Raw genomic sequence first — 53,590 nt, 5'->3', positions numbered from 1 at the left:
GCGAAAGGTTGCGCCGTCGGTGCCGGCGGCCAGGGGCGTGTGGATCAGGTGATCGCGTTCGGCCAGCGGTGTGCCCGGGTAGAACGGGTGCTGGAAGGAAGAGCAGTAGAGCACCCGGGGGTCCTCCCGGAAGATGTCTTCGGTCCCGTTCCCGTGGTGGACGTCGAAGTCCGCGATCGCCACGCGCGCGAGGCCATAGTGCGCCAGCGCGTGGGCGGCCGCCACCGCGATGTTGTTGAACAGACAAAAGCCCATGGCCCGCTCGCGTTCGGCGTGATGGCCGGGCGGGCGGACGGCGCAGAAGACATGGTCGGCTTCCCCTTCCATGACGGCTCGCACGCCCGCCACCCCGGCTCCGGCCGCGTGCAGCGCGGCCGTCAGCGAGCCTTTGCTCATGACGGTATCCGCGTCGAGCATCGTCTGCTGCCCGGGAGCCGGGGCGCTGGCCCGTATACGGGCGACATGCGCCGGGCTGTGGACCCGCTCGAGTTGCGCGTCGGTGGCCGGGGGCGCGTCCAGCAGGATCAGGCCTTCCAGCAGGCCCTCGTCGAGCAGGGCATTGCGGATCGCGTGCAGCCGCCCGGGTCGTTCCGGGTGGGTCGGGCCCGGATCGTGCAGCAGGCAGTCGGGGTGCGAGATATAGGCCGTATGGGTCATGGTCAGCCTCCGTCGGGGCACCTCCTGCGAGTATAGGGGCAGACAGCGGCCCGATGCGGTGGCCCCGTGCGGCCCCAGCCGGTACGGTAGAACTCAATCCATGGTAAAGAGGAGATGTGCATGAAGGCCTTGCTGATCGACCCGGAGAAGCAGACGATCGAGGTGGTGGAGGTGGAAGGGCGCGAGGATATCGCGCGGCTGATCGGTTTCGATACGCTCGAGTCCGACGAGATTGGTCCCGATGGTGACCGCCTGTTCTTCGACGAGGAGTGCTTCCTGCGGGGGACGACCGGGCGTTTCCAGATCGACAACGTGATCCCGGTGTCGGGCAAGGGCCTGGTGGTGGGGAGCCGCGACGACGGCGCCAGCCTGCAGGACGTCGTATCCGACCCGGATGCCCTGCGGGCGCGGATGAAATACCTCTAGGGAGACGCTGATTGAATCGCGCGTCCGCGCTCGAGTCGCTTTTGCGTGCGAACAAGGCGCGGTGACTGCCGTGCAGTTATTCTGCACAAGGGAACCGCAACGCCGTGCGCGCGCCCGTTTTCGATTAACAACGGGCGGCCGAGCCCCCGCTTTCAATAGCTTGTGGGGTTGGTGCCCCCCGATTCTGAATGAATATGGCCCGATCCTGCGTTGCGCCCCGAATCCATCGAAAACGGGCGGGTAGAACCACTACCCGCTGCACGACGCGCCTTGTCTCGGAACGTTTTGTCTCGAACAACTGGGGGCACCAACGCGGACGCGCGATTCAATCAGCGTCTCGCTAGGGGGCTCAGCGCAGCTGGCTGTCCTTGGAGGCGCGGCGGTTGTAGGGGCTGGTCGCGTGGTGCTCGGCGTCCTGCGCCTCCTGGCAGGTGATGCACAGGCGCACACCCGGCAGGGCCTGGCGCCGTCCCTCGGGAATCCGCGCGCCGCATTCCTCACATTCGAGCAGGCTTTCACCGGCCGGGAGTTCGCTGCGCACGCGCTGCAGGGCATCCTCCACCGTGTGGTCGATCTGCTCCTGCTCCGCTCCGTCCTTTGCCCATCCGCCCGCCATTCGCGTGCCCTCCCTTTTGCGCATGCCTGCAAGGCTGAGACCGCCCGGACCGGGTGTGAAGTTCCGGCGGGCCGGGGCGGGGCGTGCCCGCCCGGGTAGTCTGTTCCCCGCGTGGCAGGGGCTATCCGTGGCCGAATTCGCGGGCGACGTAGTCGATGTCCTTGTCGCCGCGTCCGGAGAGGTTGGCCAGGATGGTCGTGCCCGGGTTCTCGCGTCCGTGTTTCATGGCCCAGGCGACGGCATGCGCGCTTTCCAGCGCCGGGATGATCCCTTCGGTCCGCGATAGCTGGTAGAAGGCGTCCAGGGTCTCGTCGTCGTTGATTGCGTGGTAGGCGACGCGTTCGGTGGTCTTCAGGTAGGAGTGTTCCGGGCCGACGCCGGGATAGTCCAGCCCGGAGGCGATCGAGTGCACCGGCGCCGGGTTGCCTTCCTCGTCGGCCAGCAGCATGCACTTGAAGCCGTGGATCATGCCCGGCTTGCCATAGGTCATGGTGGCGGAGTGCTCGCCGAGCTTGGTGCCGCGCCCCAGCGGTTCCACGCCGTTCAGCTGCACCTGTTCGTCCTCGATGAAGCCGGCGAACATGCCCATGGCGTTGGAACCGCCGCCGACGCAGGCGACCACGTGGTCCGGAAGCTCGCCACCGCTCATCTCCAGGTACTGTTCGCGCGCCTCGATGCCCACCACCGACTGGAAATTGCGCACCATCAGCGGGAACGGGTGCGGCCCGACCACGGAACCGATCGCGAACAGGGCCTCGTCCGCCTGCGACAGGTAGGACTGGAAGGCCGAATCCACGGCCTCCTTCAGCGAGCGGCCGCCGAAGGAGACGGGCACCACCTGGGCCCCCATCAGCTTCATGCGGGTGACGTTGGGGGCCTCCTTGGCGATGTCGATCTCGCCCATGTGAATCTCGCACTCCATGCCGAAGTAGGCCGCCGCGGTGGCCAGGGCCACGCCGTGCTGTCCGGCGCCGGTCTCGGCGATCAGCTTCTTCTTGCCCATGTGCTTGGCGAGCAGCGCCTCGCCCATGCAGTGGTTCAGCTTGTGCGCGCCGGAGTGATTCAGATCCTCACGCTTGAGGTAGATATGCGCACCTACCGAGCGGCTCAGGTTGTGGGCGTAGTACACCGGCGTCGGGCGACCCTGATAGTGCTTGCGGATGTAGCGCAGCTCGTTCAGGAAGTCGCCCGAGCGCGCCAGGGTGCGGTAGGCGTGATTGATCTCGGCGAAATGCGGTTCCAGTTCCGGTGGCAGGAACGCGCCGCCGAATTCGCCGAAGTAGCCTTCCGGGCTGGGGAAATCCTTGAGATACGACATGGGCGGTCTCGATGCTGGATGGGTTGCGATCAGGGGGTCCGTCCGCGCGGACGCCAGGGCGTATGATCCTTCGCGCGGCGTGGGATGCCAAGCCCGAGGTGCTGAAAGGGCACTCGGTGGCGGCGGCTTGTGCTGCGGGGCGCGCCACGGCGCAGGAACCCCACTGTCATCGCGAGGCGCGCGGCGCCGTGGCGATCTCCGTGCTGGCCCCGGTGGCCGGATGGGTCCGGGGGACTCTCCAAACGATTGCCGTGGCCCCTGCGGGGCCTCGCAATGACGAGGGGATGGGCGGAGCTGCGGCCCCGTTCGCGCGCGCACTCAGTAGTCGAGCCGGTTGTAGCGGATCACGCGATCCAGCTCGGCGGTGCTCAGCGCGAGGCCGTAGTCCTGCTGCAGGCGGGCGTGCAGGTCGGCGGGGCTGCTCGGGGCCGGGTCCATCTCGCGGGCGAACTGGCCGACATCCTCGATGACCGCCCAGGGATAGAGGATCCAGCGCCACTCCTGTACCGCCTGGCTGTGGAAATCGGCGCGACAGGACGTTCCGGCCTTTTCGTGCAGCACCGCGGTACGTACCGCGGCGGGCTGGAAGCCCTCCAGGTGCGGGCGGGCGGCCGCCAGGGTGTCCCCGGAGTCGTTGACATCGTCCACCAGCAGGACCCGTTCGCCGCGGACGTCGCCGGCGAGCGGGACGGTGACCGCGGCCGGCTGTTTCGCGCGGGCACCCGAGGTGTAGTGTTCGACCTTCAGGCTCAGCAGCTTGTGCACGCGGAGAAAGTCGCAGAGAAAACGCGCCGGCATGAAGCCGCCGCGGGCAATCGCCACGATGCAGTCCGGCTGGAAGCCGCTGTCCAGGACCTGGCGTGCCAGGTCGTCGGCCGCCCGGACCACCTCGTCCACGGTGATCAGCTGGACCGGCATCTTGTTCGGTTCAGGCATACGCCGCGATCTCCACGCCGGCGGCTTTCATCTTTTTTCGGGCCTCCGCGCCGCCCTCCGGCGTAACGGGCAGCGCGGCATGCGGGATCAGGTGGACGTCAAAGCCGTTGTTGCGCGCGTCCACGGCTGTTGCCGCCACGCAGACGTCGAGGGCCAGCCCGCCCAGCCAGATCCGCGTCACGCCCCGTTTCCGCAGTTCTTCGGCCAGGCCGGTCTGGTCGAACGCGGAGTACTGGTCATGGTCGAAGCGCGTTCCCTTCGTGACCTTGATAACGCCGGCAGGCAGCGCGAGGTCGGCATGGAACCGGGCCCCGGGCGAGTCCTGCAGACAGTGTGGAGGCCAGGGGCCGCCCTGTTCCCGGAAGCTCGGGTGTCCGGCCGGGTGCCAGTCGCGGGAGGCATAGACCGGCAGTCCCAGCGCGTCCGCGGCCTCAAGCCAGCGGTTGAGCACCGGGATGACGGTGTCGCCGTGATCAATGGCCAGGGCCCCGCCGGGGCAGAAGTCGTTCTGTACGTCGACGACCAGCAGGGCGTCCCCCGTCTGAAGCTGGTGGCGTGGATCGTCCGTCATGAGACTCCCCCTTGGTGTTGCCGCTGGCCGGATGTGGCGTGCCGGGCGCGTATGGCGCGGGTGACCGCATCCTGGTGTGCCTGTAGCGCCGGGCTGACGGACACGGGGTAGGGTGTCTCCGCGGGCTCGATGGCGCGGATCGCGGGGGGCAGTTGCGCCCGCTGTTCCCGCGCGTGGTCACGCAGCGTGTCCAGGTCGCGAGGATGCGCGGGCAGGCGCTGGCCCTCGTGCATCACCGGCCGCAGTAACGGTTCCCCGGGCTGGTTTTCGTCCTGACGGGCAATGATGTCGCCCGCGAACCGGTCGCCTTCCCGGCGCCGGAAGATCTGCTTGGCGCCCGGCAGGATGGGCTTGCCACTGGAGAGCTTGAGGCGGCCTTCTCCGGCGTACTCGGCCAGCTTGTAGGCGATATCCAGGTCCGGCACGTCGGTGGAGATGCCCATGCTGGTGCCGACGCCGAAGGCGTCGATGGGTGCGTCCCGTGCCAGCAACTCCGCGATCGCGTGTTCGTCGAGGCCGCCGCTGGCGAAGATCCCGACCTGCTGCAGTCCGGCGTCGTCCAGCATCGCCCGGGCTTGGCGGGCCAGTGTTCCGAGATCACCGGAGTCCAGGCGGATGGCGCGAACGCGGAAGGCCTCGCCCCGTTCGTGGCCGAGCTGGATGACCCGGCGCACGCCTTCGAGGGTGTCGTAGGTGTCCACCAGCAGCACCGTGTCCGGGTAGAGGCGGGCAAAGGCGGCGAAGGCCTCGGCTTCATCCTCGTGCGCCTGGATGTAGCTGTGGGCCATGGTGCCGCTCACCGGGACGCCGTAGCGCTTGCCCGCCAGCACATTGGAGGTACTGGCGACGCCGGCGATATGGAAGGCGCGCGCGCCCTTCAGGGCGGCGTCCAGCCCGTGCATGCGGCGGGCGCCGAAGTCGACGACCTGCCGCTCCCCGGCCGCGGTCACCAGGCGCGCGGCCTTGCTCGCCTGTACCGTCTGCAGGTGGATCTGGTTCATCACCAGGGTCTCGATCAGCTGGGCCTCGGGGAGCGGCGCGGTGACCTCCAGGATCGGTTCGTTGGCGAACACCGGGGTGCCCTCGGGCACGGCGCGGACCGTCCCGGTGAAACGGAAGGCCTCCAGCCAGCGCAGGAACCGGTCGGAGAAGCGGTCGAGGCCGGCCAGATAGTCGAGATCCGACAATTCGAAGCGCAGGTCTTCGAGCTGTTGCAGGACGGTGTCCAGCCCGCAGGCCAGCAGATAGTTGCGGCGCTGCGGCAGGCGGCGCACGAACAGGCTGAAGACTGCGGGTTCGTGCAGGTTCTCCTCGTAGTAGGCCTGAAGCATGGTGAGTTCGTAGAGGTCCGTGAACAGCGCCAGGCCAGGGGTGTACGGGGCGGTTGCGTGCCCGGCGCCGGTCATGCCGTCAGCTCTTCCAGGATCTGCGCGTGGATCTCGCGATCGGCCTCGGTGTGCAGGACGAAGCGGATGTGGCCGACGGCGTCCAGACGCGGGGTGGCGCCAATGACCGTCTGCAGAGCGATCCGGGCGGCCTCCTCGACGGGATAGCCGAACGCCCCGGTGGACAAGGCCGGAAAGGCGATGCCGTAGACCCCGGCCTCTTCCGCCCGGAGCAGGGCATTGCGGTAGCAGTCGGCCAGCAGTCGGCTGGCCGGCTCGTCATGCCCGTAGACCGGCCCGAGGCAGTGGATCACGAAGCGGTTGGGCAGGTTGTGGGCGTCGGTCAGAACGGCCTGACCCGGTTCGATCGGCGCCAGCGGCTGGCATTCACGCTCCAGCCCCGGGCCCGCGGCACGGTGGATGGCTCCGGCCACACCACCGCCCGGTCGCAGCCAGGCATTGGCGGCGTTGACCACCGCATCCATGTCGCGTTGCGCGGCGATGTCGCCGGTGGTGCATTCGATGGTGACGCCGTGAACCTTGACCCGCATGTGTTCCCCTTGTCCGGAATGCCCGTGGCCTGGCCGGCCCCTGATCCAAGCATAGGGCACTCGTCCCAATCGGGTGAACCGCGTCTCAGCGAGCGTCCCCGGCGAGCCGGTCGCGTACCGCCGCGGTCAGTTCCAGCGAGCGCCGTCGCGCCGCGTGATCGAAGGTGGAGGTGGTGACGATCAATTCGTCAGCGCCGGTCTGCTCGAGAAACCGGCGGATCTCGGTCTCCACCGTGTCCGGTGCGCCGATCGCGGAGCAGGCCATGGTCTGCTCGACGATCGCGCGTTCGGCGCGGTCGAGCCGCTCGCGGTAGCCCTCGACGGGGGGCTGGATCGGTTCCGGGCGCCCGCGACGCAGGCTGATGAACGCCTGTTCCATGGAGCTGGCCAGGGTGCGGGCCGCGTCGTCGGTGTCGGCGGCGTACACGTTGTAGCCGAGCATCGCGTAGGGGCGGTCCAGCCATGCGGACGGTCGGAACTGATTCCGGTACAGCGCCAGTGCGTCCATCAGTTGCCCGGGAGCGAAGTGCGAGGCGAATGCGTAGGGCAGTCCCATGCGGGCCGCCAGCTGGGCGCCGAACAGGCTGGAACCCAGGATCCAGACGGGCACCTGCTGGCCGGCGCCGGGGATGGCGCGGATCACCTGGTCCGGCTGCGGATCGTCCATGTAGCCGAGCACTTCGGCGACGTCCCGGGGGAATTCCTCGGGGTCGATGTCCGGGGCGCGGCGCAGGGCGCGGGCCGTGGTCGGATCGGTCCCGGGTGCCCGGCCCAGTCCCAGGTCGATGCGGCCGGGGTACAGGGCGTTCAGGGTCCCGAACTGTTCGGCGACCACCAGGGGTGCATGGTTCGGCAGCATGATGCCGCCGGCACCCACCCGGATCTGTTCGGTGGCGGCCGCGACCTGGCCGATCACGACGGCGGTGGCGGCGCTCGCGATGCCGGGCATGTTGTGGTGCTCCGCCAGCCAGTAGCGCCGGAAGCCCAGCGTCTCGGCGTGGCGCGCCAGATCCAGGGTGTTGTGCAGCGCCCGGCCGGCGTCGCCATCGGCGGTGATCGGGGCCAGGTCGAGGACGGAGAATGCGGTCATGGGTGCGATTGTACCGGCGCAGGTGTCGGGCGCAGCCGCCGGCGTTGCCGGTGGGGTCTATAGTCGGGTTAAGGCCTTGCCGGAGGGCGCGCCATGAGTATTTCCAGGACCCTGAACAACTTTCTCGACGAGCATGCGGTGACCTACCAGATCGTGCACCATCCGCACTCCGACTCGGCCAGCCGCACGGCCGAAGCGGCCCATGTGCCGGGTGACGCCGTGGCCAAGGCGGTGCTGCTGGTCGAGGAGGACGGGCAGTACCGCCTGGCCATCGTGCCGGCCACGCGCCGGGTGAAACTGGGACGCCTGCACCGGCTGCTGGGCGAGCATGTGGGCCTGGCCACCGAGGACGAGGTGGCCCGCGTGTTTGCCGACTGCGAACGCGGCGCCATCCCCGCCCTGGGGCCGGCCTTCGGGCTGGAGACCCTGGTGGACGAAAGCCTGCTGGAGCAGCGCGACGTGTATCTCGAGGCCGGCGACCACGAATCCCTCGTGCACCTGCGCGAGGCGGATTTCCTGTACCTCCTCGGCCAGCCCCGCCGCGGCGACTTCAGCGCCCACGTCTGAGTTGCCGGCCCTGACGACACTACCCTCCCCCGAGCGAATTCGGTATCGCGCGGCCACTTCGTCTATCGTCGGTGGCTGTCCTGCAGGAGGAGGTGGCTGGATGACGACGATGGATCCGTTTCTGGAGATGGCGCTGGACGAGGCGCGCGAGGGGCTGGGCGAGGCCGGAATCCCCATCGGGTCGGTGCTGGTGCACCGGGGCGAGGTGATCGGGCGCGGACACAACCGGCGCGTGCAGCAGGGCAGTGCCATCCTGCATGCCGAGATGGATGCGCTGGAGAACGCTGGGCGACAGCCCGCGCAGGTATACCGCGAGTGCACGCTCTACACGACGCTGTCGCCCTGCGCGATGTGCAGCGGGGCCATCGTTCTCTACGGTATTCCGCACGTGATCATTGGCGAGAATGAGTCCTTTCTCGGTGAGGAGGACTGGCTGCGCGGGCACGGCATTCAGGTGGATGTGGTGCAGGACCCGGGCTGCCGCGAACTGATGCGGTCGTTTATCGAGAACCACCCCGAACTGTGGCACGAGGACATCGGCCACTGACACCACCTTCCGGCGACTGCGCGGGCTCAGGGGCCTTCGCGGGGCGGCGGGTCGGCGTAGGGGTAGTCGCTCGCCTCCAGGTTTTCCTGGAAGCTTTCGAGGCGTTCCACGGCCAGGTCGGTGCGGTTGAACTGGGCGATGTGGAACAGGGCGTCGCCCTCGTTGATCAGCGGCAGGTTGAGTTCGCCGATGATGATGCCGGAGGCGGGGGCGAGGATCTCGGTCTCGGTCTCGCCGAAGGGGTCGGAGACGATGGCCAGCCGGGTCTGGTCGCGGACGACGCGATCGCCCTGGCGCACGAAGGTCCGCAGGATGCCGCTTTGCGGCGCCCGGACCCAGCCGCTGGTGCGGGCCATGATGGGCTCCTTGCGCGGGCGCCGGCGCACGGCCGGGAGCATCTCCAGGTGGCGCATGACCTCGATGATGCCGTGTACCCCGCCGCGGATGGAGAGCTCGTCGAAGCGCAAGGCCTCGCCGGCCTCGTAGAGCAGGATCGGGATCTGGCGTTCCGCGGCCGCCTCGCGCAGGGAACCGTCGCGCAGCGCGGAGTTGAGGATAACCGGTGCGCCGAAGGCGCGGGCGAGCTCGCGGGTTTCCGTATGGTCCAGATTGGCGCGGATCTGTGGCAGGTTGGACCGGTGGATGGCGCCGGTATGCAGGTCGATGCCGTGCGTGCAGCGCTGGACGATCTCGCGCATGAACAGCCGCGCGACCCGGGCGCCCAGCGAGCCCTTCTGCGATCCCGGAAAACAGCGGTTCAGGTCGCGCCGATCGGGCAGGTAGCGGCTCTGGTTGATGAAGCCGTGCATGTTCACCACGGGCACGGCGATCAGGGTGCCCTTCATGCGCCGCAGGGCGGGCACCTTGAGCAGGCGGCGGATGATCTCGACGCCGTTGATCTCGTCGCCGTGGATGGCGGCACTGACGAACAGCACCGGCCCCTTGCGCCGGCCGCACAGGACCTGAACCGGCATGTTGGTGGGTGTGTGGGTGTACAGCGCCCCCAGTTCCAGCTCCACCGTGCGGCGTTCGCCTGGGCGGACCGTGGTGCCGCCGATCGTGATCGGGTCGTTGCGAACGGCCCGCGGAGTCGCCATTAGCCGCGGCCCTTGGTCTTGGTCCGGTTGGGCTTGGCGTTCTTCTCGATGAAGTCGATGATCATGCCCGCCACGTCCTTGCCGGAGGCGTTCTCGATGCCTTCCAGGCCGGGCGACGAATTGACCTCCATGACCACGGCGCCGTGGTTGGAGCGCAGCAGGTCCACGCCGCAGACGTTCAGCCCCATCACCTTGGCCGCGCGCACGGCGGTGGCGCGTTCTTCCGGGGTAATGCGGCACAGCGTGGCGCTGCCGCCACGGTGCAGGTTGGAGCGGAACTCGCCTTCCTTCGCCTGGCGCTTCATGGCGGCGACGACCTTGTCGCCGATCACGAAGCAGCGGATGTCCGAGCCCTTGGCCTCCTTGATGTATTCCTGCACCAGGATGTGCTGCTTCAGGCCCATGAAGGCCTGGATGACGCTCTCGGCCGCCTGCTTGGTCTCGGCCAGTACCACCCCAAGGCCCTGGGTGCCTTCCAGCAGCTTGATCACGCAGGGCGCGCCGCCCACGGTGGCCAGCAGGTCGTCGATGTCGTCCGGCGAGTGTGCAAACCCGGTGACCGGCAGGCCGATACCGCGGCGCGACAGGAGCTGCAGGCTGCGCAGCTTGTCGCGCGAGCGCGAGATGCCGACGGACTCGTTCAGCGGATAGACGTTCATCATCTCGAACTGGCGCAGCACGGCGGTGCCGTAGAACGTGATGGACGCCCCGATGCGCGGGATGACCGCGTTGAACTGGTCGAGGATGTCACCCTTGTAGTGGATCTGCGGGTTGTGCGCGGTGATGTTCATGTAGCAGCGCAGCGGGTCCACCACACGGACCTCGTGGCCCCGCTGGTCGGCGGCCTCGACCAGGCGTCGGGTGGAGTAGAGCTTGCTGTTACGCGAGAGGATGCCGAGTTTCATTCAGGCGCCTGCTGGGCTGTCGGGGTGGACGGACGATGGCTGGCAATGAACGAGGCCTGAGGATCGACCAGGAAGCGACCCCGCATGGCCTCGCGGCCAAGCAACATGCGAAAGAGCATGGTATCGCGGCTGGTCAGGGAAAGCTCAACGGGCAACAGCAGCGGGCCCAGTTGCACGCGGGTGGCGATGAAATAGCGATCGCCGCTGTGCCCGCCGGAGTCGGTGACGCGGCGGATGTCCAGTACCGGGGCCTCGCACCAGACCTCGGTTGTGGCGTCGTGCTGGTGAGGGTGAATGCCGAAGCGTACCCATTCGTGACCGTCACGGGTGAACGGCTCGATGTGGAAGGTGTGGAGCGCAGAGCTGCGCGCGCCGGTATCGACCTTGCACTTGATGGCGGGGATCCCGAGATCGGGGAGCCCGACCCATTCGCGCCAGCCGAGGATGGGCGCCTCGCGGGTTTGCGGTGTAGTTTGGCTGGAAGGGGACGGGTGATCCACGTCGGCTCCCGGTGCGGGTGGAAGCCTCACTATAGCGAATCACCCGCCCGCTGCGAGCGGCCGGGGTCACTTGGTTGCATGTGACCCCGAGGAGGGTTCAGTCCTCGGCGATCGCCGCGTTGGTCAGGTTGTCCAGCGCGTTGCTCATGGTATCCAGGATGTCGTCCCGGTCGTCGATCCCGTGGCGTTCGGCCATCCATTCCGGATCGTTGTACGCCAGCCAGGTCTGGCCGTCGTCATCGGTCCAGGCCAGCGCCTTCATCGGCAGGTCGATGCCCGCGGTCTGCTGGCTGGTGAACATGTGGCTGCCCAGTGCCGGGTTGCCGAACAGCAGGAGTTCGGTAGGACCGAGGTCGATGTCCACACCGTCGGCCTTTGCCGCATGGTCCCAGCGCAGGGCGACGCCGACGTCGTTGGCTGCGAGCGCGTTCTCCAGCCGATCCAGGGTCTCGGAGGCCGAATGCGGGCTGGTCTTGGCGATCATGCCGGGGACGTCGACTGCCAGCGCCGGTGTCGCGGTCAGGGCCAGGGGCAGCAGGGCAGTGAGCAGAGTCTTTTTCATGACGAGGTCCTTGTCTCGGGGAGAATTGAACAGGTCGGGCCGGAGAGCGGTGGGCCGTTGCCCCGGGTTGCACCTGCGTGGAAAACCCACGGCGGGGAAGGTAGACGATCGATACAGATTTTGCAGGGCCCCTCGCGACGATGGTCGGTTCGGGGCCTGAATTCGGGGGCAGTCTGCCGGGGCGGGCGGACGCCGGCCATGCTCGACCGGCCGGGAGACATGTTCCGGCGTCCGCCAGGTTGGGGAGGTGGCGAGGTCTGCGTCACTGCATCAGCAGGTAGCCTTCATGCTGCAGTTCGATGATCTCGGCGTCGGCCATCGGCACGACGTTCACGAAGCCGTGGATGTCCTCGAGCTCGATCCCGCGCAGGCGGGCGGAGGCTTCGCACATGCGGAACTCGATATTGCCGGCCTGTGTCAGCGAGCGGGCGCGGCGCATCAGTTCTTCGTGCTCGTCGAATTCGTCGCGGGTGAAGTAAGGCACTTCCTGCCCGTGCAGCACCATCACGATGTGCGATTCGAACGGGTCGGCCTCGTAGACATTGTTCAGCATGCTCACCCGATCCAGCACCATTTCCAGCTCGCGCGGGCTGCTGGTGTAGACGTCATAGACCACCTTGCGGGGCTCGTAGGGGCGATCTATCTTCTCGGCGGAACCCCACGGCAGGTTATCGTCCGCGCCGGCAACCAACGGGGTGGCCAGCAGGCTGACGGCGGCCAGCAGGATCAGCAGCAGTCGGGTTACGGGACAGTTTTTCCGGTTCATGAGTGGCTCCTTGGTTGCTTTGCCTCGTTGAGGGTGGACGCTTTGCCGTAGCGAAACGTTCCTTGCGACGCGGGACGCTACATGCGGGTCTCGGGCCCCTGGTTCCGCAGTACGCGCTCGAGGACCGATTCCATCGCGAAGGTGATGCGCCGGCCCAGCGTCTGGGGACGGTGATAGGTCAGTTCGAATACGTCCGCCTCGCGGGTCAGTTCCAGCAGCAGATCATCGCTGGTGCGCAGTTCGTCGGCCAGGCCCATCTCGCGGGCCTGTTCGCCATACCAGTGTTCGCCGGTGGCGACCTGCTCGAGGTCCAGTTGCGGGCGGTAGCGGGCCAGGAAGGTCTTGAACAGCTCATGCGCCTCTTCGAGTTGCTCGCGGAACTTCTTGCGGCCCTCGTCGGTGTTCTCGCCCAGCATGGTCAGGGTGCGCTTGTACTCGCCGGCGGTCAGCAGTTCGACGTCGATGTCGTTGCGTGACAGCCAGCGGTGAAAATTGGGAATCTGCGCGACCACGCCGATCGAGCCCAGCACCGCGAAGGGGGCGGCCACGATGCGGTGGCCGACCGCCGCCATCATGTAGCCGCCGCTGGCGGCCACGCGGTCCACGGCCACGGTCAGGTCCAGACCCCCTTCGCGCAGGCGGGCCAGCTGGGCGGCGGCCAGCCCGTAGGAGGGGACCAGGCCCCCTGGACTTTCCAGGCAGACAATCGCCCGGTCCTGGTCCGGCCGCGCCATCGTGAGGATCGCGGTGACTTCCTCGCGCAGGCTTTCGACACTGGAGGCGCGGATGTCGCCGTCGAAACGCAGCACGTACACGCGGGGGCGTTCGGTCGTCGAACCGTCGTCCGGAGGCGCATCGCCGGATTGCGTCATGTCCGCGCTCCCCGATCCTTCCGCCTGCGACGGGGCATCGTGGGCTCGCCCCAGCTTGCGACGGCTCCAGGCGCGCAGGCGCTCGAGCCGACCACGGCGGCGTTCAACGGCTCGGCGCACGGTTTTCTCCATGCGCTCGAAGCGGTCGTTCAGGCGCTTGACCTGCAGGCGGTCCGGCCGTCGCTCGCGCGAGCGGGCGAGCAGGCCGGCGAACGCACTCAGCACGATGAGCGCGGCGATTACGGCCGTGGCGGCCTTGGCGAGGAAGAGTCCGTATTCCTGCAGAAATTCCATTTCGTGTCCCGGTTGAATGGGGTTGCGTGGTGAGCCGCGAAGGCGGTGTGTGCATAATGCCAGCATGGATACCGATACAGTTGAAGACCCCCGGAGCGCGGGACGGTTTCACGGCCAGGAAGGTTCCGCGGCCGGTCCGGTTCCCGAGCCGATCATTCACGCCGGGTATGCCACGCTGAGCCTGCGCCAGATCGACGACTGGAACGGGGTGCCCAAGGGCACGGCCTTTCGCCTGTTCAAGGCACGCAAGGACCAGCTGCGCGAGGGCGTGGATTTCTTCTACATCCCCGAAGGCAGCCACCCCGAACTGACCGAGACCCTGCGCCTGGATGGCCGAATCTATCCCTCCACCGTACACCTGGTACTGCTGACCGGCGCCGCCTATGCCCGCCTGCGCGAGGAGTGGCATGCGCGCACTCACAAGCCGGGTTGCGGATGCCCCGACGAACACTGACAGGGCGCGGCCCCATGGGCCTGTCCGAGCGGGCCGATTGATGCGTGTCACCCTTGAACAGTGGCGGATGCTGCAGGCGGTGGTGGAGGCCGGCGGCTTTGCGCGTGCCGCCGAACGGGTGCACAAGAGTCCGTCGAGCATCAACCATGCGGTGCAGAAGCTGGAAGAGCAGCTGGGGGTGGATGTCTTCGAGGTGCAGGGCCGCAAGGCCGTACTCACCCCGGCGGGCGAGGCGCTTTTGCGCCGGGCCGGGCATCTGCTCGAAGAGGCGGCGGAGATCGAGAACCTGGCCGGCGCGCTGGCGGCAGGGGTGGAATCCGAGATCCGGCTGGCAGTGGACCAGCTCCTGCCACGCGAGCCGGTGATCCGGGCGCTGGAAACCTTCTCGAAGGCCTACCCGGCCACCCGGATCCAGCTGCACGAGGTGGTGCTGAGCGGAGGGCCGGACATGCTCCGGGAAGCGGCCGTGGACATCCTGCTGGGGCCGGAACTGCCTTCCGGTTATCTCGGGAGCTGTCTGGGCGAGTTGTCGATGGTCTGCGTCGCGCATCCCTCGCATCCCCTCGCCCAGGCGGAGGCGGCCCTGACCCGGCGCGATCTGCAGGCACACCGCCAGGTGGTGGTGCGCGATTCCGGCGACCAGGGAGGTGGCCAGGGCGGCTGGGTCGAGGCGGACCAGCGCTGGACGGTCTCGCACATGGGCACGGCCTGCGAGATCCTTCGTTCGGGCATCGGGTTCGCCTGGGTGCCGGAGGATCGCATCGCGGGGGATCTTGCCGCCGGCCGCCTGGTCGAATTGCATCTGGAGGCCGGGGCGCGCCACCGGGTGCCGTTCTACATTACGCATGCTGATCGTGATCGCGCCGGCGTGGCCAGCCGGTCCCTGATGGCAGCACTGGAACAAGGCTTCCGAGGCGAGCCTTCATAGTCAGTCAGAACTTGTGGGAGCGGGCTTGCCCGCGAAGTGCCGGCCCCCGCCGGATCGTGCCCGCAAGCCTGAGCGCAATACCCAATCACAAGGAAAGAACCAATGTGCGGGATCGCAGGAGAATTCGTCTGGGGTGAGCGGCGCGCCAGCGGCGAGGCCGTGGCGCGCATGCTGCCCTGCCTGGAACGGCGCGGGCCGGATGCCGACGGGCTGTGGGCCTCCGGGCGGGTCGCGCTGGGGCACCGGCGCCTGTCGATCCTGGATCTGTCGCAGCGCGCGCACCAGCCGATGTTCGACCCGGAGACCGGGCTCGCGCTGGTTTTCAACGGTGCGATCTACAACTTCCGCGCCCTGCGCAGCGAGCTGGAGGGCCGCGGCCATCGTTTCTTCTCCACCGGCGATACCGAGGTCATCCTGCGCGGCTATGCCGAGTGGGGCGAGGGCATCGTGGCCCGGCTGCACGGCATGTTCGCCTTTGCGCTGTATGACGGCCACGCCCAGCGCCTGCTGCTGGCGCGTGACCGTATGGGCATCAAGCCGCTGTATCTGGCGCGTACGGGCGACGGCATCCGCTTCGCGTCCAACACCCAGGCGCTGCTGGCGGCCGGCGACGTGGATACCGCGCTGGATGCCGAGGCACTGCACATGCTGTTCTCGCTGCACGCGGTGGTGCCCGCGCCGCGCACCGTGCTGCGTGGCATCCGCAAGCTGGAGCCGGGGCATTACCTGAGCATCGATGCGCGCGGCCAGGAACGTCTGCAGCGCTACTGGACGCTGCATGCCCACCGCCCGGACGCGGCCGTGTCCGACGCCGAATGGCAGGAGCGTATCGAGCACAGTCTGCGCAGCGCCGTGCGCAGGCGCCTGGAGGTGGCCGACGTGCCGGTCGGCGTGCTGCTCTCCGGCGGGCTGGACTCCTCCCTGCTGGTCGCGCTGGCGATGGAGGAGGGGGCGCAGGACCTGCGCACCTTCACCGTCGGCTTCGAGGACCAGCCGGAGGAGAAGGGCTCGGAGTTCGAATACTCCGATCCGGTCGCCGAGCGCTACGCCACCGACCATCAGGCCACGCTGATCCCCAACGACCAGGTGCTGGCCCGATTGCCGGAGGCGGTCGGGGCGATGGCCGAGCCGATGTTCGGCCAGGACGCGGTGGCCTTCTACCTGCTGTCCGAGCAGGTCTCGCAGCATGTGAAGGTGGTGCAGTCCGGCCAGGGCGCGGACGAGGTTTTCGGTGGCTATTTCTGGTATCCGCAGATGGCCGAGGATCGCCACGGCGACTGGGTGGAGCGTTTTCGCCGCCACTACTTCGACCGCGACCACCCCGAGATGGCCGAGATGCTGCGCCACCCGCCGGCGAACGACGTGACCGGCGACTGGCTGCGCGAACAGTTCGCCGAACTCGAGACCGACCGCGCGGATTCCTTCATCGACGCGGTGCTGGCGCTGGATGTGACCACGCTGATCGTGGACGATCCGGTCAAGCGCGTGGACAACATGACGATGGCCTTCGGCCTGGAGGCGCGGGTCCCGTTCCTGGATCACGAACTGGTGGAGACGGCCGCCGCGATGCCGCCGCACCTGAAGCTGGGCGACGGCGGCAAGGACGTGCTGCGCCGCATCGCCCGCGGGCGCCTGCCGGACGCGGTGCTGGACCGGCCCAAGGGCTACTTCCCGGTGCCGGCACTCAAATACGTGCGCGGGGACTTCCTCGAGTTCATGCGCGACATCCTGACCTCGCGCGCCTCGCGCGAGCGCGGCCTCTATCAGCCGGCCTACATCGACAGGCTGCTGGATGCCCCGGACCAGTACTTCACCCGCATCCAGGGCTCCAAGCTCTGGCACGCAGCCCTGCTCGAATACTGGCTGCAGACTCACGTGGATGCGTGATCAAAGGGTGTATGTCACCACGAAGCACACGAAGGCACGAAGAAGGTCAAGGTCAAGAGCGGATTAACCACAGAGGACACGGAGTACACGGAGACGGCCCATGGCATTTCGGGTGAAGGGCGCGAGCATCATGGGCCGGGAATAGTCCGTCTAAAGGGGGTCACCCCAATGCAGTTCGATATGCTTGGCACGTACTTCAGCTGCAAGCCAATCAACGACTTTCTCCGTGATCTCCGTGTGCTCCGTGGTGCAACCCGCCCTGGACCTTCTTCGTGCCTTCGTGTGCTTCGTGGTGAAATCCGTGTTTCCCTCAGGACTCCGTCAGGCGCGGCATCAGCATGGTGAGGTTGCAGGGCATGGTGCGGTCGTCGAGCTGGGCCTGGATGATGCGGTCCCAGGCGGTGCGGCAGGCGCCGGTGGAGCCGGGCAGTACGAAGATGTAGGTGCCGTTCGCGACCCCTGAAAGGGCGCGGGACTGCAGACTGGAGGTGCCGATCTCTTCATAGGAGAGCATGCGGAACAGCTCGCCGAAGCCCTCGATGGTCTTGTCCAGCAGCACCGAGGCGGCCTCGGGTGTGCCGTCACGGCCGGTGATGCCGGTGCCGCCGGTGGTGAGCACCGCATCGATCTCGGGGTCGGCGATCCAGCGCGAGAGTTCCGCGCGGATGGCGTAGATGTCGTCCTTCACGATCCCGCGATCGGCCAGGCGGTGGCCGGCGCCTTCGAGGCGTTCCACGAGGGCATCGCCGGAGCGGTCTTCCGCCAGTTCGCGGCTGTCGGAGACGGTGAGCACGGCGATGTTCAGCGGCTTCCTGACGGGGGTGGTTTCCGGCGTGGAATCGGTCATGGCAACGTCCTGTTGGTGTATCGTGGCGCCCATCTTAATGAGTTGCTGGAGTTCCGGGAATGTCGGAGCGGGTACAGAAGGTCCTGGCGGCGCGCGGGCTGGGTTCGCGGCGCGAGATCGAGGGCTGGATCGAGCGCGGCGAGGTGCAGGTGAACAACCGGACCGCGCGGCTGGGGGATCAGGTCGACGAGCACGACGTGATTCGCGTGCGCGGGCGCATCGTGCGGCGCCCGGAGCACCCGCACCGCTGGATCGTGTACCACAAGCCGGTCGGCGAGATCTGCAGCCGCTCCGATCCGGAGGGCCGGCGACCGGTGTTTGCCAGCCTGCCGCGTCTGAAGGGGCAGCGCTGGGTGGCGGTAGGCCGGCTGGACCTGAATACTTCGGGCCTGCTGCTGTTTACCACCGACGGCGAACTGGCCAACCGGCTGATGCACCCGAGCATGGCGCTGGAACGCGAGTATGCCGTGCGCGTGCTGGGCGAGGTGCCGGCGGCCACGCTGGACATGCTGCGCGAGGGCGTGGAGCTGGAGGATGGCCCGGCGCGTTTCGACAGTCTGGAGGAGCAGGGCGGGGACGGCGCCAATCACTGGTATCACGTGATCGTCAGCGAGGGGCGCAACCGCCTGGTGCGGCGGTTGTGGGATGCCGTCGGGGTCACGGTCAGCCGCCTGATCCGGGTGCGCTACGGGCCGGTGGTCCTGGGGCGGGGTCTGAAGACCGGCGCGGTGCGCGACCTGGAGAGCCGCGAGGTGGCCGGGCTGTACGCGGCGGTGGACCTGCCGATCCCGGAATCGGCGCGCCCGCGCGGGCGGGGCGGACCGCGCCGCGACCCCCGGAGCAAGCAGCGGCCCGGCAAGCCGGCGGCGGCCGGCAAGTCGCGCAACAGTCGGGCGGCGCGCGAGGACGGCTGGAGTTCCTCGCCGCCGAAGAAGTCGGGCAAGCCGGCATCCCCTGGTGGTCGCGGTGGTGGCCGGGGCGCGAAGCCCTCGGGCGGTCGTTCCGGCGGGCGCCCGGCGGGCGGTGGTAAATCGGGCGGGCGTCGCCAGCGGTAACACCACGTGCGGATTCCCGACCTTCTGGAGGCCCTGCGTGCGGAGTACGGTGACCTGCAATGGTGGCCGGCGGATACCGCCTTCGAGGTGATGGTCGGTGCCGTGCTGACCCAGAACACGAGCTGGACCAACGTCGAGAAGGCCCTGGACAACCTGCGCGCCATCGGTGCCCTCTCGCCCGAAGGACTGATGGCGCTTGACCCGGAAGAACTGGCCGAGCGGATTCGTCCCAGTGGCTACTTCAACGTGAAGGCCGACCGGCTGCGGCATCTGCTGCGCTTCCTCGAGGCATCCGGCGGTGTCGAGGGACTGACCGCGCTGGAAACGGCCGAGTTGCGCTCGGCGTTGCTGGGCGTCAAGGGCGTGGGCCCGGAGACGGCCGACGATATCGTGCTGTATGCCTTCGACCGCCCGGTCTTCGTGGTGGATGCCTACACGCGGCGTCTGTTCGAGCGCCTGGAGGTCCCGCAGGCGCAGGCCCCCTATGATCAGCTGCGTGGCCACGTCGAGACGGAGTTGGGGCCGGATGTGGCCGCCCTGAACGACCTGCATGCGCTGATCGTGGAGCATGGCAAGGAGCGCTGCCGCCCGCGACCGCGGTGCGAAGGCTGCCCGCTGCGCGACCACTGCAGCCATCCCGACACTCGGGGAAACCCTTGAGGTCGCCGCCTCGTGCCGGTTGACGCTGACCCCGGGGCGCCCGAATCTGAGCGTTTGGCCCGACTGACCCGGGAGGTCGCATGCGGTACGTCTACTCCCTGCTGATCATCGTGTTCGTCGCGGTGGTCGCGATCTTTGCAATCCAGAACCTGCGACTGGTGACCCTGAATTTCCTGACCCTGCATGTGACGCTGCCACTGGCGTTGCTGATCGTCGGGATCTACCTGCTGGGGCTCGTCTCCGGGGGCGCGCTGGTGGCCCTGCTCAAGCGCTGGATCCGTGGCGCGAGTCGCTGATCGGGGCGGTTCGACGCCTATGACCGGTCGCTTACGGTGACGGCGCTCTGGATTCGTCGTCACCCCCTGCTGGTGATCGTGGCGGCACAGCTGTTCGGCACGTCGCTGTGGTTCTCGGTCAACGGGGTCGGGTTGTCGCTGCAGCAGGCACTGGGCTGGTCGCCGGCCGAGATTGGCTGGCTGACCATGGCGACCCAGACGGGCTTCATCACCGGAACGCTGGCGGTGGCCGCGACCGGCCTGGCGGACCGTTTTCGTGCCAGCCGGCTGTTCGCGATCTCTGCCGTGGCCGGGGCCGGACTGAACGCCATGTTTATCCTGCTGGCCGGTGTCTGGGAGATGGCCCTGCTCATGCGGTTCCTGGTCGGACTGGCGCTGGCCGGGGTTTACCCCCTGGGCATGAAGCTGGTGATTGCCTGGACGCCCGAGTACAAGGGCTGGGCCCTGTCCTGGCTGTTGGGCATGCTGACTCTGGGCACCGCGCTGCCGCATCTGCTGCGCGGCGCCACGCTCGATTTCCCCTGGGCGATCCCGGTGCTGCTGGCGTCTTTCCTGGCGGTGCTGGCGGCACTGCTGATCCTGCGCCTGGGGGATGGGCCCCACCTGCCACCCCCGGGGTGCACACCGGGGCTGGGCAAGGGGTTTCGTGCATTGCGGCGGCGGGACTTCCGGGCCGTGGCCGGAGGCTACTTCGGGCATTGCTGGGAACTGTACGCCTTCTGGACGCTGGTCCCGCTGCTGGTGGCGCGCGAGCTGTCGCGTCTGGAGGCCGATGCCGGGCTGATCCCGTGGCTCGCCTTCGGCGTGATCGCGCTGGGGTTGGCCGGCTGCGTCTGGGGCGGCCGCCTGAGCCGGGGCCTGGGGAGTCTGCGCGTGGCGCGGGTGGCCCTGGCGACGTCGGGCCTGGCCTGTCTGCTGTATCCGCTGCTGGCCGGGCACTCGCCCTGGCTGCTGTTCGGCCTGCTGGCGTTGTGGGGCCTGACGGTGATCGCGGACTCGCCGCAGTTCTCCGCACTGGCCGCGGACAGTGCGCCGGCGGACGCGGTGGGGTCCGCGCTGAGCGTCATGAATGCGATTGGCTTTGCCCTGACCCTGCCGGCAATCTGGCTGACGAGCTGGCTGTGGGCGGATGGCGGGTTGTGGGTCCTGTGGTTGTTGCTGCCCGGCCCGTTGCTGGGTCTCTTGGCGCTGGCCCGCCTGTCGCCGCCTCATCACCCCGTTACGGCTCGCTGAAGCGGTCGCGTCGCGCCGCCTGCGACGCAGAAGCGATCAGGAGGCTGCGAGTCGGGCCTGCGCACGCTCCAGGAGTTCGGCGGCGGCGTCCGGTTGTTCGCGCAGGGCGCGGCTCCAGTGCGGGAACAGGTTCTGCTCCTCGCGGCCCTCGTGCTTGGCCAGCGCGCCGGAGATCAGGGCGAAGAACGGGGCCACGGCCCAGGCCTCGTCGACCCCTTCGCTGAATTCATGTTCGAGCATCGCGGTCTGTTCCAGGATCTCGTCGTGCTCGCGCAGCATGATCGAGGTCGGGTCCTGACCGTTCGGGCTGCGCGGCAGGTCCAGCAGCGGCACGATCAGTTCGTTTTCCACCTCCACGTGGTGGCGCAGGCCGTCGACGTAGGCGTGGAAATCCGGTGCGGCCCCCTCGACATCACCCGCGTTCACCTTGTGCAGGGCGCTGGCGAACAGGCGGTCGATGCGCAGGTGGTCGCGCTCCAGCAGGTCGACCAGATCCACCGGGGCGACATCCTCGCGGCGCTGCACCGCGAGCTTCCACAGCGGTGGCCCGTTTTCGAGACCCTGCCAGTGGATGGCATGCCGCAGCTGCAGGCCGACGGCGTCCATCAAGAGCTTCGGTTCCTGGTCCAGCCAGACTTCGAAGACCTGGCCCGGTCGCAGTTCGCGGAGGGTGTAATAGGCCCGCGTATGGGCATGGTCGCCCAGGCCGCGCAGATCGAGCAGGAAGTCAGCCATCGTCGCTCCCGATCCCGCGCCGTGCGGCCATGCGGGCACCGATGGTGTGGCGCTCCTCCGGGCTCAGCAGGTGCTCGGCGAACGGCAGCACGGCCCGCTCTTCCAGGTCGAGATGCACGCGGTATTGCCGGATCCAGGCCTCCGCGCCGGTCAGTTCCGCGGTCGAGCCGTCTGCAATTCGCTGCAGGGCCGGTTCCAGCCGGTCCCAGCCGGCCTCGATCTCGGCATGTTCCGCGCTCAGGCGCTCCAGCCATTCGCACAGTTGGGGGTGGCTGTCGGGGTGGTCGCAGTGCCGCTGGAGGAGGGGGAACAGGTCCTCGTCCTCGTCCGCGTGGTGATTGGGGGCAGCTTCGTGAAAGTATTTCAGGACCCGAGCCGCCGCAGTGCGCGCCTCCTCGTCAGCGCCCTTTGCGGCGAGGTGCGCGGGCAGACGCTCGAGGATGTCCAGGGAGTTGAGGATGCGCCGATGACAGGCGCGCAGCAGCTCGACAGGCTGCTGGAATCCGGGGACGGTCTCGTGGAGTTGCAGATGCATGGCAGTTGCGGCCTTGGCGGGTTTTCCTGAAGGGTGACTGTTACCGATCGGACGCGAGCGGGTGTTGATCTCGATCAATGCATATGGAATATAGCTTAAAGTATGCTGAGTCAAACCTGACAAGGAGCATTGCATGCACCCTCGAAACCGGATGTTCATCCTCGCGGCCCTGGTCTATGCCCTGCTGGGCGGGCTGCTCGGCATCCTCTGGCTGGTGCATCCCGGCCTGATCCCCGGCAACGTGCCGCGCATCCACGGCCACCTGATGCTGCTGGGTTTCGTGACCATGATGATCTATGGCGTGGGGCTGCATGTGCTGCCGCGGTTTTCCGGGCGGTCCCTGTTCTCCGAACGCCTGGGGCATGCGCAGTTCCTGCTGGCCAACATCGGGCTGTGGGTGATGGTCGCCGGCTGGCTGGTCTTCCATAACGCGACGGTCGCGGTGGGTGGCGCGCTGGCCTGGGGGGCGATGATCCTGTTCGCCGTGAACATCGCGCTGACCGTGCGCCACTATGGACCGAAGGGGGCATAACCATGGCACGCGCGGAATACAACGGCTGCGAGCTGCCGGACGACCTGTTCTACGACCTGGACTACGTCTGGGTGCGGCCGGAGGACGACGGCACCTTCACCCTCGGGATCACCGATCCGGCGCAGACCATGGCAGGCCGTGTGCAGTACTTCCGCTTTCGCAAGCCGGGTTCGCACCGTGCCGCGGGCAAGCCGGTGGCGCGGCTGGAGTCGGGCAAGTGGGCGGGCGGCATTCCGACCCCGTTCGACGGCACCATCGAGCGTATCAATCCGGCGGTGGAGGCCGATCCGGGTCTGGTGAACGTCGCGCCCTACACCGATGCCTGGGTGGTGGTGATGCGCCCGGACGATCCGCAAAAGGCGCTGGAGCGGCTGCACACCGGCCCCGAGGCGATCACCGGTCTGAAGCAATGGATCGATCGTTACGACATCCACTGCATGCGCTGCGCGGACTGAGCCGGGGGAGACGGATTCATGAAGGTGGAACTGCTGGTATCCGAATGGTGTGCCTCCTGCCACGATGCCGAGCGCATCTGGCGTCAGGTGGCCGAGGACAAACAGATCGACTTCGCGGTGGTGGACATGGGCCAGCCGGAAGGCCGCGAGCTGGCCACCCGGCTGCGTATCCGCTCCATCCCGGCGGTGGTGGTGGATGGCGAGCTCAAGCACATCGGTCTGCTGGATCGCACGGCCGCCACCGAACTGGTAGGCGCCGCCCCGGAGCGTACGCAGAAGGCGGCCCGGCATGTGGGGCTGGGCCTGTCGCCCTCCAGCCGGGCTTCGGTGCTGGGGGCAATGGTCTGGCTGCTGATCGCGGGGGCGGCGCTGCCGCTGGGGGGCTTTTTCCTGGAGGGCGCGGCCCGGCCGGCGGCGCTGCACGGCTTTACCCTGGGCTTTCTGCTGCTGCTGATCATGGGGCTGGGCGAGCACATGCTGCCGCGCTTTACCGGGCACCCGATCGCGGGCGGCTGGCTGTGGGCCTGGGCACCACAGATCCTGGTGCATCTGGCCGTGGTGGGGATGGGCCTGGGCTGGATCCTGGGGGTTGCGATGCTGACGGCGGTGGGTGCGCTGGCGGCGCTGATCGGCCTGGCGATGTTTACGGTTCGGGTGGTGCCGCTGCTGGTGCGTCCGTCCCTTTGAGCTCGCGCGATAGGATGGTGGCCTACCCACGATTCGGAGTGTGGCCGTGAGTCTTTTCGAGAAACGTATTGGTGATCTGGAACAGAGTTTGCCGCATCTGGAACCGGCCGAGGTGGCCCGCTGGCGCCAGGACGGGAAGCCGTTTCTGCTGGTGGACGTGCGCCAGCCGGAGGAGGCGGCCGAGGGTACGATCGAGGGCCCGGTGAATATCCCCCGGCCCAAGCTGGAGGCCACCATCGAATCTCACATGCAGGACCCCCAGCAGCCCGTCGTGGTGTTCTTTGGGGGGCGTGGCCGGTCCCAGCTGGTGGCCGACAGCCTGCGGGCGATGGGGATCGATGCGCATGTGCTGCGCGGCGGCTATGCGGCCTGGCGGGACGGCGAGGGCCGGTAGTGAGTGTGCGGGCGGATCGATATTCCAGTGCCGTGACTGGCTGGATCGCTTTTTCGTCGAGACTTGGCTAATCTCGAAGTTCGTTTCCCGGTTTCCGGAAAATCCCTGAATTTTCTTCTCTGGCGCGTCTCTCCGGGGGCGCGTCGTGTATTTGGAGTGTGAACGTGAACAAGCCGAAGATCATCGTCTCCACCACGGACATGGAGCGTCTGGACAAGCTGCTGGAATCGCTGCCGGAGGATGCCTTTCCGGGCAAGGCCGATCTGGAGGCCGAGCTGGACCGCGCGGATGTGGTGGATTCGCACGAGATCCCGGGTGCGGTGGTGACGATGAACTCGAAGGTCCGGTTCCGGGTGACCGAGTCCGGCGAGGAATTCTCGATGACGCTGGTATACCCGCGGGACGTGGATGAAAGCGGCGGCACGCTGTCGATCCTGGCGCCGGTGGGCAGCGCCCTGCTGGGGCTTTCCGAGGGGGACGAGATCGAGTGGCCGCGCCCGGGTGGCGGGCAGATGCATGTGCGCATCGTGGAGGTCGAGTACCAGCCGGAGCGGGCGGGCGAATACCACCGCTGACGGGCGGGGGCGGTGGGCGTGTATCCGGCGCGGATTCAGCCCCAGTAACCCTGGCGATACCACTGGCCACTGCGCAGGCAGCGATACAGCCAGAGCCGGCGGCCCTGGCGATCGAGTGCCCGGGCGTAGTCGCGCCGTGCATCCTGGCCATGGTCCCACCAGCCGTCTTCCAGCCGCCCCAGCCATTGCGGCTGGTCGGGCGGGGTGGCGGGGTCGGGGCCCTGCAGCCACAGGGCCGCCCCGACGGTGCGCTGGCCCGGTGTCGGGGCGACCGGGGCCGGAGTAACGGCGAGATCGTGGCGTGATCCCTGGGCCTCCTCCGGCCTTGGGGTGCGGCGGTTGACCAGGCGGGTGACCGCCGGCTCGCCCAGGCGGGCGCGCAGTCGGGCCAGGACCGCGGGCAGCTGATCCGCCGGTGGCGTGCTCGCCGGGTCCCCGGCCAGCAGGCTGTCGCCCCGGTCCGGGGGACCCAGCAGGCAGGATGCCCGCAGGCGCAGGCCGATGACGGCCTCCGGCAGGGTTTCGCGCTCCAGACGAGTCTGCCACAGGGGTAGCCATTCGTCGGCGCGCATGCCCGGCTGTCCGCGTTCCAGCGTCAGCCGGGTGCGCGCCTCGCGATGTGTCAGTTCCAGGGTCATCCCCTGCAGGCTGCGGTTCAGGCCGCGCAACTGGGCCTCGGCCTGGCGCAGCAGCCGTTTGAGCGGGAAGGCCAGGGCCGTGGTGGCGTGGATCTCGTGCTCCAGGCGCAGGGGCAAATCCAGCACCGGAGGTGGCGCAAAGCGGGGCAGGGTCTCCACGCGTCGGGCCAGCAGGTGATCCAGCAGGTCCAGCAGTTCCGGTCCGTGGCGCCGGGCCAGCTCGGCGCGTGACAGGCGCAGCAGGTCGCCCAGCTGGCGCAGGCCCAAGGCGCGCAGGCCTTCGCGGGTGGCGTCGGCCAGCGGCAGGGCCTCCAGCGGCACGGGTGTCAGCAGTCGGCGCAGGCTCTCGGGGTCCTCCGCGATCGCGGGGTTGCGCAGGTGCGCCAGCAGGCGCGCGGCGGCGGGGCTGCGCCCCAGCCCGATGCGGGGATGGAAACCCAGGCCGGCCAGGGTGTCCTGCGCCTGCTGGCGCAACGCCTCCAGGCCGCCGAACAGGCGGCGGCTGCGTCCGACCTCCACCAGGATACGGTGGGCCTCCGGTTCCGGGTGCACATGGTCGGAGAACCGCAGCAGTACGCCGGCCAGCATCTCCAGCTGGGTCCGCAGGGCGTCCGGGTCATGTTCGACCAGTTCCGGGGTATCCAGCACGGCCAGCGCATCCCCCAGCGCCATGCCGGGTCGCGCACCGGCGCGCCGCGCCGCACGGTTGGCGGCGTGCACCCGGGGGATGGCGCCGGATTCCACCACCAGTAGGGGGCGTTGCAATCGCTCCGGGTCCGGTTCCGCCCGGGCCAGGGACTCCAGCGCGAGGTGCGGCAGCTCGATGGCCATCCAGTGTTCCCGCGGCACTCGGGCGGAACTGGCGGGGCGTGCCTCCGGTGGCCGGGGAGTGGGCGCGGGGGTGGGCGCCGCCGGCAGCAGGCTCAGTTGCTGCCGGGCGGGTTCCGGGGGTGTGGCTGCGCGCGCGGGGCGGGCGGGCTGGCCCATTTCAGGCCCCCGGTGCTTCGGGAATCCACAGAGGCTGGCCGGAGCGGGCCCAGTGGCCGGCCCCCTTCAGGCAGTGCAGTTCCAGGCCGGTGGCCGCGGCCTGCCAGCGCAGGCGCTGATGGGCCGGCGAGGGCTGGGCCGCGGCGTCCGGCGGCCGGTACAGGACGGCGCAGGCCCGGCTCTCGCTGGCGGCCAGGCGTAGCCGGCGCAGCAGGGCCGTCTCCACGGGACGGCGCAGCCAGGCGAGCAGCACGCCGAAGGCCGGGTCGCGCAGGCACTGCTCGCCGGCCCACAGGGTGTCGCGATCGTGCTCGGTGCGGATCAGCAGTACCCGCTCCGGCGGGATGCCCAGGGTCTGCCAGCCCGGCAGCCAGGGGGTGGCCGGTGGCGCGATCACCGCGATCCAGTAGTCGTCCTGGCCGCAGGCGGTCAGCATGGGGACCAGCAGCCGGGTCTCGCCGCTGCCGAACGGGGCGCCCAGCAGTTCGACCAGCTGGCCGCGTGGCCAGCCCCCGCCCAGAGCCCGGTCGAGCTCCGCGTGGCCGCTGGGCCAGACCGGGGCATCCGGGGCCGGAGTGGCGCTGCGTCCGCGCCAGAGCGCCGGATGGTCGAGCAGGGTATCCAGCGCGCCCATGACTCAGGCCTGGGGGTCGAGATCGCGCAGAACGCCCACGCCGACCCCCTCGATGGCCAGTTCCTGGCGCTCCAGGTCGATCTCGATGGGGGCGAAGTCGGGGTTCTCCGGGAGCAGGCGGACCTTCGAGCCGTCCTGCGCGAAGCGCTTTACGGTGACCTCGTCCTCGATGCGGGCGACCACGATCTGACCGGGCCGGGCCTCCGGAGTCTGGCGCACGGCCAGCAGGTCGCCGTCGAGAATGCCGGCGTCGCGCATGCTCTCGCCATGCACGCGCAGGAGGTAGTCGGGGTGGGCACGGAACAGGGCGTCGTCGACCCGGTAGTGGCGCTCGATGTGTTCGGTGGCGAGGATCGGCGAGCCGGCGGCGACGCGCCCGACCAGGGGCAGTTCGGCCGGTGCGCCACGGGCGGCGCGCGGCAGGCGGATGCCGCGGGAGGTGCCGCCCAGCAGTTCGATGGCGCCCTTTTTTGCCAGCGCCTTCAGGTGGCACTCGGCCGCGTAGGGTGAGCGAAAGCCGAAGGCCCGGGCGATCTCGCTGCGGGTCGGTGCCGTGCCCTGGTTGGCGACGGTCTCGGTGATGTAGTCGAGGATGGCCTGCTGGCGTTCAGTAAGCGACACAAGGCGCCCTCCGGTATCTGTCTATATATACAGTATCCGGAGGGCTCGCCGCAGGGCAAGGGCGGATTCACCACGAAGCCCACGAAGGCACGAAGAAGGTCAAGATCCAGGTCAAAAACGGTCTACAGGAAGAAGAGAAGGCTGGAAGATAGAGGGGCCATGACGGGCGCTACCAGGGCAATGCTGGGAAGCGGCCACTTTAGGGGCGTACGATTCAGTCAGCGCTCCCCATATGTCTGCTTGCCATCACGCTTCACCATCAAAGCCTTCTAACCTTCCAGCCTTCCTGTGAATCGCCCTTGAATTCTTCGTGCCTTCGTGGGCTTCGTGGTGAATTTGCCCTGGGTTTTAAGACGTTTCAGGTGGGGGTGTAGTCGAGGGGTAGGGCGGTGCGGTCGACGACGCGGCGCAGGACGAAGCTGGAGTGCACGCTGTCCACGCCCTCGAGGCGGGTGATGCGCCGCAGCAGGAAGTCCTGGTAGGCGTCCATGTCGGGGACCACGACCTGCAGCATGTAGTCGGCGGACTGGCCGGTGATCAGGTAGCAGTGCTGGACCTCGGGGTAGCCGGCCACGGTCTCCTCGAAATGCGCGAAGCGTTCCGGGGTGTGGCGGTCCATGCCGATGTGGATCAGGGCGGTCAGTTCCAGGCCCAGGCGGCGCCGGTCCAGCAGCGCCACGCGGCGCAGCAGGATACCGGCCTGTTCGAGCGCGCGGACGCGGCGCAGGCACGGGGAGGGGCTGAGTCCGACGCGTTCGGCCAGCGCCTGGTTCGACAGGCTCGCGTCCTCCTGCAGGATCTCGAGGATGCGGCGGTCATAGCGGTCCAGTGAGTGCGGTTGCGGTTTCATAGGTGGATTATTGCGCATATTGAGCATTAATGCGCAATGATAGATCCCTCCTAAGGCCTTGATAGGGAAAAACGCAAGGTTATGCCCGGATGAATGCGTTAGGATAATGCACAGACAGAAATCCTCAGCGCGGCGGCCGATTGTACGGCCCGGGCCGCGCCCTTACAGGAGATGCGCACCATGGCCTTCGATCACACCAAATATGCCCCGTTCCCGCCGATCGACAAGGCGGATCGCCGCTGGCCGGCGAAGCGCACCACGGTTGCGCCGCGTTTCTGCGCGGTGGACCTGCGCGACGGCAACCAGGCGCTGGTGCACCCGATGAGCGTCGAGCAGAAGATGCGCTTCTTCGAGGTGCTGGTGGATATCGGCCTGACGGAGATCGAGATCGGGTTCCCCTCTGCCTCGCAGATCGACTACGACTTCACCCGCCGCCTGATCGACGAAGACCGCATCCCCGAGGGCGTGTATATCCAGGTGCTGACGCAGGCGCGCGAGGATCTGATCCAGAAGACCTTCGCGGCGCTGGAGGGCGCACCGCGCGCGGTGGTGCACGTGTACAACTCCACCAACCCGGCGCAGCGCGAGCAGGTGTTCCGCATGGACCGTGCCGGTATCCGCGGCATCGCCGAGAACGGCGCGCGCTGGGTGCGCGACTACGCGGCGAAGTATCCGCAGACGGACTGGATCTTCCAGTACTCGCCGGAGAGCTTCTCCACCACCGAGCTGGACTACGCGGTCGAGGTGGTCGATGCGGTGAACGCGATCTGGCGCCCGGACCAGGGCCAGAAGGTCGTGATCAACCTGCCGGCAACGGTCGAATCCGCCACGCCGAACGTGTTCGCCGACCAGGTCGAGTGGTTCTGCGACCACGTGCAGTACCGCGAGCATTTCTGCGTGTCGCTGCATACGCACAACGACCGGGGCACCGGCGTGGCCGCGGCCGAGCTGGGCCTGCTGGCCGGGGCCGACCGCCTGGAGGGCACGCTGTTCGGTAATGGCGAGCGCACCGGCAACATGGACCTGGTTACCGTCGGCATGAATCTGTACTCGCAGGGTATCGACCCGACCATCGATCTGTCGGACATGGAACGGCTGATGGAGGTGTACAAGGAGTGCACCGACATGCCCATCCACCCGCGTCACCCGTGGGCGGGCGAGCTGGTCTACACCGCGTTTTCCGGCAGCCACCAGGACGCAATCCGCAAGGGGCTGGCGCACTACAAGGAGCAGAGTGGCCACTGGAACGTGCCCTATCTGCCGATCGATCCGGGCGACCTGGGGCGGCGCTACGAGGAGGTCGTGCGTATCAACAGCCAGTCCGGCAAGGGCGGCGTGGCGCATGTGCTGGAGCGCGACTACGGCATCGAGGTGCCGCGCTGGCTGGCGATCGAATTCGCCCGCATCGTGCAGAAGGACGCCGAGACCTCGCAGATCGAGGTGTCATCCAGGCGCATCCACGAGTTGTTCGAGCAGCATTACCTGACCCCGGTCGCCGGCTGGGACCTGGTGCGCTACGAGATCGAGAAGGAAGGCCCGGTGGTGCGCCTGGACGCGACCATGGGCCCGCCCGGGCGCGAGTCGCGCCTGCAGGGCGAGGGTCATGGCGCGGTCGAGGCCCTGACCGCCGCGATGCAGGCCGAGCGCGGAGTGGAGGTGAAGGTCAGCCACTTCGATGAGCATGCGATGGAGTCCGGCACCGAGGCGCGGGCCATGGCCGCGGTGGACGTGCAGGTGGACGGCGAACGCTCGGTCGGCGTCGCTCTGGGCGAGGACACGACCGCTGCCACGCTGCAGGCCGTGCTGAACGCCACCGGCCGCCGCCTGGGCGAACGCGCCACCGAACCGGCCGCCGTTAACGCCTGATCCCGCGGCCTCCTGTACGGCTGTGGGCGCGCAGGGGGGCGTTGAGGGCCACGCAGGCACCGGTCGTTGGGGTGGGGCTGGCTTTGGCAGGGGCTTCGCCTGCAAGCAGGCTCCTACCGGGGTGGGATGTGGTCTTGTAGGAGCCGCCTTGGCGGCGAAGCCCCTGCCCGCGCCGGAGCGCCGCAGCCGGGTTCCGTCCCGGGCTCTTTGCTTTACCCGCTTCTCCGGCGCGTCGGGTGCCGGAGGCGTCAGAATCGACGAACGGTCAGGCCCATCGATGAAGCCGCGTCCGCCAGCACGTTGTCTGCGGTGGCGATGACTGGAACCTCGTGATGCCGCGCGGTTGCGATGTGCAGTGCGTCCAGTGTCCGCAGTGGGTGTTCGGGGTAGCGGGTGATCAGGTTGGTCGCTTCCTCGAAGAGTGAATCATCGAAGGGATAGAGCTGTAACGAGGCACTGGAGATGTCGTCCTGGAAGGTGGCGAAGATGATCGTTTCCAGCTCCTGCGTCAGTTCGCCCATACGCCGGCGCCGTGCGAGCAGGGACCGCAGTTCCGTGGCCACCAGCCGACTGATGATGGCGACGTCGACTTTTTGCAGGTAGTCGACAAAGGCCTCGGAGCCCGGTTCGTTCAGGTACCACTTGGCCAGGGCACTGGTGTCGAGGTAGCACCGTTCATCCGCGCTCATCGCGCTCTTCCCTGAGGAGGGTCTCCGAGGGAATCAGTTGCGCGGTGCGCTGGCGAAGCTCGTGGTGGTCGGGACGCTGACGCCCGCGACGCACGGGCAGGACGCGTGCAATGGGTTTTCCGTGACGGGTGATGGTGATTTCGCCGGACGCCTGTACGATTTCGTCCAGGTGCCCAATGGAGGCCCGCATCTCGCGGACGTTGAGCTCTTTCATGGCGCCCCTCAGGTGTGCTTCATTTTCTGATATTGAAGCACGAGGCTGTGCGTCCGGCAATGACGGGGGCCCATTGGGGCACGCAATGGCGCTTACTTCACCCGCTTCTCCAGCATGTTCTGCATGCGGATCAGGCGTTCCTGCAGCTTGGCGGTTTCCTGCTGGATCTCGTGGATCTCCGCGTGCAGGGCCTGGTTCTCCTCGTGCACGCTGTCGTGGATCATCTGCTGTTCGATCTCCATCGCGCGATCATGCATGCGCTGCATGGCGTCCACGATGATCGCGATGAACAGGTTCAGCACGGTGAACGTGGCGATCAGGATGAACGGCACGAAGAATATCCAGGCCCAGGGGTAGACCTCCATCACCGGGCGGGCGATATCCTCGGACCAGCCCTCCAGCGTCATTACCTGGAACAGGCTGTACATGGTGGCGCCGAGGGTGCCGAATTTCTGCGGAAAGGATTCGCTGAACAATCCGGTGGCGATGATCGCGAACACGTAGAAGATCAGTAGCAGCAGTCCGATGATGGAGACGATGCCGGGGATGGCCCGTAGCAGCGCCTCCACGATGAAGCGCAGCTTCGGCACCATGGACACCAGGCGCAGCAGACGCAGCACGCGCAGCACCGAGAATGGCCCGGAGGCGGGGATCAGCGCGATCCCCACCACGAAGAAGTCGAACACGTTCCACGGGTTGCGCCAGAAAGCCAGGCGGTAGACGAACAGCTTGGCCAGCACCTCGGCGGTGAAGAGCGACAGGATGATCGCGTCCGCGGCCAGGATGACCGGCCCCATCCAACCCATCACGGTATCCGAGGTCTCGAGCCCCAGGGTCAGGGCGTTCAGCAGGATCAGGCCGATGATGAAGCGCTGGGTCAGCCGGGCCTCGATGAAGCCTTCCAGGCGCGTGCGCAGCGTGGGGGTCTCGCTCATGGTGTCGGGAGTCGTCGCAGTGCTCGGGGAGGCGCAAGAGTAGGGTAAAGGCCGCATTCCGGCAATCGCGCCCGCTAGGGAAACACTGATTAATGCACCCGCTCGCGTTGGCACCCCAGGTTTTCCGAGACAAGGCGCGTCGCGCAGCGGGTAGCGGTTCTACCGCGCAAGCGGCGCAACGCAGGATCGGGGAACCTGGGGTGCCAACCCCCACAAGCTAGTGAAAGTCGGGGCTCGGCCGCCCGTTGTTGATCAAAAACGGGCGCGCGCACGGCGTTTCGGTTCCCTTGTGCAGAATGACTGCACGGCAGTCACCGCGCCTTGTTCGCACGCAAAAGCGACTCGAGCGCGAGCGCGTGCATTAATCAGTGTTTCCCCAGGAGCCTGTGTCTCTGCCCCGCGCGTGGTAAAACGCGTGGACCGATGGACCCTGGCTGCAACCGTGAGGAGACGATGAATGTGGGACGCGCGCTACGCGGCGGATGAGTACGTCTACGGCACCGAGCCGAATGATTTCCTGCGTACCGCGGTGGCCAACGTGCCACCTGGGAAGGCCCTGTGCCTGGGCGAGGGAGAAGGCCGCAACGCCGTCTTCCTGGCGCAGCAGGGCTTCGAGGTGCTGGCGGTGGACAGCTCCGCCGTTGGCCTGCAGAAGGCCCAGCGCCTGGCAGAGGACCGCGGCGTACAGATTGACACCCTGGTGGCGGATCTCGCGGATTACGCGATCGAGCCGGATTCCTGGGATCTGATTACCTCCATCTTCTGCCATGTGCCGCCGCCGATCCGGCGTCGTCTGCATGCCGGGGTGGTTGCCGGGCTGCGACCCGGCGGGGTGTTCATCCTCGAGGCCTACACCCCGGCGCAGCTGGAATGGGGGACGGGCGGGCCGCCTACGGCCGAACTGATGATGACGCGGGACGCGCTGGTCGAGGAGCTGGACGGGCTCGAATTCGAGGAAGCCGTGGAGCGCGAACGCGACGTGCTCGAGGGGCAGTTCCACACTGGGCGCGGTGCCGTCGTGCAGATCCTGGGGCATAAGCCAAGGCAGGACTGGGGATAGGCCCCGGGGCGCGCGGCCGGTTCAGGCGGGCCGGGGCGGGACGGCGATGCCCGCCTCGCGCAGCCACTCGCCGAGGGTGATCAGCGGCAGGCCGACCAGCGCGGTCGGGTCGTCGCCTTGCATGCGCGCGAACAGGCTGATGCCCAGCCCTTCCGACTTGAAGCTGCCGGCGCAGTCCAGCGGCTGCTCGAGTGCCACGTAGTGGTGGATCTCCTCCGGGGTCAGTTCGCGAAAGGTCACGGTAAACGGGACTTCGCCGGTCCGCGCCTGCCCGCTGGCGGTATCCAGCAGGCAAAGGCCCGTGTGGAAGGTCACCGTCTTGCCCGACAGGGCCGCGAGCTGAGCCTCCGCGCGGCCTGTGTCGCCCGGCTTGCCGAGGATGCTGTCGGCGTGGCTGGCGTTCTGGTCGGAGCCGATCACCAGGTGGTCGGGATAGGCATCGGCCACGGCGCGGGCCTTGGCCTCGGCGAGGCGGGTCACCATGGCGTCGGGACGCTCGTGAGGCCGGGGGGTCTCGTCCACCTCCGGGCGGGCGGTCTCGAACGGCAGGCGCAGACGCCCGAGCAGTTCGGCGCGGTAGGGCGAGGTGGAGGCGAGGACCAGTTTGCGCGCGGTCTCAGTCATCGGCGTTGTCGATTTCGATCAGCGCATCGTCGGGATTGGCGGCCGCGCCCTTGGCGATGTTCACCGCAGTGACGGTGCCGGACACGGGGGCGGCGATCTCGGATTCCATCTTCATGGCCTCCAGCACCAGCACCGGCTGCCCGGCCTCCACGCGGTCGCCCTCGGCCACCAGGACGTCGATGATGGTACCGGGCATCGACGTGGTGACGTCGCCGGGGCGTGTCGCGCGCCGCGACTTCTTGCGGCCCCCACCGCTGCTCGGCGTGGCATTGCCGCTGGCGGTCTCGATGGTATCCAGGGTCTCGATCTGGACCTCTTCCGGCATGCCGTCGACCGTCACGTACATCGGGCGGGTGTCCTCCCGGTGATGGCCGGAGCCGGTCACCTGGATGTGGTAGGTCTCGCCGTGGAAGGTCACGTTGAACTCCACCGGGGCCGGACAGCCCGCCTGGGTGTTCTCCGGGAGGTTCAGCGGTTCCGGCTCGAGCGTGCCGTCGTGGCGCTGTTGCAGGAACTGGCGCCCCACCTCGGGGAACAGGGCGAAGGTCAGCACGTCCTCCGGCCCGCGGGCCAGGTCGCCGATCTCGGCGGCCAGCGAGTCCATCTCCGGGGGAAGGAGGTCGGCCGGGCGGCCGTCGATGACCTCGGCGTTGCCGATGGCCTGTTGCCGCACCACGGCGTTGATCGGGCCGGGTGCTCGGCCGTAGTGCCCGGTCAGGTACTGCTTCACCTCGTTGGTGATGGTCTTGTAGCGCTCGCCGGCCAGCACGTTCATCACCGCCTGCGTCCCGACGATCTGCGAGGTGGGCGTCACCAGGGGCGGGTAGCCGAGATCCTCGCGCACCCGCGGGATCTCCTCCAGCACCGCGTCGAAGCGATCCAGCGCGTTCTGGTCGCGCAGCTGGTTGGCCAGGTTGGAGATCATCCCGCCGGGCACCTGGTTGACCTGGACGCGGGTGTCGATGCCGGTGTATTCGCTCTCGAAGCGCTGGTACTTCTTGCGCACCTCGTGGAAGTACATCCCGATCCGCTGTAGCGCGACGAGGTCCAGCCTGGTGTCGTGCCCGGTACCGGCCAGCGCGGCGACCATGCTCTCGGTCGGCGGGTGGCTGGTACCGCCGGCGAAGGCGGAGATCGCGGTCTCGATATGCCGGCAACCGGCCTCGATGGCCTGCCAGTGGCACAGCTCGGACAGACCGGAGGTGGCGTGGGCATGCAGGTGGACCGGCACGTCCAGGGCATCCACCAGCTCGGTGACCAGCTCGCGGGTGGCGGTTGGCGTGAGCAGCCCGGCCATGTCCTTGATTGCGATGCTCTGTGCGCCCATGGCGACCAGTTCGCGCCCCAGGGCAACGAATTGTGTGGCCGAATGCACCGGGCCAGTGGTGTAGCAAAGTGTGCCCTGGGCATGGCCGCCGGCCTCGCGGGTGGCCTCGATCGCGGTGCGCAGGTTCCGGGCGTCGTTCATCGCGTCGAAGATGCGGATGATGTCGATGCCGCCGGCGACCGAGCGCTCGACGAAGGCGCGGACCACGTCGTCGGCGTAATGGCGGTAGCCCAGCAGGTTCTGGCCGCGCAGCAGCATCTGTAGCGGGGTGTTCGGCAGCGCGGCCTTCAGCTGATGCAGGCGCTCCCAGGGGTCTTCCTTCAAGAAGCGCACGCAGGCATCGAAGGTCGCGCCGCCCCAGACCTCCAGCGAGTGGAAGCCAATGGCGTCCATCTGCTCGCAGATCGGCAGCATGTCCTCGGTGCGCATGCGCGTGGCGATCAGGCTCTGGTGGCCATCGCGCAGGGTGACATCGGTGATGTGAACTCGATCCATGGTCATTCCGGTGTCCGTGCGGCGGGCTGGGGTCTACAACCCGTGGTGAGCGGCGAGGGCGGCCGCGACGGCCACCGCGAGCTGGCGATCCGAGCGCTTGCCGGGGAAGTGCGTGAGCTCGGGGTGCGCCGCGACAAATCCGGTGTCGAAGTGGCCGCTGCGGAACACCGGGTGGTCGACGATCGCCAGGTGGAAGGGGATGGTCGTCTTGACGCCGAATACGCCCATATCGCGTAGCGCACGGTTGGCGCGCGCCAGCAGATCATCCCACTCCAGGGCCCAGCAGATCAGCTTGGCGCACATCGAGTCGTAATGCGGCGGGATGGTGTAGCCCGTGTAGATCGCCCCGTCGGTGCGCACGCCGGGTCCTCCCGGGGCGAAGTAGCGGGTGATGCGGCCGAAGCTCGGCAGGAAGTCGTTCTTCGGATCCTCCGCGTTGATGCGGAACTCCATCGCGTAGCCGCGCCGGGTGATGTCGGACTGGGCATAGCGCAGGGGTTCGCCGGCGGCGATGCGCAGCTGCTCCTGCACGATGTCCACCCCGGTGATCATCTCGGTTACCGGATGTTCTACCTGAAGACGGGTGTTCATCTCCATGAAATAAAAGGAATCGTTCGAGTCCATCAGGAACTCGACGGTCCCCGCGTTCTGATAGCCGACGGCCTTCGCGGCCCGCACGGCGAGCTCGCCCAGATGGTCGCGCTGGGCGTCGGTCAACTGCGGCGAGGGCGCGATCTCCACCAGCTTCTGGTGGCGCCGCTGGACCGAGCAGTCGCGCTCGAACAGGTGGATCGCCTGGCCGTGGGTATCGCCCAGGATCTGCACCTCGATATGCCGCGGATTGACCACGGCCCTCTCCAGGAAGATCTCGGTGCTGCCAAAGGCGCGGGTGGCCTCCGAGCGCACGCGTTCGAAGTTGTGCTCCAGGGCGCGCGCATCCTCGCACAGGCGGATCCCGCGTCCGCCGCCGCCGGAGGTGGCCTTCAGCATGACCGGGTAGCCGATGCGCTCGGCGACCTCGAGCGCGGCCGCGACGTCCTCCAGGTTGCCCTCGGAGCCGGGCGTGACCGGCACACCGGCCTCGATCATCGCCCGGCGTGCGGCGACCTTGTCGCCCATGCGGCGGATGACCGTGGCGTCCGGGCCGACCCAGATCAGGTTACGCGCGGCGCAGGCGGCGGCGAAGTCGGGGTTCTCCGAGAGGAAGCCATAGCCCGGGTGGATGGCGTCGCAGCTGGCGGCGCGCGCGACGCTGATCAGCCGGTGAATACTGAGATACCCGCCCATGGAGTCGGGGCCGATGGCGTAGGCCTCGTCCGCCTTCTTTACATGCAGGGCGTGGCGGTCGGCGTCCGTGTACACGGCGACCGAGATGATGCCCAGTTCGCTGCAGGCCCGGATCAGGCGCACGGCGATCTCGCCCCGGTTGGCAATGAGCAGCTTGCGAATCAAACGGAAGGCCCCGGACAGGTCGATGACTTCTCGAGTATCGACGTCGTTCGGGGTGGCTGCAAGTTTCTGTTTCCCTTTGACAGATCGCCCGCGCGCGCGTATATTCCGCGCCCTCGTTCCGGGGAGGCCCGAACGGTTTTCCCAAGAGTTTGTTATGAGTCGTATCCCCGTCTCTCTGGACCCGTGGCAACCGCGTGCCCGGCACCTCGAATTCGAGGGCGACCTGCGTCCCGAAGACCTGCCGCGACTGCGCGCCGACGCGTTGCCGGGACACCCGCTGCGGGTGCACGCGAAGTTCCTGCTGGAACGCGGGACACTGGACGAGATGCGTCTGAGCGGGGTGATCAGCGGCGAGCTGTGGCAGACCTGCCAGCGCTGCCTGCAGCCGCTGGCGTGGGAATTCCGTCTGGAGGCGGATGCGGTGCTGCTGCCGGCGGAGGGCACGCCGGCCGGCATGAGCGAGGATGACGATTTTGTCGAACTCGAGGCCGACGGCCTGTTGCGCCCCGCGGCCTGGATCGAGGAAGAGATCCTGCTGGCGTGGCCGCTGGTTCCGCGCCACGCGGATTGCGAGCCGGCTGCGGCGCCCGAGTTCACCGAGGGCGAACGCGGCGAGAACCCGTTTGCCGTGCTGGAACAACTGAAAAAGGGGGGCGGCCCGGACCGGGACGACCCGTGAAGCGAACGCGGTCGGGGCATTGCCCCCGCCGAACCGTTATACTTGCGCCCGTTTTGATACCGGGCTCACTCCCGTCGCCACGGGAATCTGATCAATCTGGAGATGCATCATGGCTGTTCAGCAACGCCGCAAGACCCGTTCCAAGCGTGACATGCGCCGCTCCCATGACGGGCTGACGGGCGCCACCCTGTCCACCGATCCGACGACCGGCGAGATCCATCGTCGTCACCACGTGACCCCCGATGGCTTCTATCGCGGTCGCCAGGTGATCCAGCAGGACGTCGAAGTCGACGAAGACGAAGATTAAGGTCCGGGTAATGACCGTCCCGGGGCCACGGCTGCGCTTGCACCGTGGCCTTTCCGCGTTTGAATCCGGCTCTGTCCCGGCCGGTCGTCGGACTCGAGCATGACTGCCAGCTTCACCATCGCACTGGACGTGATGGGCGGTGACCACGGCGCCCCCGTCGTACTGCCAGCGGCGCGTCGCGCACTCAAGGTGGCGGATGACTTCCGCCTGCTGCTGGTGGGCGACCAGGACACCATCGAATCGGGCCTCTCAGGCTGGTCGGCCAGTGAACGCGAGCGCGTCGACATCGTGCACGCCAGTCAGGTCGTGGGCATGGAGGAACTGCCGGCCGTGGCGTTGCGCACCAAGCGCGACTCCTCCATGCGCGTGGCCATCGACCAGGTCAAGAACGGCGCGGCCCAGGCCTGTGTCTCCGCCGGCAACACCGGTGGGCTGATGGCCACTGCCCGCTATGTGCTGAAGACCCTTCCCGGTATCGACCGCCCGGCCATTGCCACGGCATTGCCGTCGATGGAAGGGCACACCCACATGCTCGATCTGGGCGCGAATGTGGATGTCGAGGCCGCGCATCTGTACCAGTTCGCGGTGATGGGCTCGGTGCTGGCGAACGCCGTGGATGGCCTGGAGGCCCCGCGCGTGGGCCTGCTCAACATCGGCTCCGAGGCGATCAAGGGCAACGACCGGGTGCGCGAGGCCGGGCGTATGCTGGAAGAATCCAGCCTGAACTACATTGGCTTTGTCGAGGGCAACGATGTCTACTGCGGCGATGTGGACGTGGTCGTCTGCGACGGGTTCGTGGGCAATGTCGCGCTGAAAACCAGCGAGGGCGTGGCCCGGATGATCTCCTCGAACATGAAGGCGGAATTCCGCGCCTCGCTGTATTCGCGCCTGGCCGGACTGTTCGCCCTGCCGGTACTGCGGCGGCTGCGTCATCGCTTCGACCACCGCCGCTACAACGGGGCCTCGCTGCTGGGCCTGCAGGGCGTGGTCATCAAGAGTCACGGAAGTGCCGACGAACTCGCCTTCGAGCATGCGATCCGCATCGCTCGCATCGAGGCCGAGGCGAACATCTCGCGGCGGATCGACAAGCAGCTGGGCCAGCTCCTCGGGCAGGAGAACAGCGAGTGAAGCACGCACGTATCAGCGGCACCGGCAGCTACCTGCCCGAGCGCATCCTGACCAACGCGGAACTGGAGGCGATGGTCGACACCTCGGATGCCTGGATCCGCGAACGCACCGGCATCCGCGAGCGCCACATCGTGGCGGAGAACGAGGTCACCTCGGACCTGGCGCTGAAGGCCGCGGAACGGGCGCTGGATGCCGCCGGCATTCGGGCCGCCGATCTCGACCTGATCCTGGTGGCGACCACGACTCCCGACCAGATCTTCCCCAGCACGGCATGCATCCTGCAGGCCAAGCTGGGCGTGGGCGGCTGCCCGGCGTTCGACATCCAGGCGGTGTGCAGCGGTTTTGTGTACGCGCTGGCGACCGCCGACCGCTTCATGCAGAGCGACGAGATTCGCCATGTGCTGGTGGTCGGGGCCGAGACGCTTTCGCGCATCACCGACTACACCGATCGAGGCAACTGCATCCTGTGGGGTGATGGCGCGGGGGCCGTGGTCCTGTCGCGCTCCCCCGACCCGGGCATTATCTCCACCCACCTGCATGCCGACGGCCATCACAAGGGCCTGCTGGAGGTCCCGGGTGGCGTCTCCCAGCCGAATGACAATCCCGATCTGGAATTCATCCGCATGGAGGGCCGCGCGGTCTTCCGGGTCGCGGTGAACACACTGGACCAGATCGTTGACGAGACTCTGGAATACAACGGCATCGACAAGTCCGAACTGGACTGGCTGGTGCCGCATCAGGCGAATATCCGCATCATCCAGGCGACCGCGAAGAAGCTGAACATGTCCATGGACAACGTGGTGGTCACGGTGGACCGCCACGGCAATACCTCGGCCGCCTCGATCCCGCTGGCGCTGGACACCGCCGTGCGCGATGGCCGCATCAAGCGGGGCGACCTGATCCTGACCGAGGCCTTCGGCGGCGGCTTCACCTGGGGTTCCGCGCTGATCCGGATGTAGCGCACGCATCAGGCTTGGGCGGGGGCTTCGCCTGCAGGCAGGCTCCCACAGGATTCACCCGGCGGTTCGCCGCAAGACGGGAGTCGACGACATGGGGCGCGAGATCGAACGCAAGTTCCTGCTGGCCAGTGATGCCTGGCGCGAAGGCGTGGTGCGCTCGCAGTACATGCGCCAGGGCTACCTGTGTGGCAACGATCGCGCCTCCATCCGCGTGCGGGTGGATGAGGAGGGGGCCAACCTCAACATCAAGAGCGCGACCCTCGGCGTGGAGCGCGACGAATACCAGTACGACATCCCGGTGGACGAGGCGCATCGCCTGCTGGATACCCTTGCCGGACCGCAGGTGGAAAAGACCCGGTACTGGGTGGACGTCCAGGGCTGGGAGTACGAGATCGACGTGTTCGAAGGCGCCAACGCCGGGCTGATCGTCGCGGAACTGGAGCTCCCGAGCAGCGATGCCGAGTTCCCGCGTCCCGAGTGGCTGGGCGACGAGGTCTCGCACGACCCGCGCTACTACAACACCGAATTGGCCCGGAACCCCTACCGCGAGTGGTCGGATGCCTCCTGAACCGGGCGCGATCTTTCGCGCGGACTGCCGCGCCTGTCCGCGCCTGGCGGCCTTCCTCGAGGAGGTTCGCGACAAGCATGCCGACTATCATGCCGCCCCGGTGCCCTCGTTCGGGCCGTTGGATGCGCGGCTGCTGATCGTCGGCCTGGCGCCCGGGATGCATGGCGCCAATGCCACCGGGCGCCCGTTCACCGGCGACTACGCGGGCGTCCTGCTGTACGAGACGCTGCACGAGCACGGCTTCGCCAGCGCGCCGGAGAGTACCAGGGCGGACGATGGCCTGGAGCTGATCGACTGCCGCATCACTAACGCGGTCAAATGCCTGCCGCCGCAGAACAAGCCCACCACGGAGGAAATCCGTACCTGTAACGGCTTCCTCGCGGCCGAGATGACGGCCATGCAGCCGCGGGTGATCCTGGCGCTGGGCAAGATCGCGCACGATGCCATCCTCCGGGCCAAGGGCCTGCCGCTGTCCAGCCTGCGCTTTGGCCACGGTGCCGAGCACGCGCTGGACGCGCACACCCGCCTGGTCGACTCCTACCACTGCTCGCGCTACAACACGCAGACCCGCCGCCTGACCCCGGCGATGTTCAACGAGCTGTTCGCTCGTATCCGCAGCCACCTCGGTTAGCCTTCCGGCCCGGAAGGTCTGCCCGGTGCCCTCAGGGCCTGTGTCCGGGGTGGCCACCCGGATCGCCACGCGCCTGCGGCGCTCGCGATGACGCTGTGCTTCCCCTGTCATTGCGAGGCCCCGCAGGGTCGGTGGCAATCGGTCAGTTTACGGGCAGGGCCGAGCTCCCCGCCTACGGGCAATGGAAATGGCGGCAGAAATGCGCCCGGATCTCATCAACGGTTTGTGCGTTGAGCTTCGCGTATTGATGAGTGATCAAACGGCTACTGAGCGTGAATATCTTGTCGTAGCGAACCCAGCTGGTCTTGGGAAGTGAACCCTCCAGCAACATGTTCGGGTTCACTTCTATTGCATGAGTCTGGTTTGGCGACGAAGTGACGGCGAGCGCAGCGAAATCGCCGAATTGATCGATCTCGGAGAGGACGAGAACAGGCCGGCGTTTTCGAGTGGTCAGGTCCGAAAAGGGAAAGGGGATGGCAACGATAGCTCCCGGCTCAGCGGTCATCCCAGACCTCGTCCTCGGGGTTTTCCCATATCGATCCGAGAGCAGTTTCCTGGGCTTTCTTGATGTCTTCGCCGGGCGTGTCACTCAATCCGTGCTTGGATTCCAGATAACCAATGAAATCCAGCACTTCGCGCGAAAGGGGTTCGGGCAGGCGCTTAACCTCTTCATAGATCTGATCGGCGATGTCCATGGTTCGACCCTCTTGGTGCGCCGCCTCGGCTGGCGGAGTGACATTAGAGATTGGCTTGAAGGATATCCCGAACAGGATCGGTCGCGCACGAGGCCTATGCCGGGCGAGGGGGCAGTTCCGGTATCCTGATGCGATCATGAGTACCCCCGAGACCGGATTCGATCACAAGGCCTTTCTGCAGTCGCTGACGCAGTCCCCCGGCGTGTACCAGATGCTGGATGCGTCGGGGGCGGTGCTGTATGTCGGCAAGGCGCGCAACCTGAAGAGTCGGGTGGCGAGCTATTTCCGTGGCAGCGATGACCGCGGCCCGCGCATCCGCTCGATGGTGCGGCAGATCGCGGATATCCGTGTGGCGGTCACGCACACCGAGGCCGAGGCCCTGCTGCTGGAGGCCAACCTGATCAAGCGCCACCGGCCGCGCTATAACGTGCTGCTGCGGGACGACAAGAGCTACCCCTACATCTACGTGTCCAGCCAGGAGTATCCCCGGCTCGGGTTCCACCGCGGTGCGCGCAAGAAGGGCGTTCGCTACTTCGGGCCGTACCCCTCGGCCGGAGCCGTGCGCGAGAGCCTGGCGCTGCTGCAGAAGCTGTTCCAGGTGCGCCAGTGCGAGGACAGCGTGTTCGCGCATCGTTCCCGCCCCTGCCTGCAATACCAGATCGGGCGCTGCACCGCCCCCTGTGTCGGCTACATCGAGCCGGAGGACTACGCCCGCGACGTGGAGGCTTCGGTCAAGTTCCTCGAGGGCAAGAGCGAGGCGGTGGTCGCGGAATTGATGGAGCGCATGGAGGCGGCCTCCGCGCGCCTGGATTTCGAGCACGCGGCGCGCCTGCGCGACCAGATCGCGCGGTTGCGCCAGATCTCCGAGCAGCAGTTCGTCTCCGGCGGCGAGGGCGATGCCGACGTATTCGCGCTGGCGCAGGAGGCGGGGGCCTGCGCGGTGGAGATCTTCTTCGTGCGCAATGGCCAGAATCTCGGCAACAGCGAGCTGTTCCCCAACGTGCCCGAGGCCACGGATACGGACGAGATCATGGCCGCGGTGCTGGCGCAGTACTACGCGGAACGCGAGCCTCCGGCGCGCATCCTGCTTTCGCACGAGCCGCAGGGTGCGGAGGCACTGGAGGCCTTTCTGGCGGAACGTCGTGGCGGGAAGGTCGCGCTGGCGTGGTCGCTGCGCGGCGAGCGGGCCCGCTGGCTGGACATGGCGCGGCGCAACGCCGAGCTGGCGCTGAAGACCCGCATCGCCAGCCGGGCCGGGCAGACCGCGCGGCTGGATGCCCTGACCGCCGAGCTGGGGCTGGAGGAGGCACCTCGGCGCATGGAGTGCTTCGATATCTCGCACACCGGGGGCGAAGGCACCGTGGCCTCCTGCGTGGTGTTCGGGCCGGAGGGGCCGATCAAGTCGGACTACCGCCGCTTCAATATCGAGGGGATCGAGCCGGGCGACGACTATGCGGCCATGCATCAGGCGCTCAGCCGGCGTTTCGCACGGCTGAAGAAGGGCGAGGGCCAGGAACCGGATATCCTGTTCATCGATGGCGGCAAGGGCCAGGTGACGCAGGCGCTGAATGTGCTCGCGGATCTTGGGCTGGACCACATCAAGGTGGTGGGCGTGGCCAAGGGCGAGGAGCGCAAGCCGGGGATGGAAACCCTGATATTGAGCGGGGTAGAGGCGCCCTCTATACTCCCCGCGCATTCCGGCGCGCTGCATCTGATCCAGCAGATCCGCGACGAGGCCCATCGGTTTGCGATCACCGGACACCGCGCCCGCCGCGCGAAGGCGCGCAAGGAATCGACCCTGGAGGCCATTCCGGGGCTGGGGCCGAAGCGGCGCAGCGCGCTGCTGAAGCACTTCGGCGGCCTGCGGGGCGTCAGCCGGGCCGGGGTCGAGGAGCTGACCAAGGTGCCGGGGATCCATCGACGCCTCGCGCAGTCGATCTACGACCAGTTTCACGAGAGTTAAGGAAACACTGATTAATGTGCACGCTTGCGTTGGCACCTCAGGTTTTCCGAGTCAAGGTGCGGTGCGCAGCCGGTAGTGGTTCTAGCGGCAAGTGCCGCAACGCAGGATCGGGGAACCTGGGGTGCCAACCCCGAAGGGGCTCCGGCGTTGCGGTTCGCTTGTGCAGAATGACTGCACGGCGGTCACTGCGCATTAAACGCACGCAAAAGCGACTCGCGCGCGAGCGTGCACATTAATCAGTGTTTCCTTAAGCTACTGCCATGTTCCCCCAACTGCCCACCTGGCTGACCTGGTCGCGGATCGTAATGATCCCCTTGCTGGTGGCCGCGTTCTACGGCCTGGCGATGCCGCTGGGCGGCGTCCTGGCCGCCATCATCTTCGCCCTGGCGGGGCTGACCGACTGGCTGGATGGCTATCTGGCCCGGCGCTGGAAGGTGACCAGCCGGTTCGGCGCCTTCCTGGACCCGGTCGCGGACAAGCTGATCGTGGCCGCGGCGCTGGTGCTGGTGGTCGATCACAACCCGGGGCTGGGCCTGGCACTGGCCGCGATCGTGATCATCGGGCGCGAGATCGCGATCTCCGCGCTGCGCGAGTGGATGGCGGAGATCGGCGGCAGCGCCAAGGTGGCGGTGTCCTGGGTGGGCAAGGTGAAGACCACGGCCCAGATGGTCGCGATCTTCCTGCTGCTGTGGGCGGAGCCGATCGCCGGGCTCCCCACCTTCGTGATCGGCGAGTGGTTGCTGTATCTGGCCGCGGCGCTCACGCTGGTCTCGATGATCCAGTACATGCTGGCTGCCGCGCGAAGCAACTGACACGCGGCGCAATCCCTTCTAGTCGGCGTCCCTGACGCCACGCGACTAGCGGCGCCCACCGGGCGACCCGGTGCGTTCCGCCGCGCCGGGGTTTGGCGATACACTGCGATGATCGACCACGTGTCGCCCGCGGGAGCGCCTATGCCCGGCCCCCAGCTAGACCTCGACAACATCCAGACGCTGGAGGCGCTTCAGGGGCTGCTTCCCGGCTTCGTCTACCAGCTGCGCAGGGGGCCGGACGGGCGTTTGTCCTATCCCTACGTTGGCGAGCTGGCGGAGCACTGGTTCTGCGTGGACCGAGAGTCACTGAAGGTTGACGGCGCGCCGCTACTGGAATGCATCCATCCGGACGACCGCGAGCGAGTGGTGCGATCCACGATAGCCACCGAGGAACATGGGGCGCACGCGAGCATGGAGTTCCGCATGCGGTGTCGCGGGGGCGGCGAGATGTGGCTGTCCGCCTACGACACCGCACGGCGCCTCGACGATGGCTCCGTGGTCTGGACCGGCTTTGCCACCGAGGTGACCGAGCGCAAGCAACTGGAGGCTTCGCTGCGTCAGAGCGAGGCGAAGTTTCGCGCCTTCGTGGAGACGGCCAGCGACGTCATCTACTCGCTACGCCCCGATGGCGTGCTGAGCTACGTATCGCCCAACTGGACCGAAAACCTGGGGTACCCGATCAGCGATGCCATCGACCACGCCATTGATGAGTACGTCGCGCCGGAGGATCTTCCGGCCTGCTACGCCTTTCTCGAGGGAATCGCCCGTACGGGGCAGAAAGCCTCGGGCATCGAGTATCGAATCCGTCATCAGGATGGGCATTACCGCTGGCACACTAGCAACGTGTCGCCGGTGCTGGACGAGGAGGGTCGCGTGACGGAGTTCCTCGGTATTGCGCGTGACATCACTGATCGCAAGGTAACCGAGGAGCAGATGCAGAGACTGGCTCATTACGACCCGCTCACGGACTTGCCAAATCGCACTCTTTTTTACCAGATCCTTGATCACGAACTGACAGGGGCTCGCCGCGGCGGGCAGCCGGTAGCCCTGATGTTCGTCGACCTCGACGAATTCAAGCCGGTGAATGATCAGTATGGCCACGCGGTTGGGGATCTCCTGTTGCGTGCGGTGGCTCAGCGTCTGGCGGGTGCGATACGCGAAAGCGACGTGGCTGCGCGCATTGCGGGGGACGAGTTCGTGGTGATGCTGCCGCGCTTCCAGTCGGCGCAGGAGAGCCGGGCACAGGCCGCCGTGATTGGCGAGAAGATTCGGGCGGCCCTGGCCGAACCGTTCGACTGCGACGGCGTCGAGGTGCGGATCTCCTGCAGCATCGGGATTGCGCTGTTTCCGCTGGATGCGGCCGACGGACCGGGCTTGTCGCGGGCAGCGGATGCCGCGATGTATGTCGCGAAGAATGCCGGACGCAACCAGGTGGTGGTGTTTGACCGCGCGGTGCATGGCGCCGGGGCGATCGGCTACCGCGGGTATTGACCTGCCGGGAATCTGCGGTAGAATACGCGCCGATAACGAAGAGCGGGAATAGCTCAGCTGGTAGAGCACAACCTTGCCAAGGTTGGGGTCGCGAGTTCGAATCTCGTTTCCCGCTCCAACAGATTCCTGAAACCCCGGTTCCGCCGGGGTTTTCTGTTTCGGCCCGCGCAGATGCCCGTGCGTTCGCGGACCGGAACCCACCCGATACAGGCTGGGTGGCAGAGTGGTTATGCAGCGGACTGCAAATCCGTGTACGCCGGTTCGATTCCGACCCCAGCCTCCATCATTGCAGTAGCTGCAAAAGGCCGCCCCCGGGCGGCCTTTTGCGTGGTCGGGATTGTCCCGCGTGATGACGCCCGGCATGCTCGGGGCACCCCGGGGCGTGCGCGAGGGTCGGCCCGGGAGCCATTCATCAGCGGCGGTCCGTCCGCCCGATCGGGGATCAGGCGATGGACGATCCATCCAGCGGCGGTGCTCATGCCGAAGCGGCACAACTGCAGGCCCGCAAGCGCCTCGTATACCTGGTGGCGCTGGCGGGCGGGGTGGCGATCTTCCTGCTGAGCTGGTCGATCCGCGGTCCCGGTGATCCGTTCCTGGCGTACCTCTATCCGCTCTTTGCCGCACTGCTGGCGGGCCTGTGGTTGACCCTTTGGCGCCGGCCCGACTGGCTCGCGCGGCTGGAGCCCTGGATGCTGGCTCTTGTTGCCGCGATCGTCCTCTCGCGGCTGGCCTGGCATTTTCATGCGGGGGGTTCCCTGGACGACCGTCTTCTGGTCCTGGCCGGCGGGCATTACTGGGCGGTGGGTATCGTGATCCTCGCGGCGTTCGTGATGCTGGATCACCGCGCGGGTCTGCGCGCTGGGTTGGCCATCCTGATCGTTGCGTCGCTCATCGCGCTCGCCGGGGTAATCGGGGAGGCCCTGGACGGTACGCTTGCCACCGAGACGGCGGTCTATCTGTTGCGGGTGCACCTGTTCCTCGGTGTGCTGCTGGTGCTGGCCAGTATTGCCACCTCGATGCGTGACACGGTGAAGGATGCCCTGGTCCGGTCCGAGGCCATGGCGCGGGCCGCGCGCACCGACCCCCTGACCGGACTTGCGAATCGCCGGGCCGCGGAGGCCTTTCTGGACCGCCAGGCCGCGGCCGTGGCGCGTTACGGGCATCCCGTCGCGGTGATCGGCATGGATATCGACCACTTCAAGGCCGTGAACGACGCGCATGGTCACGCCTGTGGCGATGCCGTGATCGAGGGTGTGGCGCGTCGACTGGAGGCCAACCTGCGCGAGCCGGACTTCGTCGCCCGCTGGGGCGGGGAGGAGTTCCTGATCGTGGCGCCGGAGACCTCAGCACACGAGGCGCAGCAGCTGGCCGAGCGCTGCCGGGCGGCCCTGGCTTCCGAGCCGATTGCGGGAGTACCGGTCACCGGTTCGTTCGGGATCACGGTATTCCGCGCGGGGGATACGCTGGACGATGTGCTGGGGCGCGCGGACAACCTGATGTACGCGGCCAAGGCAGCCGGCCGGGATCGCGTGCTGGTGGAATAGGCGCGACTCCGGTGCCGGCGCGCAGCAGGATCAAAGCCGTGGCACTATGCTGGAGGCTATACCGCCCAGGGAGTTCGATTAACGTGTCGGACGAGTATGCAATGCCTCCGGGCGCCGGTCTGACTCGATCCCGTAAACCGGCGCAATGTCGTAGGCCATGGACGGCCCTCGTGGGGGCGGCGGCCGCGTGCTTGCTCGCAATGCTGCCGGCCGGGCAGGCGTTCGCCGAGGCGGAACTGCGGGTAGGCGTGTACGACAACGCGCCCAAGGTCAGCGTGGACGCGCAGGGCGAGGCCGGTGGTCTGTTCGTGCACCTGCTGGACTCCATTGCCCGACGCGAACACTGGCAGATCGAGTATATCCCCTGCGAGTGGGCTCAGTGCCTGCTGGATCTGCGCCAGGGCCGGCTGGACCTAATGCCGGACGTGGCCCTGACCGAGATGCGCGACGAGTTTCTCGACTTTCACCAGATCCCGGTCGTGCAGGGCTGGAGCCAGGTGTACGCCTTCCCGCAATCCGGCTTCAGCAGCCTGGAAGCGCTTGGCTCGCGGCGGCTCGCCGTACTGGAAGGCTCCGTGCAGGAAAGCCATCTGCGACAGGAGCAGATGCGCGATCCGGACCTCGAGTACGAACTGGTCACCTTCACCAGCCTGCCGGCGGTCCTCGCGGCGGTTGGGGAAGGCGAGGCTGTCGCGGCGGTCAGCAACAACTTCTACGGTCGCCAGCATGCCAGGGCCTTCGGCCTGGTGGAGACCCCCATCACCTTCGGCCAGGTGGGCCTTTATTACGCGGCCACGCCGGAGCGGCATGGCGAGGACCTGGCCGTGATCGACGCCTATCTGGAGCAATGGAAGCCCCTGGCGGATTCGCCCTACCAGCGGGCCCTTGCCGAGACCCTGCTGGCGGATGATTCGCCCGGGTTGCCGGGCTGGGTCCGCTGGGCGTTGTTTTCCGCGCTGGGCCTGGTGCTGCTCCTGGCGGTCGCGGGACTGCTGTTGCGCTGGCAGGTGCGTCTACGTACCCGGGAGCTGGCGGCCGCCAACCAGCGGCTGGAGCATGTGATCGACAGCGGCCCGACGGTGATCTATCAGCTCGCCTCCTCGGATCTCACGCCACAGTGGGTGAGTCCCAACATTCAGCGTCTGTTCGGGGTTGATCCGGCTGCCGCGCTGCGCCCCGGCTGGTGGGAACAGCAACTGCACCCCGAGGATCGGGTCGGTGCCCTGCAGGAGAATCAGCGGCTGCTGACCGACGGCGAGGTGGTGCGCGAATTCCGGCTGTTTGATGGCTGGGGCAAGCTGCGCCACGTGCGCGACGAGATGCGGCTGGTCCCCGGCGCGAGCGGTCGGGGCGAGCAGGAAATCGTCGGCGCCTGGACCGATCTGACCGACAGCATCGAGCAGAAGGAGCAGCTGCGCCAGATCTCGCACTTCGATACCCGTACCGGGCTGCCGAACCGAACGCTGCTGCAGGATCGCCTCGGGCACACGGTGGAGCGCGCGATGGCCGATGGCGAGGCGCGCTGGGTGGTGCTGCTGGACCTCGACCGCTTCCGCAACGTCAACGAGACCCTGGGGACCTCGGCGGGCGATACCGTCTTGCAGGGGATCGCGCAACGCCTGGGCCAGACGCTGACACCCCAGGACACCATCGCGCGCGTCGGCGCGGACGAATTCTGCCTGATTGCGGAGACCCCGGAACACGACGGTCTGGAATCCTTCATGCAGACCCTGCTGGATACCCTGCGCGCCCCCTTCGAGACCTCGGGGCGCAGCCTGGTACTCACCGTGAGCGCCGGTGTGGCCCGCTTCCCGGACGACGGCCAGACCCGGGAGGAGCTGCTGACCGCGGCCGAACTGGCCATGCAGGCGGCGCGGGCCCGTGGCGGTGACGGCTGGTGCGCTTACACCCCGGAGATGGGCGCCCTGACGGAGCACCGACTGTTTCTGGAAAACGACCTGCGCCAGGCCATCGCCAACGAGGAATTCGTGCTCCACTTCCAGCCCCAGTTCGACCTCGCCAGTGGCGAGTGTGTGGGGGTGGAGAGCCTGGTCCGCTGGAACCATCCGCGCCGCGGCATGGTATCCCCCGCGGAGTTCATCCCGCTGGCGGAGGAGACGGGGCTGATCGTATCGATCGACCGCTGGGTGCTGGAAGCGGCCTGTCGCCAGCTCGCCATCTGGGACACGGCGGGCCGACACATCCCCATGATGGCCGTGAACCTCTCGGCCCGCGAGCTCCATGACGAGGCGCTGGTTGCGACCGTGCGCGAGACCCTCGAGCGCCACGGCATCGCCCCGGAGCGTCTCGAGGTTGAACTGACCGAGACCATGATCATGGAGGACCCGGAACGGGCCCTGGCGATCCTGCGCCGCCTGGACAGCCTGGGGGTCCGACTGGCCATGGACGACTTCGGCTCCGGCTACTCCAACCTGGCGCACCTGCGCCGCCTGCCGCTGCATCGCCTGAAGGTCGACCAGTCCCTGGTGCGCGACATCGGCCACTCCCGCCACAACGAATCCATCATCCGCGCCATCATCGCACTGGCCGCCGCCCTGGAACTGGACCTGATCGCCGAAGGCGTGGAGGAAGAACCCCAGCGCAGCTTCCTGCTACGCGAAGGCTGCGCCACCGGCCAGGGCTACCTCCTCGGCCGACCCGCCCCCGCCGACCAATTGTTCCAGACCTGACGCGCGGACTGCGCATCGAGCCACAGGCTTCACCTGGCCCGCCCGACCGAAGCGGCAACGCCACGCCATGTAGGAGCGGCCTCGGCCGCGAAGCCCCTGCCCGCGTGAGCATCACCCCGACCCTCTGGGGCGACCCACGGCCCACGATCGAGAGTAGCTGGACCCTCGTGGGTGGCTGCCGCGATTTCGGCGAAATGGAAAAATATTCCATCAAAAACTACCGCTAAGAGATCGAAATCGACCGCTCATGGAAATGTTCGCCACGCGGCTGGAAATCCACATCGGTTCTGGTAGCTTGTGCCTCGGGGCAAGGAAGCCCCAAAAGGGTCGTCCAGGAAGGGAATACGGGGCGGCCCTTTCTCGTTCTACGCCCCGGTAACTCTTGATCCCAATCCTGACATTTCCGTAGTGCTGCAGAACAGGTGAGGTGTCCGCGAGGTTCGTCCGGGTCCGGTGGACGTTCCGGTAATCCTAGCGCTTGTCCCGTACGGTCGCGTTAGAGTCCTGCGTTCGCGAGCGATGGGCGGTCGGAGCCTGCTTGCAGGCGAAGCCCCCGCCCGCGCCGGACCTGCCCAAACTGCCGGGTGCATCAGCGAATCCAGCCTCTGGCAATAAGATACCCGACCGCGCGCCGGTGCTTGGGGAACCAAAAGTAAACTTCCGCCCAGTGTCCTGCGGTCGAATTGGGCCCAGCAACAAAGGACGCAGCATCAAAGTGCGTGTCCTGAGAGAGCGCACCCACCCACCGGTCATCCCGCAAACCGCGAAGCGGTTATCCGGGATCTCGATGATTGGGGCTGCCTCTACGCGGGAGATCCCGGCGCCTGGCTTCGCTCCGGCCGGGATGACATCGCGCAAAAGTGGATGTGCCACCGCGCCAACGAATGGTCGCCAAAGTGGATGTCCCGCAGAACTGAATTCTCGGCAAACTACAGCAGCGTCGCATTAACGCCCATGGGTTCTGCAGCGGCCACGAGCGTCTTGTCGAGGGAGCAAAGTTCCACGCCGTGGTTGTACGCAATGGCCAGGTGAAGTGCGTCGCCCGCGCGCAACCCGGAGGCATGATCGTCGGCGAAGAGGGCAGCGGTGTGGTAATCGATAGACGAGATCGGCAGGGTCGAGAGTGACGATTCCCGCAACGCCGCAAATGCGCCAAGCACGGTCGCCCGTTCCCGGGGTGTCAGGATCTCCATTCGAACCTTCATGGACAAGGCCGCGGAGAACTCCATAAGCGCCCAGTCACTGATGCACAGCGAACCGGCGCCCTGTGCCGCCAGCCAATTCTGCATATCCTCGGTTCGGGGCTCGCGAGTGAGGGCCGCCACCAGGACGCTGGTATCCAGATAGCGCATCAGCAGCGAGCATCATCACGCATACGCCGGATGAAGGTCTCATCGATACTGTTGTGCTGGGTATCCGTGACTGCACGGAGCACATTCGCATCGATCGGCTTCCTGGGTGCGGTGGCGCTGGAAAGGCGTACGACGGCCTTGCCTCGCTTGGTGATGAGAATGGATTCACCTGCAGCAGCACGTTCCGCCAGCTCACTCAGGTGGGCTTTGGCATTCGCCAGGCTAACCGTTGGCTCGGACATCCCGCACTCTCCTGACCATGTAGATGGTCATATCATACCTTCCCGGGAAGCGTAGCGGTAATGGGCGGAGACGAAGTCCGTGTCCCGAAGCAAGGCTACGATCTCCATTCGGGCCGAATTGAGCCAACAATGTGGGTGTCCCGGCGGATGTTGATGGCGCAGAGCGTCTGCGAATCCCGGTCGTTGGCATCTGTATGGCGGTCGACGGTGTCAGGCAGCGCGAGTGGGGAAGAGCTTGCGGGCGGCCCCGATGCCTCGCAGATAGCGGGTCTGGCGCGCGTCGCACCGGGCCGTGATGCGACCCGGTGTCCCCACCACGCTGCCAAATTGCCGCAGCAAGCGGCTGGAGGTGAGGATGAACTGGTCTGGGTCGATTCCCAGACGTACCAGCAAGGGTGGGGTTGCACCATCAATGAAGCCGCGCTTGTCTTCGCGGATCACGCGGCCGGTTGCCTCCACGAGCTGCAGGTAGTCCTCGAACCCAAAGGGCACCGCCGGTTCCGTCCGGCCAGTGGCATCGAATGGCATTAGCGGGGCACCCGGCAGGCGATTCAGGGCCCACTCGGGGTTCAGGGATTCTGCATCCTGTGGATCCGCACGCCACTGATGCCCGACCGCCCTGGCGATTCGGTACGAGCGTCTCATGCACTCTTTCGTTGAATCGGCTGCATCGATCTTCGGTGACCCGCAGGTTTGCGGGTCGTCGTCCATGGCCGACCTGAGGAGCAGGTCGGCCCTCTCGGCAACCGATGTGTAATCCGAACGCTCGGGTGTATCCGCGATCCCGGCCCGGATGGGGTTGAGGTCAACGTAGGCCATGGCGGTCAGGACAGCTTGTTCGTCGAGGAGCGCCTGGCTCTTGAAGCGTCCTTCCCAGAAGCGTCCTGTCACCCCGTCTTCGGCGTTGGCTTGCCGTGCGATCGACTCGTTCAGCACGCGCATGAACCACGAAAGATCAGCCAGACGCGAGCGATATGTCTCCGCCCAAGCGTCCACGAGCTCGATTTCCGCTTGACCGAGCCGTTCCGCATCCGCCAGATACCGCTGCACCAGGGTCGGTCCGGCAAAGAGTTGAGTCCATCGACTCAGGACTTCGTCCCGCCCCAGGCCCTGGACCCGCGTGTCGTCCACCCGGACGACGATGTGAAAGTGGTTGCTCATCACCGCGTAGGCCGCGATGTCGATGGCGAATACCGAAGCGAGT

At 67.4% G+C, this 53,590-nt stretch carries 60 protein-coding genes and 2 tRNA genes (1 of these 62 cut by a window edge); 30 read left to right on the top strand and 32 right to left on the bottom strand.

The genetic code is table 11. From position 1 onward, the window contains the following. Positions 1–657, bottom strand: the 5' portion of a protein-coding gene (locus tag H609_RS0109775; protein ID WP_028484855.1) for a histone deacetylase family protein. 279 nt of this gene lie to the left of the window's left edge; only the first 657 of its 936 coding nucleotides appear in the window; it begins with the start codon at positions 655–657; its stop codon lies beyond the left edge, outside the window. Between the two features lie 120 nt (positions 658–777). Between H609_RS0109775 and H609_RS0109770 the strand changes: the two genes are divergently transcribed. Continuing rightward, the gene (locus H609_RS0109770; protein WP_018866126.1) at positions 778–1,083 is read left to right on the top strand and encodes a hypothetical protein; all 306 of its coding nucleotides are present in this window, start codon (positions 778–780) and stop codon (positions 1,081–1,083) included. Between the two features lie 349 nt (positions 1,084–1,432). On the opposite strand, the gene H609_RS0109765 is transcribed toward H609_RS0109770, so the two are convergent. From H609_RS0109765 to H609_RS0109735, 7 genes are all read right to left on the bottom strand, one after another. After that, positions 1,433–1,699: a DksA/TraR family C4-type zinc finger protein gene (locus tag H609_RS0109765; RefSeq protein WP_018876375.1), complete on the bottom strand. Its 267-nt coding sequence runs from the start codon at positions 1,697–1,699 to the stop codon at positions 1,433–1,435. Positions 1,700–1,820: 121 nt separating this feature from the next. Continuing rightward, positions 1,821–3,017, bottom strand: a complete 1,197-nt coding sequence (trpB, locus tag H609_RS0109760) for a tryptophan synthase subunit beta (RefSeq protein WP_018866128.1) — start codon at positions 3,015–3,017, stop codon at positions 1,821–1,823. A gap of 318 nt (positions 3,018–3,335) precedes the next feature. Then, the gene (locus H609_RS0109755; RefSeq protein ID WP_028484854.1) at positions 3,336–3,953 is read right to left on the bottom strand and encodes a phosphoribosyltransferase; all 618 of its coding nucleotides are present in this window, start codon (positions 3,951–3,953) and stop codon (positions 3,336–3,338) included. Continuing rightward, entirely contained in the window at positions 3,946–4,524 is a 579-nt protein-coding gene (locus tag H609_RS0109750; RefSeq protein ID WP_018877593.1) for an isochorismatase family protein, read from the bottom strand. Before H609_RS0109750 ends, H609_RS0109755 begins: the two co-directional genes overlap by 8 nt. Continuing rightward, a complete protein-coding gene (locus H609_RS0109745; RefSeq protein ID WP_028484853.1) occupies positions 4,521–5,930 on the bottom strand; it encodes a nicotinate phosphoribosyltransferase in 1,410 nt (469 codons plus the stop codon). Before H609_RS0109745 ends, H609_RS0109750 begins: the two co-directional genes overlap by 4 nt. Further along, the gene (locus H609_RS0109740; RefSeq protein WP_028484852.1) at positions 5,927–6,460 is read right to left on the bottom strand and encodes a macro domain-containing protein; all 534 of its coding nucleotides are present in this window, start codon (positions 6,458–6,460) and stop codon (positions 5,927–5,929) included. Before H609_RS0109740 ends, H609_RS0109745 begins: the two co-directional genes overlap by 4 nt. An 85-nt stretch (positions 6,461–6,545) precedes the next feature. Further along, positions 6,546–7,550, bottom strand: coding sequence for an LLM class flavin-dependent oxidoreductase (locus tag H609_RS0109735; RefSeq protein ID WP_028484851.1), 1,005 nt, complete (start codon positions 7,548–7,550; stop codon positions 6,546–6,548). A gap of 93 nt (positions 7,551–7,643) precedes the next feature. Here H609_RS0109735 and H609_RS0109730 point away from each other — a divergent pair, with 93 nt between their 5' ends. Next, a complete protein-coding gene (locus H609_RS0109730; protein ID WP_018866134.1) occupies positions 7,644–8,117 on the top strand; it encodes an aminoacyl-tRNA deacylase in 474 nt (157 codons plus the stop codon). Between the two features lie 109 nt (positions 8,118–8,226). Further along, positions 8,227–8,664: a nucleoside deaminase gene (locus H609_RS0109725; protein ID WP_018866137.1), complete on the top strand. Its 438-nt coding sequence runs from the start codon at positions 8,227–8,229 to the stop codon at positions 8,662–8,664. Between the two features lie 26 nt (positions 8,665–8,690). On the opposite strand, the gene H609_RS0109720 is transcribed toward H609_RS0109725, so the two are convergent. The 6 genes from H609_RS0109720 to sohB all read right to left on the bottom strand — a co-directional run bounded on the left by H609_RS0109720 (position 8,691) and on the right by sohB (position 13,660). After that, positions 8,691–9,761, bottom strand: coding sequence for a succinylglutamate desuccinylase/aspartoacylase family protein (locus H609_RS0109720; RefSeq protein ID WP_028484850.1), 1,071 nt, complete (start codon positions 9,759–9,761; stop codon positions 8,691–8,693). After that, positions 9,761–10,666 (bottom strand): 30S ribosomal protein S6--L-glutamate ligase, encoded by a 906-nt coding sequence (gene rimK, locus H609_RS0109715; RefSeq protein WP_018876384.1) that lies wholly within the window; start codon positions 10,664–10,666, stop codon positions 9,761–9,763. Before rimK ends, H609_RS0109720 begins: the two co-directional genes overlap by 1 nt. Further along, positions 10,663–11,166, bottom strand: a complete 504-nt coding sequence (locus H609_RS0109710; protein ID WP_018866140.1) for an ATP-dependent zinc protease — start codon at positions 11,164–11,166, stop codon at positions 10,663–10,665. Before H609_RS0109710 ends, rimK begins: the two co-directional genes overlap by 4 nt. 97 nt (positions 11,167–11,263) lie before the next feature. After that, a complete protein-coding gene (locus H609_RS0109705; RefSeq protein WP_019584348.1) occupies positions 11,264–11,728 on the bottom strand; it encodes a DUF302 domain-containing protein in 465 nt (154 codons plus the stop codon). A 262-nt stretch (positions 11,729–11,990) separates the two neighbouring features. Continuing rightward, on the bottom strand, positions 11,991–12,494 hold the full coding sequence (locus H609_RS0109700) for a DsrE family protein (RefSeq protein ID WP_018876386.1): 504 nt from the start codon (positions 12,492–12,494) through the stop codon (positions 11,991–11,993). Between the two features lie 77 nt (positions 12,495–12,571). Continuing rightward, complete coding sequence (gene sohB / locus H609_RS0109695; protein WP_018876387.1) at positions 12,572–13,660, bottom strand: protease SohB; 1,089 nt, start codon at positions 13,658–13,660, stop codon at positions 12,572–12,574. A gap of 64 nt (positions 13,661–13,724) precedes the next feature. On the opposite strand from sohB, the gene H609_RS0109690 reads away from it, so the two are divergent. From H609_RS0109690 to H609_RS0109680, 3 genes are all read left to right on the top strand, one after another. Continuing rightward, the gene (locus tag H609_RS0109690; RefSeq protein WP_018876388.1) at positions 13,725–14,114 is read left to right on the top strand and encodes a hypothetical protein; all 390 of its coding nucleotides are present in this window, start codon (positions 13,725–13,727) and stop codon (positions 14,112–14,114) included. Between the two features lie 40 nt (positions 14,115–14,154). Then, a complete protein-coding gene (locus H609_RS0109685; RefSeq protein WP_255349534.1) occupies positions 14,155–15,042 on the top strand; it encodes a LysR family transcriptional regulator in 888 nt (295 codons plus the stop codon). A 102-nt stretch (positions 15,043–15,144) separates the two neighbouring features. After that, positions 15,145–16,929, top strand: coding sequence for an N-acetylglutaminylglutamine amidotransferase (locus tag H609_RS0109680; RefSeq protein ID WP_028484848.1), 1,785 nt, complete (start codon positions 15,145–15,147; stop codon positions 16,927–16,929). A gap of 310 nt (positions 16,930–17,239) precedes the next feature. Here H609_RS0109680 and moaB read toward each other — a convergent pair whose 3' ends face one another. After that, complete coding sequence (gene moaB / locus H609_RS0109675) at positions 17,240–17,776, bottom strand: molybdenum cofactor biosynthesis protein B (RefSeq protein ID WP_019584352.1); 537 nt, start codon at positions 17,774–17,776, stop codon at positions 17,240–17,242. 59 nt (positions 17,777–17,835) lie between these two features. Here moaB and rluB point away from each other — a divergent pair, with 59 nt between their 5' ends. From rluB to H609_RS0109655, 4 genes are all read left to right on the top strand, one after another. After that, entirely contained in the window at positions 17,836–18,831 is a 996-nt protein-coding gene (gene rluB, locus H609_RS0109670) for a 23S rRNA pseudouridine(2605) synthase RluB (RefSeq protein WP_018876392.1), read from the top strand. Positions 18,832–18,837: 6 nt separating this feature from the next. Then, positions 18,838–19,491, top strand: a complete 654-nt coding sequence (locus tag H609_RS0109665) for an endonuclease III domain-containing protein (protein ID WP_028484847.1) — start codon at positions 18,838–18,840, stop codon at positions 19,489–19,491. 80 nt (positions 19,492–19,571) lie between these two features. After that, positions 19,572–19,787, top strand: coding sequence for a lipopolysaccharide assembly protein LapA domain-containing protein (locus tag H609_RS0109660; protein WP_017941597.1), 216 nt, complete (start codon positions 19,572–19,574; stop codon positions 19,785–19,787). Positions 19,788–19,859: 72 nt separating this feature from the next. Then, entirely contained in the window at positions 19,860–21,020 is a 1,161-nt protein-coding gene (locus tag H609_RS0109655) for a nitrate/nitrite transporter (protein WP_051206773.1), read from the top strand. 36 nt (positions 21,021–21,056) lie between these two features. Here H609_RS0109655 and H609_RS0109650 read toward each other — a convergent pair whose 3' ends face one another. Both H609_RS0109650 and H609_RS0109645 read right to left on the bottom strand, forming a co-directional pair. After that, positions 21,057–21,755 (bottom strand): hemerythrin domain-containing protein, encoded by a 699-nt coding sequence (locus tag H609_RS0109650; RefSeq protein WP_028484845.1) that lies wholly within the window; start codon positions 21,753–21,755, stop codon positions 21,057–21,059. Beyond that, positions 21,748–22,290 (bottom strand): hemerythrin domain-containing protein, encoded by a 543-nt coding sequence (locus tag H609_RS0109645; RefSeq protein WP_018880366.1) that lies wholly within the window; start codon positions 22,288–22,290, stop codon positions 21,748–21,750. Before H609_RS0109645 ends, H609_RS0109650 begins: the two co-directional genes overlap by 8 nt. Before the next feature lie 133 nt (positions 22,291–22,423). Here H609_RS0109645 and H609_RS0109640 point away from each other — a divergent pair, with 133 nt between their 5' ends. The 5 genes from H609_RS0109640 (at position 22,424) to rnk (ending at position 24,933) form a co-directional block, all read left to right on the top strand. Next, positions 22,424–22,822: a hypothetical protein gene (locus H609_RS0109640; protein ID WP_026279693.1), complete on the top strand. Its 399-nt coding sequence runs from the start codon at positions 22,424–22,426 to the stop codon at positions 22,820–22,822. A 2-nt stretch (positions 22,823–22,824) separates the two neighbouring features. Next, the gene (locus H609_RS0109635; RefSeq protein ID WP_019584357.1) at positions 22,825–23,277 is read left to right on the top strand and encodes a glycine cleavage system protein H; all 453 of its coding nucleotides are present in this window, start codon (positions 22,825–22,827) and stop codon (positions 23,275–23,277) included. Positions 23,278–23,295: 18 nt separating this feature from the next. Next, a complete protein-coding gene (locus H609_RS0109630; RefSeq protein ID WP_028484844.1) occupies positions 23,296–23,964 on the top strand; it encodes a thioredoxin family protein in 669 nt (222 codons plus the stop codon). 46 nt (positions 23,965–24,010) lie between these two features. Continuing rightward, positions 24,011–24,358, top strand: coding sequence for a rhodanese-like domain-containing protein (locus tag H609_RS0109625; RefSeq protein WP_028484843.1), 348 nt, complete (start codon positions 24,011–24,013; stop codon positions 24,356–24,358). 164 nt (positions 24,359–24,522) lie between these two features. After that, entirely contained in the window at positions 24,523–24,933 is a 411-nt protein-coding gene (gene rnk / locus H609_RS0109620) for a nucleoside diphosphate kinase regulator (protein ID WP_018866160.1), read from the top strand. Positions 24,934–24,968: 35 nt separating this feature from the next. Here rnk and H609_RS0109615 read toward each other — a convergent pair whose 3' ends face one another. The 4 genes from H609_RS0109615 to H609_RS0109600 all read right to left on the bottom strand — a co-directional run bounded on the left by H609_RS0109615 (position 24,969) and on the right by H609_RS0109600 (position 28,663). Beyond that, positions 24,969–26,402, bottom strand: a complete 1,434-nt coding sequence (locus H609_RS0109615) for a DNA polymerase Y family protein (protein ID WP_028484842.1) — start codon at positions 26,400–26,402, stop codon at positions 24,969–24,971. Positions 26,403–26,559: 157 nt separating this feature from the next. Then, on the bottom strand, positions 26,560–27,192 hold the full coding sequence (imuA, locus tag H609_RS0109610) for a translesion DNA synthesis-associated protein ImuA (protein WP_028484841.1): 633 nt from the start codon (positions 27,190–27,192) through the stop codon (positions 26,560–26,562). A gap of 3 nt (positions 27,193–27,195) precedes the next feature. Further along, positions 27,196–27,813: a transcriptional repressor LexA gene (gene lexA / locus H609_RS0109605; protein ID WP_028484840.1), complete on the bottom strand. Its 618-nt coding sequence runs from the start codon at positions 27,811–27,813 to the stop codon at positions 27,196–27,198. Between the two features lie 358 nt (positions 27,814–28,171). After that, a complete protein-coding gene (locus H609_RS0109600; protein WP_018866164.1) occupies positions 28,172–28,663 on the bottom strand; it encodes an Lrp/AsnC family transcriptional regulator in 492 nt (163 codons plus the stop codon). A 180-nt stretch (positions 28,664–28,843) separates the two neighbouring features. Between H609_RS0109600 and H609_RS0109595 the strand changes: the two genes are divergently transcribed. Further along, positions 28,844–30,529, top strand: coding sequence for a 2-isopropylmalate synthase (locus H609_RS0109595; protein ID WP_028484839.1), 1,686 nt, complete (start codon positions 28,844–28,846; stop codon positions 30,527–30,529). A 248-nt stretch (positions 30,530–30,777) separates the two neighbouring features. Here H609_RS0109595 and H609_RS0109590 read toward each other — a convergent pair whose 3' ends face one another. The 3 genes from H609_RS0109590 to H609_RS0109580 form a co-directional block, all read right to left on the bottom strand. Next, the gene (locus H609_RS0109590; RefSeq protein WP_028484838.1) at positions 30,778–31,218 is read right to left on the bottom strand and encodes a type II toxin-antitoxin system VapC family toxin; all 441 of its coding nucleotides are present in this window, start codon (positions 31,216–31,218) and stop codon (positions 30,778–30,780) included. Further along, positions 31,205–31,432 carry a type II toxin-antitoxin system Phd/YefM family antitoxin gene (locus H609_RS0109585; RefSeq protein WP_017942101.1) on the bottom strand — a complete coding sequence of 76 codons (228 nt, stop codon included), beginning with the start codon at positions 31,430–31,432 and terminating at the stop codon, positions 31,205–31,207. Before H609_RS0109585 ends, H609_RS0109590 begins: the two co-directional genes overlap by 14 nt. Before the next feature lie 92 nt (positions 31,433–31,524). Then, complete coding sequence (locus tag H609_RS0109580; RefSeq protein ID WP_018866167.1) at positions 31,525–32,367, bottom strand: ion transporter; 843 nt, start codon at positions 32,365–32,367, stop codon at positions 31,525–31,527. Positions 32,368–32,824: 457 nt separating this feature from the next. Between H609_RS0109580 and H609_RS0109575 the strand changes: the two genes are divergently transcribed. Further along, entirely contained in the window at positions 32,825–33,427 is a 603-nt protein-coding gene (locus H609_RS0109575; protein ID WP_028484837.1) for a bifunctional 2-polyprenyl-6-hydroxyphenol methylase/3-demethylubiquinol 3-O-methyltransferase UbiG, read from the top strand. 21 nt (positions 33,428–33,448) lie between these two features. On the opposite strand, the gene H609_RS0109570 is transcribed toward H609_RS0109575, so the two are convergent. From H609_RS0109570 to H609_RS0109560, 3 genes are read right to left on the bottom strand one after another with little or no spacing between them, the layout of a single operon-like run. Next, the gene (locus tag H609_RS0109570; RefSeq protein ID WP_019584362.1) at positions 33,449–34,051 is read right to left on the bottom strand and encodes a nucleoside triphosphate pyrophosphatase; all 603 of its coding nucleotides are present in this window, start codon (positions 34,049–34,051) and stop codon (positions 33,449–33,451) included. Then, positions 34,044–35,873 carry a sodium-extruding oxaloacetate decarboxylase subunit alpha gene (oadA, locus tag H609_RS0109565; RefSeq protein WP_028484836.1) on the bottom strand — a complete coding sequence of 610 codons (1,830 nt, stop codon included), beginning with the start codon at positions 35,871–35,873 and terminating at the stop codon, positions 34,044–34,046. The genes H609_RS0109570 and oadA overlap by 8 nt, the downstream gene beginning before the upstream one ends. A 33-nt stretch (positions 35,874–35,906) precedes the next feature. Then, on the bottom strand, positions 35,907–37,325 hold the full coding sequence (locus H609_RS0109560) for an acetyl-CoA carboxylase biotin carboxylase subunit (protein WP_018876406.1): 1,419 nt from the start codon (positions 37,323–37,325) through the stop codon (positions 35,907–35,909). 154 nt (positions 37,326–37,479) lie between these two features. On the opposite strand from H609_RS0109560, the gene H609_RS0109555 reads away from it, so the two are divergent. The 6 genes from H609_RS0109555 (at position 37,480) to H609_RS0109530 (ending at position 41,597) form a co-directional block, all read left to right on the top strand. Continuing rightward, positions 37,480–38,004 carry a DUF177 domain-containing protein gene (locus tag H609_RS0109555; protein WP_018876407.1) on the top strand — a complete coding sequence of 175 codons (525 nt, stop codon included), beginning with the start codon at positions 37,480–37,482 and terminating at the stop codon, positions 38,002–38,004. Between the two features lie 109 nt (positions 38,005–38,113). Further along, positions 38,114–38,311: a 50S ribosomal protein L32 gene (rpmF, locus tag H609_RS0109550; protein WP_017942094.1), complete on the top strand. Its 198-nt coding sequence runs from the start codon at positions 38,114–38,116 to the stop codon at positions 38,309–38,311. A 99-nt stretch (positions 38,312–38,410) separates the two neighbouring features. Then, positions 38,411–39,439: a phosphate acyltransferase PlsX gene (plsX, locus tag H609_RS0109545; protein ID WP_018876408.1), complete on the top strand. Its 1,029-nt coding sequence runs from the start codon at positions 38,411–38,413 to the stop codon at positions 39,437–39,439. Continuing rightward, positions 39,436–40,398, top strand: a complete 963-nt coding sequence (locus tag H609_RS0109540) for a beta-ketoacyl-ACP synthase III (protein WP_018866174.1) — start codon at positions 39,436–39,438, stop codon at positions 40,396–40,398. Before plsX ends, H609_RS0109540 begins: the two co-directional genes overlap by 4 nt. Before the next feature lie 91 nt (positions 40,399–40,489). Next, positions 40,490–40,966: a CYTH domain-containing protein gene (locus H609_RS0109535; RefSeq protein ID WP_018880375.1), complete on the top strand. Its 477-nt coding sequence runs from the start codon at positions 40,490–40,492 to the stop codon at positions 40,964–40,966. After that, the gene (locus tag H609_RS0109530) at positions 40,956–41,597 is read left to right on the top strand and encodes a uracil-DNA glycosylase (RefSeq protein ID WP_028484835.1); all 642 of its coding nucleotides are present in this window, start codon (positions 40,956–40,958) and stop codon (positions 41,595–41,597) included. The genes H609_RS0109535 and H609_RS0109530 overlap by 11 nt, the downstream gene beginning before the upstream one ends. Positions 41,598–41,769: 172 nt before the next feature. On the opposite strand, the gene H609_RS0109525 is transcribed toward H609_RS0109530, so the two are convergent. Together H609_RS0109525 and H609_RS0109520 are read right to left on the bottom strand one after the other, a co-directional pair. Next, a complete protein-coding gene (locus H609_RS0109525) occupies positions 41,770–42,102 on the bottom strand; it encodes a type II toxin-antitoxin system PemK/MazF family toxin (protein WP_028484834.1) in 333 nt (110 codons plus the stop codon). After that, positions 42,092–42,292 carry a DUF2281 domain-containing protein gene (locus H609_RS0109520; RefSeq protein ID WP_018866178.1) on the bottom strand — a complete coding sequence of 67 codons (201 nt, stop codon included), beginning with the start codon at positions 42,290–42,292 and terminating at the stop codon, positions 42,092–42,094. The genes H609_RS0109525 and H609_RS0109520 overlap by 11 nt, the downstream gene beginning before the upstream one ends. 136 nt (positions 42,293–42,428) lie before the next feature. Here H609_RS0109520 and uvrC point away from each other — a divergent pair, with 136 nt between their 5' ends. From uvrC to H609_RS0109485, 7 genes are all read left to right on the top strand, one after another. Further along, a complete protein-coding gene (uvrC, locus tag H609_RS0109515) occupies positions 42,429–44,255 on the top strand; it encodes an excinuclease ABC subunit UvrC (RefSeq protein WP_028484833.1) in 1,827 nt (608 codons plus the stop codon). A 260-nt stretch (positions 44,256–44,515) separates the two neighbouring features. Then, positions 44,516–45,067 carry a CDP-diacylglycerol--glycerol-3-phosphate 3-phosphatidyltransferase gene (gene pgsA / locus H609_RS0109510; RefSeq protein WP_018882611.1) on the top strand — a complete coding sequence of 184 codons (552 nt, stop codon included), beginning with the start codon at positions 44,516–44,518 and terminating at the stop codon, positions 45,065–45,067. A 141-nt stretch (positions 45,068–45,208) separates the two neighbouring features. Next, positions 45,209–46,558, top strand: a complete 1,350-nt coding sequence (locus tag H609_RS0109505; RefSeq protein ID WP_028484832.1) for a sensor domain-containing diguanylate cyclase — start codon at positions 45,209–45,211, stop codon at positions 46,556–46,558. A 42-nt stretch (positions 46,559–46,600) separates the two neighbouring features. Next, positions 46,601–46,676: transfer RNA gene (locus H609_RS0109500), tRNA-Gly, on the top strand. A 91-nt stretch (positions 46,677–46,767) separates the two neighbouring features. Beyond that, positions 46,768–46,841 (top strand) — tRNA-Cys (locus H609_RS0109495). Between the two features lie 166 nt (positions 46,842–47,007). Continuing rightward, positions 47,008–48,102, top strand: coding sequence for a diguanylate cyclase (locus H609_RS0109490; protein ID WP_018876414.1), 1,095 nt, complete (start codon positions 47,008–47,010; stop codon positions 48,100–48,102). Positions 48,103–48,302: 200 nt separating this feature from the next. Next, positions 48,303–50,792 (top strand): EAL domain-containing protein, encoded by a 2,490-nt coding sequence (locus H609_RS0109485; protein WP_028484831.1) that lies wholly within the window; start codon positions 48,303–48,305, stop codon positions 50,790–50,792. A gap of 929 nt (positions 50,793–51,721) precedes the next feature. On the opposite strand, the gene H609_RS0109480 is transcribed toward H609_RS0109485, so the two are convergent. The 3 genes from H609_RS0109480 to H609_RS0109470 all read right to left on the bottom strand — a co-directional run. Continuing rightward, positions 51,722–52,144, bottom strand: coding sequence for a type II toxin-antitoxin system VapC family toxin (locus tag H609_RS0109480; RefSeq protein WP_018877561.1), 423 nt, complete (start codon positions 52,142–52,144; stop codon positions 51,722–51,724). Then, on the bottom strand, positions 52,144–52,386 hold the full coding sequence (locus tag H609_RS0109475; RefSeq protein ID WP_018877560.1) for a type II toxin-antitoxin system Phd/YefM family antitoxin: 243 nt from the start codon (positions 52,384–52,386) through the stop codon (positions 52,144–52,146). The genes H609_RS0109480 and H609_RS0109475 overlap by 1 nt, the downstream gene beginning before the upstream one ends. Before the next feature lie 210 nt (positions 52,387–52,596). Beyond that, positions 52,597–53,590 (bottom strand): hypothetical protein (locus H609_RS0109470; protein WP_028484830.1); only part of this gene is annotated, 994 nt, incomplete at its 5' end.

The sequence above is a fragment of the Thioalkalivibrio sp. ALE17 genome, from assembly GCF_000425605.1.
Lineage (GTDB): Bacteria > Pseudomonadota > Gammaproteobacteria > Ectothiorhodospirales > Ectothiorhodospiraceae > Thioalkalivibrio.
This window is presented reverse-complemented; position numbering and strand designations above follow the sequence as displayed.

Bases quoted from the DNA above. Each gene is read 5' to 3' on its own strand.
- H609_RS0109770 (WP_018866126.1), top strand. From the start codon at position 778: ATGAAGGCCTTGCTGATCGACCCGGAGAAGCAGACGATCGAGGTGGTG.
- H609_RS0109765 (WP_018876375.1), bottom strand. From the start codon at position 1,699: ATGGCGGGCGGATGGGCAAAGGACGGAGCGGAGCAGGAGCAGATCGAC.
- trpB (WP_018866128.1), bottom strand. From the start codon at position 3,017: ATGTCGTATCTCAAGGATTTCCCCAGCCCGGAAGGCTACTTCGGCGAA.
- H609_RS0109755 (WP_028484854.1), bottom strand. From the start codon at position 3,953: ATGCCTGAACCGAACAAGATGCCGGTCCAGCTGATCACCGTGGACGAG.
- H609_RS0109750 (WP_018877593.1), bottom strand. From the start codon at position 4,524: ATGACGGACGATCCACGCCACCAGCTTCAGACGGGGGACGCCCTGCTG.
- H609_RS0109745 (WP_028484853.1), bottom strand. From the start codon at position 5,930: ATGACCGGCGCCGGGCACGCAACCGCCCCGTACACCCCTGGCCTGGCG.
- H609_RS0109740 (WP_028484852.1), bottom strand. From the start codon at position 6,460: ATGCGGGTCAAGGTTCACGGCGTCACCATCGAATGCACCACCGGCGAC.
- H609_RS0109735 (WP_028484851.1), bottom strand. From the start codon at position 7,550: ATGACCGCATTCTCCGTCCTCGACCTGGCCCCGATCACCGCCGATGGC.
- H609_RS0109730 (WP_018866134.1), top strand. From the start codon at position 7,644: ATGAGTATTTCCAGGACCCTGAACAACTTTCTCGACGAGCATGCGGTG.
- H609_RS0109725 (WP_018866137.1), top strand. From the start codon at position 8,227: ATGGATCCGTTTCTGGAGATGGCGCTGGACGAGGCGCGCGAGGGGCTG.
- H609_RS0109720 (WP_028484850.1), bottom strand. From the start codon at position 9,761: ATGGCGACTCCGCGGGCCGTTCGCAACGACCCGATCACGATCGGCGGC.
- rimK (WP_018876384.1), bottom strand. From the start codon at position 10,666: ATGAAACTCGGCATCCTCTCGCGTAACAGCAAGCTCTACTCCACCCGA.
- H609_RS0109705 (WP_019584348.1), bottom strand. From the start codon at position 11,728: ATGAAAAAGACTCTGCTCACTGCCCTGCTGCCCCTGGCCCTGACCGCG.
- H609_RS0109700 (WP_018876386.1), bottom strand. From the start codon at position 12,494: ATGAACCGGAAAAACTGTCCCGTAACCCGACTGCTGCTGATCCTGCTG.
- sohB (WP_018876387.1), bottom strand. From the start codon at position 13,660: ATGGAATTTCTGCAGGAATACGGACTCTTCCTCGCCAAGGCCGCCACG.
- H609_RS0109690 (WP_018876388.1), top strand. From the start codon at position 13,725: ATGGATACCGATACAGTTGAAGACCCCCGGAGCGCGGGACGGTTTCAC.
- H609_RS0109685 (WP_255349534.1), top strand. From the start codon at position 14,155: ATGCGTGTCACCCTTGAACAGTGGCGGATGCTGCAGGCGGTGGTGGAG.
- H609_RS0109680 (WP_028484848.1), top strand. From the start codon at position 15,145: ATGTGCGGGATCGCAGGAGAATTCGTCTGGGGTGAGCGGCGCGCCAGC.
- moaB (WP_019584352.1), bottom strand. From the start codon at position 17,776: ATGACCGATTCCACGCCGGAAACCACCCCCGTCAGGAAGCCGCTGAAC.
- rluB (WP_018876392.1), top strand. From the start codon at position 17,836: ATGTCGGAGCGGGTACAGAAGGTCCTGGCGGCGCGCGGGCTGGGTTCG.
- H609_RS0109660 (WP_017941597.1), top strand. From the start codon at position 19,572: ATGCGGTACGTCTACTCCCTGCTGATCATCGTGTTCGTCGCGGTGGTC.
- H609_RS0109650 (WP_028484845.1), bottom strand. From the start codon at position 21,755: ATGGCTGACTTCCTGCTCGATCTGCGCGGCCTGGGCGACCATGCCCAT.
- H609_RS0109645 (WP_018880366.1), bottom strand. From the start codon at position 22,290: ATGCATCTGCAACTCCACGAGACCGTCCCCGGATTCCAGCAGCCTGTC.
- H609_RS0109640 (WP_026279693.1), top strand. From the start codon at position 22,424: ATGCACCCTCGAAACCGGATGTTCATCCTCGCGGCCCTGGTCTATGCC.
- H609_RS0109635 (WP_019584357.1), top strand. From the start codon at position 22,825: ATGGCACGCGCGGAATACAACGGCTGCGAGCTGCCGGACGACCTGTTC.
- H609_RS0109630 (WP_028484844.1), top strand. From the start codon at position 23,296: ATGAAGGTGGAACTGCTGGTATCCGAATGGTGTGCCTCCTGCCACGAT.
- H609_RS0109615 (WP_028484842.1), bottom strand. From the start codon at position 26,402: ATGGCCATCGAGCTGCCGCACCTCGCGCTGGAGTCCCTGGCCCGGGCG.
- imuA (WP_028484841.1), bottom strand. From the start codon at position 27,192: ATGGGCGCGCTGGATACCCTGCTCGACCATCCGGCGCTCTGGCGCGGA.
- H609_RS0109600 (WP_018866164.1), bottom strand. From the start codon at position 28,663: ATGAAACCGCAACCGCACTCACTGGACCGCTATGACCGCCGCATCCTC.
- H609_RS0109595 (WP_028484839.1), top strand. From the start codon at position 28,844: ATGGCCTTCGATCACACCAAATATGCCCCGTTCCCGCCGATCGACAAG.
- H609_RS0109590 (WP_028484838.1), bottom strand. From the start codon at position 31,218: ATGAGCGCGGATGAACGGTGCTACCTCGACACCAGTGCCCTGGCCAAG.
- H609_RS0109585 (WP_017942101.1), bottom strand. From the start codon at position 31,432: ATGAAAGAGCTCAACGTCCGCGAGATGCGGGCCTCCATTGGGCACCTG.
- H609_RS0109580 (WP_018866167.1), bottom strand. From the start codon at position 32,367: ATGAGCGAGACCCCCACGCTGCGCACGCGCCTGGAAGGCTTCATCGAG.
- H609_RS0109575 (WP_028484837.1), top strand. From the start codon at position 32,825: ATGTGGGACGCGCGCTACGCGGCGGATGAGTACGTCTACGGCACCGAG.
- H609_RS0109570 (WP_019584362.1), bottom strand. From the start codon at position 34,051: ATGACTGAGACCGCGCGCAAACTGGTCCTCGCCTCCACCTCGCCCTAC.
- oadA (WP_028484836.1), bottom strand. From the start codon at position 35,873: ATGGATCGAGTTCACATCACCGATGTCACCCTGCGCGATGGCCACCAG.
- H609_RS0109555 (WP_018876407.1), top strand. From the start codon at position 37,480: ATGAGTCGTATCCCCGTCTCTCTGGACCCGTGGCAACCGCGTGCCCGG.
- rpmF (WP_017942094.1), top strand. From the start codon at position 38,114: ATGGCTGTTCAGCAACGCCGCAAGACCCGTTCCAAGCGTGACATGCGC.
- plsX (WP_018876408.1), top strand. From the start codon at position 38,411: ATGACTGCCAGCTTCACCATCGCACTGGACGTGATGGGCGGTGACCAC.
- H609_RS0109535 (WP_018880375.1), top strand. From the start codon at position 40,490: ATGGGGCGCGAGATCGAACGCAAGTTCCTGCTGGCCAGTGATGCCTGG.
- H609_RS0109530 (WP_028484835.1), top strand. From the start codon at position 40,956: ATGCCTCCTGAACCGGGCGCGATCTTTCGCGCGGACTGCCGCGCCTGT.
- H609_RS0109525 (WP_028484834.1), bottom strand. From the start codon at position 42,102: ATGACCGCTGAGCCGGGAGCTATCGTTGCCATCCCCTTTCCCTTTTCG.
- H609_RS0109520 (WP_018866178.1), bottom strand. From the start codon at position 42,292: ATGGACATCGCCGATCAGATCTATGAAGAGGTTAAGCGCCTGCCCGAA.
- uvrC (WP_028484833.1), top strand. From the start codon at position 42,429: ATGAGTACCCCCGAGACCGGATTCGATCACAAGGCCTTTCTGCAGTCG.
- pgsA (WP_018882611.1), top strand. From the start codon at position 44,516: ATGTTCCCCCAACTGCCCACCTGGCTGACCTGGTCGCGGATCGTAATG.
- H609_RS0109505 (WP_028484832.1), top strand. From the start codon at position 45,209: ATGCCCGGCCCCCAGCTAGACCTCGACAACATCCAGACGCTGGAGGCG.
- H609_RS0109490 (WP_018876414.1), top strand. From the start codon at position 47,008: ATGGACGATCCATCCAGCGGCGGTGCTCATGCCGAAGCGGCACAACTG.
- H609_RS0109485 (WP_028484831.1), top strand. From the start codon at position 48,303: ATGCTGCCGGCCGGGCAGGCGTTCGCCGAGGCGGAACTGCGGGTAGGC.
- H609_RS0109480 (WP_018877561.1), bottom strand. From the start codon at position 52,144: ATGCGCTATCTGGATACCAGCGTCCTGGTGGCGGCCCTCACTCGCGAG.
- H609_RS0109475 (WP_018877560.1), bottom strand. From the start codon at position 52,386: ATGTCCGAGCCAACGGTTAGCCTGGCGAATGCCAAAGCCCACCTGAGT.